The sequence below is a fragment of the Streptomyces sp. NPDC001401 genome, assembly GCF_042895385.1.
Taxonomy (GTDB): domain Bacteria; phylum Actinomycetota; class Actinomycetes; order Streptomycetales; family Streptomycetaceae; genus Streptomyces.
Genome location: NZ_JBIAWI010000006.1, coordinates 326,632 through 382,041 on the forward strand (window position 1 = coordinate 326,632; position 55,410 = coordinate 382,041).

At 69.6% G+C, this 55,410-nt stretch carries 52 protein-coding genes and 7 pseudogenes; 19 read left to right on the plus strand and 40 right to left on the minus strand.

Annotated elements, in window-relative coordinates; genetic code table 11:
- Positions 1 to 282: 282 nt before the first annotated feature.
- Together ACFY10_RS22695 and ACFY10_RS22700 are read left to right on the plus strand one after the other, a co-directional pair.
- A complete protein-coding gene (locus tag ACFY10_RS22695; protein WP_390666979.1) occupies positions 283 to 1,458 on the plus strand; it encodes an alanine--tRNA ligase-related protein in 1,176 nt (391 codons plus the stop codon).
- 351 nt (positions 1,459 to 1,809) lie between these two features.
- Positions 1,810 to 2,436, plus strand: a pseudogene (locus tag ACFY10_RS22700) (helix-turn-helix domain-containing protein); the annotation flags it as partial.
- A 378-nt stretch (positions 2,437 to 2,814) separates the two neighbouring features.
- On the opposite strand, the gene ACFY10_RS22705 reads toward ACFY10_RS22700, so the two are convergent.
- Positions 2,815 to 3,219: a type II toxin-antitoxin system PemK/MazF family toxin gene (locus tag ACFY10_RS22705; protein ID WP_390666980.1), complete on the minus strand. Its 405-nt coding sequence runs from the start codon at positions 3,217 to 3,219 to the stop codon at positions 2,815 to 2,817.
- A gap of 166 nt (positions 3,220 to 3,385) precedes the next feature.
- Between ACFY10_RS22705 and ACFY10_RS22710 the strand changes: the two are divergent.
- Positions 3,386 to 4,623: pseudogene (locus ACFY10_RS22710) on the plus strand (IS701 family transposase).
- An 80-nt stretch (positions 4,624 to 4,703) separates the two neighbouring features.
- On the opposite strand, the gene ACFY10_RS22715 reads toward ACFY10_RS22710, so the two are convergent.
- The gene (locus ACFY10_RS22715; RefSeq protein WP_390666981.1) at positions 4,704 to 5,432 is read right to left on the minus strand and encodes an SDR family oxidoreductase; all 729 of its coding nucleotides are present in this window, start codon (positions 5,430 to 5,432) and stop codon (positions 4,704 to 4,706) included.
- A 75-nt stretch (positions 5,433 to 5,507) separates the two neighbouring features.
- On the opposite strand from ACFY10_RS22715, the gene ACFY10_RS22720 reads away from it, so the two are divergent.
- The 3 genes and pseudogenes from ACFY10_RS22720 (at position 5,508) to ACFY10_RS22730 (ending at position 6,845) form a co-directional block, all read left to right on the plus strand.
- A complete protein-coding gene (locus ACFY10_RS22720) occupies positions 5,508 to 5,885 on the plus strand; it encodes a MerR family transcriptional regulator (RefSeq protein WP_390666982.1) in 378 nt (125 codons plus the stop codon).
- Between the two features lie 238 nt (positions 5,886 to 6,123).
- A pseudogene (locus ACFY10_RS22725) lies at positions 6,124 to 6,273 on the plus strand (IS5/IS1182 family transposase); the annotation flags it as partial.
- Between the two features lie 224 nt (positions 6,274 to 6,497).
- Entirely contained in the window at positions 6,498 to 6,845 is a 348-nt protein-coding gene (locus ACFY10_RS22730; RefSeq protein WP_390666983.1) for a hypothetical protein, read from the plus strand.
- A gap of 141 nt (positions 6,846 to 6,986) precedes the next feature.
- Here the strand turns inward: ACFY10_RS22730 and ACFY10_RS22735 are convergent.
- Positions 6,987 to 7,136, minus strand: a pseudogene (locus ACFY10_RS22735) (IS5/IS1182 family transposase); the annotation flags it as partial.
- 619 nt (positions 7,137 to 7,755) lie between these two features.
- Here ACFY10_RS22735 and ACFY10_RS22740 point away from each other — a divergent pair.
- Positions 7,756 to 8,229: a hypothetical protein gene (locus ACFY10_RS22740; protein WP_352379130.1), complete on the plus strand. Its 474-nt coding sequence runs from the start codon at positions 7,756 to 7,758 to the stop codon at positions 8,227 to 8,229.
- Positions 8,230 to 8,355: 126 nt separating this feature from the next.
- Here ACFY10_RS22740 and ACFY10_RS22745 read toward each other — a convergent pair.
- The 5 genes and pseudogenes from ACFY10_RS22745 to ACFY10_RS22765 all read right to left on the minus strand — a co-directional run bounded on the left by ACFY10_RS22745 (position 8,356) and on the right by ACFY10_RS22765 (position 12,233).
- Positions 8,356 to 9,197 (minus strand): annotated as a pseudogene (locus ACFY10_RS22745) (IS5 family transposase).
- 73 nt (positions 9,198 to 9,270) lie between these two features.
- Positions 9,271 to 9,750 carry a hypothetical protein gene (locus tag ACFY10_RS22750; protein ID WP_390666984.1) on the minus strand — a complete coding sequence of 160 codons (480 nt, stop codon included), beginning with the start codon at positions 9,748 to 9,750 and terminating at the stop codon, positions 9,271 to 9,273.
- 123 nt (positions 9,751 to 9,873) lie between these two features.
- Complete coding sequence (locus tag ACFY10_RS22755; RefSeq protein WP_390666985.1) at positions 9,874 to 10,173, minus strand: hypothetical protein; 300 nt, start codon at positions 10,171 to 10,173, stop codon at positions 9,874 to 9,876.
- Between the two features lie 127 nt (positions 10,174 to 10,300).
- Positions 10,301 to 11,541 (minus strand): annotated as a pseudogene (locus ACFY10_RS22760) (IS701 family transposase).
- A 161-nt stretch (positions 11,542 to 11,702) separates the two neighbouring features.
- A complete protein-coding gene (locus tag ACFY10_RS22765; protein WP_390666986.1) occupies positions 11,703 to 12,233 on the minus strand; it encodes a hypothetical protein in 531 nt (176 codons plus the stop codon).
- A 150-nt stretch (positions 12,234 to 12,383) separates the two neighbouring features.
- Here ACFY10_RS22765 and ACFY10_RS22770 point away from each other — a divergent pair, with 150 nt between their 5' ends.
- Both ACFY10_RS22770 and ACFY10_RS22775 read left to right on the plus strand, forming a co-directional pair.
- Positions 12,384 to 12,926, plus strand: coding sequence for an adenylate kinase (locus tag ACFY10_RS22770; RefSeq protein WP_390666987.1), 543 nt, complete (start codon positions 12,384 to 12,386; stop codon positions 12,924 to 12,926).
- Between the two features lie 414 nt (positions 12,927 to 13,340).
- Entirely contained in the window at positions 13,341 to 14,432 is a 1,092-nt protein-coding gene (locus ACFY10_RS22775; protein WP_390666988.1) for a DUF4241 domain-containing protein, read from the plus strand.
- A gap of 386 nt (positions 14,433 to 14,818) precedes the next feature.
- On the opposite strand, the gene ACFY10_RS22780 is transcribed toward ACFY10_RS22775, so the two are convergent.
- From ACFY10_RS22780 to ACFY10_RS22790, 3 genes are all read right to left on the minus strand, one after another.
- Positions 14,819 to 15,247: a hypothetical protein gene (locus ACFY10_RS22780; RefSeq protein WP_390666989.1), complete on the minus strand. Its 429-nt coding sequence runs from the start codon at positions 15,245 to 15,247 to the stop codon at positions 14,819 to 14,821.
- Positions 15,248 to 15,434: 187 nt separating this feature from the next.
- Positions 15,435 to 17,777, minus strand: a complete 2,343-nt coding sequence (locus ACFY10_RS22785) for an ATP-binding cassette domain-containing protein (RefSeq protein WP_390666990.1) — start codon at positions 17,775 to 17,777, stop codon at positions 15,435 to 15,437.
- Between the two features lie 182 nt (positions 17,778 to 17,959).
- Positions 17,960 to 18,556 carry an NADPH-dependent FMN reductase gene (locus ACFY10_RS22790; RefSeq protein WP_390666991.1) on the minus strand — a complete coding sequence of 199 codons (597 nt, stop codon included), beginning with the start codon at positions 18,554 to 18,556 and terminating at the stop codon, positions 17,960 to 17,962.
- A 112-nt stretch (positions 18,557 to 18,668) separates the two neighbouring features.
- Between ACFY10_RS22790 and ACFY10_RS22795 the strand changes: the two genes are divergently transcribed.
- Entirely contained in the window at positions 18,669 to 19,505 is an 837-nt protein-coding gene (locus ACFY10_RS22795) for a helix-turn-helix domain-containing protein (RefSeq protein ID WP_390666992.1), read from the plus strand.
- Positions 19,506 to 19,534: 29 nt separating this feature from the next.
- Here the strand turns inward: ACFY10_RS22795 and ACFY10_RS22800 are convergent, their stop codons facing one another.
- The 9 genes from ACFY10_RS22800 to fxsT all read right to left on the minus strand — a co-directional run bounded on the left by ACFY10_RS22800 (position 19,535) and on the right by fxsT (position 28,497).
- The gene (locus tag ACFY10_RS22800) at positions 19,535 to 20,536 is read right to left on the minus strand and encodes an MsnO8 family LLM class oxidoreductase (protein WP_390666993.1); all 1,002 of its coding nucleotides are present in this window, start codon (positions 20,534 to 20,536) and stop codon (positions 19,535 to 19,537) included.
- Positions 20,537 to 20,621: 85 nt separating this feature from the next.
- Positions 20,622 to 21,755: a hypothetical protein gene (locus tag ACFY10_RS22805; RefSeq protein ID WP_390666994.1), complete on the minus strand. Its 1,134-nt coding sequence runs from the start codon at positions 21,753 to 21,755 to the stop codon at positions 20,622 to 20,624.
- Between the two features lie 23 nt (positions 21,756 to 21,778).
- Positions 21,779 to 22,861: a patatin-like phospholipase family protein gene (locus ACFY10_RS22810; RefSeq protein WP_390666995.1), complete on the minus strand. Its 1,083-nt coding sequence runs from the start codon at positions 22,859 to 22,861 to the stop codon at positions 21,779 to 21,781.
- Entirely contained in the window at positions 22,858 to 24,087 is a 1,230-nt protein-coding gene (locus ACFY10_RS22815; protein ID WP_390667116.1) for a GTP-binding protein, read from the minus strand. Before ACFY10_RS22815 ends, ACFY10_RS22810 begins: the two co-directional genes overlap by 4 nt.
- A gap of 19 nt (positions 24,088 to 24,106) precedes the next feature.
- Positions 24,107 to 24,277: a 50S ribosomal protein L32 gene (gene rpmF, locus ACFY10_RS22820; RefSeq protein WP_390666996.1), complete on the minus strand. Its 171-nt coding sequence runs from the start codon at positions 24,275 to 24,277 to the stop codon at positions 24,107 to 24,109.
- A 73-nt stretch (positions 24,278 to 24,350) separates the two neighbouring features.
- Positions 24,351 to 24,773, minus strand: a complete 423-nt coding sequence (locus tag ACFY10_RS22825) for a (2Fe-2S) ferredoxin domain-containing protein (protein WP_390666997.1) — start codon at positions 24,771 to 24,773, stop codon at positions 24,351 to 24,353.
- Between the two features lie 43 nt (positions 24,774 to 24,816).
- Positions 24,817 to 26,025 carry a right-handed parallel beta-helix repeat-containing protein gene (locus tag ACFY10_RS22830; protein ID WP_390666998.1) on the minus strand — a complete coding sequence of 403 codons (1,209 nt, stop codon included), beginning with the start codon at positions 26,023 to 26,025 and terminating at the stop codon, positions 24,817 to 24,819.
- Between the two features lie 138 nt (positions 26,026 to 26,163).
- Complete coding sequence (locus ACFY10_RS22835; RefSeq protein WP_390666999.1) at positions 26,164 to 26,400, minus strand: hypothetical protein; 237 nt, start codon at positions 26,398 to 26,400, stop codon at positions 26,164 to 26,166.
- 78 nt (positions 26,401 to 26,478) lie between these two features.
- Positions 26,479 to 28,497, minus strand: a complete 2,019-nt coding sequence (gene fxsT, locus ACFY10_RS22840; protein ID WP_390667000.1) for an FxSxx-COOH system tetratricopeptide repeat protein — start codon at positions 28,495 to 28,497, stop codon at positions 26,479 to 26,481.
- 322 nt (positions 28,498 to 28,819) lie between these two features.
- Here fxsT and ACFY10_RS22845 point away from each other — a divergent pair, with 322 nt between their 5' ends.
- A complete protein-coding gene (locus ACFY10_RS22845; protein WP_390667001.1) occupies positions 28,820 to 29,311 on the plus strand; it encodes a hypothetical protein in 492 nt (163 codons plus the stop codon).
- Positions 29,312 to 29,706: 395 nt separating this feature from the next.
- Here the strand turns inward: ACFY10_RS22845 and ACFY10_RS22850 are convergent, their stop codons facing one another.
- The 3 genes from ACFY10_RS22850 to ACFY10_RS22860 all read right to left on the minus strand — a co-directional run bounded on the left by ACFY10_RS22850 (position 29,707) and on the right by ACFY10_RS22860 (position 33,200).
- Positions 29,707 to 29,922: a dodecin gene (locus ACFY10_RS22850; RefSeq protein ID WP_390667002.1), complete on the minus strand. Its 216-nt coding sequence runs from the start codon at positions 29,920 to 29,922 to the stop codon at positions 29,707 to 29,709.
- A gap of 38 nt (positions 29,923 to 29,960) precedes the next feature.
- Positions 29,961 to 32,252 carry a nitrate- and nitrite sensing domain-containing protein gene (locus ACFY10_RS22855; RefSeq protein WP_390667003.1) on the minus strand — a complete coding sequence of 764 codons (2,292 nt, stop codon included), beginning with the start codon at positions 32,250 to 32,252 and terminating at the stop codon, positions 29,961 to 29,963.
- Positions 32,253 to 32,426: 174 nt separating this feature from the next.
- On the minus strand, positions 32,427 to 33,200 hold the full coding sequence (locus ACFY10_RS22860) for an AraC family transcriptional regulator (RefSeq protein WP_390667004.1): 774 nt from the start codon (positions 33,198 to 33,200) through the stop codon (positions 32,427 to 32,429).
- Positions 33,201 to 33,301: 101 nt separating this feature from the next.
- Between ACFY10_RS22860 and ACFY10_RS22865 the strand changes: the two genes are divergently transcribed.
- Complete coding sequence (locus ACFY10_RS22865) at positions 33,302 to 34,135, plus strand: sulfite exporter TauE/SafE family protein (RefSeq protein WP_390667005.1); 834 nt, start codon at positions 33,302 to 33,304, stop codon at positions 34,133 to 34,135.
- A 47-nt stretch (positions 34,136 to 34,182) separates the two neighbouring features.
- Here ACFY10_RS22865 and ACFY10_RS22870 read toward each other — a convergent pair whose 3' ends face one another.
- From ACFY10_RS22870 to egtA, 6 genes are all read right to left on the minus strand, one after another.
- A complete protein-coding gene (locus ACFY10_RS22870; protein ID WP_390667006.1) occupies positions 34,183 to 34,878 on the minus strand; it encodes a polysaccharide deacetylase family protein in 696 nt (231 codons plus the stop codon).
- The gene (locus tag ACFY10_RS22875) at positions 34,875 to 35,549 is read right to left on the minus strand and encodes a glycoside hydrolase family 11 protein (RefSeq protein ID WP_390667007.1); all 675 of its coding nucleotides are present in this window, start codon (positions 35,547 to 35,549) and stop codon (positions 34,875 to 34,877) included. Before ACFY10_RS22875 ends, ACFY10_RS22870 begins: the two co-directional genes overlap by 4 nt.
- A gap of 231 nt (positions 35,550 to 35,780) precedes the next feature.
- Complete coding sequence (egtD, locus tag ACFY10_RS22880; RefSeq protein WP_390667008.1) at positions 35,781 to 36,743, minus strand: L-histidine N(alpha)-methyltransferase; 963 nt, start codon at positions 36,741 to 36,743, stop codon at positions 35,781 to 35,783.
- On the minus strand, positions 36,740 to 37,537 hold the full coding sequence (gene egtC, locus ACFY10_RS22885; protein WP_390667009.1) for an ergothioneine biosynthesis protein EgtC: 798 nt from the start codon (positions 37,535 to 37,537) through the stop codon (positions 36,740 to 36,742). Before egtC ends, egtD begins: the two co-directional genes overlap by 4 nt.
- On the minus strand, positions 37,537 to 38,871 hold the full coding sequence (egtB, locus tag ACFY10_RS22890) for an ergothioneine biosynthesis protein EgtB (RefSeq protein WP_390667010.1): 1,335 nt from the start codon (positions 38,869 to 38,871) through the stop codon (positions 37,537 to 37,539). Before egtB ends, egtC begins: the two co-directional genes overlap by 1 nt.
- Entirely contained in the window at positions 38,868 to 40,187 is a 1,320-nt protein-coding gene (egtA, locus tag ACFY10_RS22895) for an ergothioneine biosynthesis glutamate--cysteine ligase EgtA (RefSeq protein WP_390667011.1), read from the minus strand. Before egtA ends, egtB begins: the two co-directional genes overlap by 4 nt.
- Before the next feature lie 288 nt (positions 40,188 to 40,475).
- Between egtA and ACFY10_RS22900 the strand changes: the two genes are divergently transcribed.
- The 5 genes from ACFY10_RS22900 (at position 40,476) to ACFY10_RS22920 (ending at position 44,701) form a co-directional block, all read left to right on the plus strand.
- Positions 40,476 to 41,306, plus strand: a complete 831-nt coding sequence (locus ACFY10_RS22900) for a TIGR02452 family protein (RefSeq protein WP_390667012.1) — start codon at positions 40,476 to 40,478, stop codon at positions 41,304 to 41,306.
- A gap of 328 nt (positions 41,307 to 41,634) precedes the next feature.
- Positions 41,635 to 42,084 (plus strand): DUF3995 domain-containing protein, encoded by a 450-nt coding sequence (locus ACFY10_RS22905; protein WP_390667013.1) that lies wholly within the window; start codon positions 41,635 to 41,637, stop codon positions 42,082 to 42,084.
- Positions 42,068 to 42,589: an RNA polymerase sigma factor gene (locus ACFY10_RS22910; RefSeq protein ID WP_390667014.1), complete on the plus strand. Its 522-nt coding sequence runs from the start codon at positions 42,068 to 42,070 to the stop codon at positions 42,587 to 42,589. Before ACFY10_RS22905 ends, ACFY10_RS22910 begins: the two co-directional genes overlap by 17 nt.
- A complete protein-coding gene (locus tag ACFY10_RS22915; RefSeq protein ID WP_390667015.1) occupies positions 42,586 to 43,038 on the plus strand; it encodes an SRPBCC family protein in 453 nt (150 codons plus the stop codon). Before ACFY10_RS22910 ends, ACFY10_RS22915 begins: the two co-directional genes overlap by 4 nt.
- Before the next feature lie 331 nt (positions 43,039 to 43,369).
- Positions 43,370 to 44,701 carry a phosphatase PAP2 family protein gene (locus ACFY10_RS22920; protein WP_390667117.1) on the plus strand — a complete coding sequence of 444 codons (1,332 nt, stop codon included), beginning with the start codon at positions 43,370 to 43,372 and terminating at the stop codon, positions 44,699 to 44,701.
- 59 nt (positions 44,702 to 44,760) lie between these two features.
- On the opposite strand, the gene ACFY10_RS22925 is transcribed toward ACFY10_RS22920, so the two are convergent.
- The 5 genes from ACFY10_RS22925 to ACFY10_RS22945 all read right to left on the minus strand — a co-directional run bounded on the left by ACFY10_RS22925 (position 44,761) and on the right by ACFY10_RS22945 (position 48,924).
- On the minus strand, positions 44,761 to 45,207 hold the full coding sequence (locus ACFY10_RS22925; protein ID WP_390667016.1) for a type II toxin-antitoxin system PemK/MazF family toxin: 447 nt from the start codon (positions 45,205 to 45,207) through the stop codon (positions 44,761 to 44,763).
- A 21-nt stretch (positions 45,208 to 45,228) separates the two neighbouring features.
- Complete coding sequence (locus ACFY10_RS22930) at positions 45,229 to 45,438, minus strand: antitoxin (protein ID WP_390667017.1); 210 nt, start codon at positions 45,436 to 45,438, stop codon at positions 45,229 to 45,231.
- 160 nt (positions 45,439 to 45,598) lie between these two features.
- A complete protein-coding gene (locus ACFY10_RS22935; RefSeq protein WP_390667018.1) occupies positions 45,599 to 47,086 on the minus strand; it encodes a flotillin family protein in 1,488 nt (495 codons plus the stop codon).
- Between the two features lie 168 nt (positions 47,087 to 47,254).
- On the minus strand, positions 47,255 to 47,473 hold the full coding sequence (locus ACFY10_RS22940; RefSeq protein ID WP_275772530.1) for a hypothetical protein: 219 nt from the start codon (positions 47,471 to 47,473) through the stop codon (positions 47,255 to 47,257).
- A 26-nt stretch (positions 47,474 to 47,499) separates the two neighbouring features.
- Positions 47,500 to 48,924, minus strand: coding sequence for an amidase (locus ACFY10_RS22945; RefSeq protein ID WP_390667019.1), 1,425 nt, complete (start codon positions 48,922 to 48,924; stop codon positions 47,500 to 47,502).
- A 248-nt stretch (positions 48,925 to 49,172) separates the two neighbouring features.
- Here ACFY10_RS22945 and ACFY10_RS22950 point away from each other — a divergent pair, with 248 nt between their 5' ends.
- Positions 49,173 to 50,561 (plus strand): glycoside hydrolase family 43 protein, encoded by a 1,389-nt coding sequence (locus tag ACFY10_RS22950; RefSeq protein ID WP_390667020.1) that lies wholly within the window; start codon positions 49,173 to 49,175, stop codon positions 50,559 to 50,561.
- Between the two features lie 385 nt (positions 50,562 to 50,946).
- Here ACFY10_RS22950 and ACFY10_RS22955 read toward each other — a convergent pair whose 3' ends face one another.
- From ACFY10_RS22955 to ACFY10_RS22975, 5 genes and pseudogenes are all read right to left on the minus strand, one after another.
- A complete protein-coding gene (locus ACFY10_RS22955) occupies positions 50,947 to 51,357 on the minus strand; it encodes a nuclear transport factor 2 family protein (protein ID WP_390667021.1) in 411 nt (136 codons plus the stop codon).
- Positions 51,358 to 51,359: 2 nt separating this feature from the next.
- A complete protein-coding gene (locus ACFY10_RS22960) occupies positions 51,360 to 52,166 on the minus strand; it encodes an MBL fold metallo-hydrolase (protein ID WP_390667022.1) in 807 nt (268 codons plus the stop codon).
- A 51-nt stretch (positions 52,167 to 52,217) separates the two neighbouring features.
- Positions 52,218 to 52,835: a DsbA family protein gene (locus tag ACFY10_RS22965; protein ID WP_390667118.1), complete on the minus strand. Its 618-nt coding sequence runs from the start codon at positions 52,833 to 52,835 to the stop codon at positions 52,218 to 52,220.
- A 153-nt stretch (positions 52,836 to 52,988) separates the two neighbouring features.
- On the minus strand, positions 52,989 to 53,483 hold the full coding sequence (locus tag ACFY10_RS22970) for a MarR family winged helix-turn-helix transcriptional regulator (protein WP_390667023.1): 495 nt from the start codon (positions 53,481 to 53,483) through the stop codon (positions 52,989 to 52,991).
- Positions 53,484 to 53,565: 82 nt separating this feature from the next.
- Positions 53,566 to 54,255, minus strand: a pseudogene (locus ACFY10_RS22975) (ABC transporter substrate-binding protein); the annotation flags it as partial.
- A 2-nt stretch (positions 54,256 to 54,257) separates the two neighbouring features.
- Here ACFY10_RS22975 and ACFY10_RS22980 point away from each other — a divergent pair.
- Positions 54,258 to 54,620, plus strand: a complete 363-nt coding sequence (locus ACFY10_RS22980; protein ID WP_390667119.1) for an aldo/keto reductase — start codon at positions 54,258 to 54,260, stop codon at positions 54,618 to 54,620.
- 117 nt (positions 54,621 to 54,737) lie between these two features.
- Here ACFY10_RS22980 and ACFY10_RS22985 read toward each other — a convergent pair whose 3' ends face one another.
- Positions 54,738 to 54,929, minus strand: a complete 192-nt coding sequence (locus ACFY10_RS22985; protein WP_390667024.1) for a hypothetical protein — start codon at positions 54,927 to 54,929, stop codon at positions 54,738 to 54,740.
- Positions 54,930 to 55,410 lie beyond the last annotated feature (481 nt).

Consider the following 55,410-nt stretch of genomic DNA (forward strand, 5'->3'; position numbering starts at 1 on the left):
ACGCGATGCCCGGAAAGCCCAGGTCCCGAGGCCCGGAAAACCTAGAAGACGGGCCCCGCCGCCCCCTGTTAGCGTTCCTTCCATGAACGTCAGGACCTGTTGTACTCACACCGCAGCCGCGCGAGCGACCAGCTCCCCGGCTGCCGACGCCTGACCTCTCCACCTTTCCCCGGCGGCCGGAAACGGATCGCCGGGATGTGGTTCCACCCTCTGCGCAGGCTTGCAGGTTCGCAGGCTGCCCCGCGGTCCTTTCCGGTCCCCACGACCCGAAGGGACACCGCCATGAACACCGACCAGACCGTACGGACGTTCACCGACTTCTACCGCGAACGCGGGCACCACCTCATCACCGGAAGCTCCCTGCTGCCGCCGCCCTCGGACCCGGTGCTGTTCACCACCTCCGGCATGCACCCCCTCACGCCGCACCTTCTGGGCCGTCCCCATCCCCAGGGGCGGCGCCTGATCAATGTCCAGCGCTGCCTGCGCACCACCGACCTCGACGAGATCGGCGATCCCACCCATCTGACGGTCTTCGAGATGCTCGGCTCGTGGTCGCTGGGCGACTACGGCCATTCACAGAGCCTGCGCTGGGGATACGAGCTGCTGCGCGACGGATTCGGCATCCCGCAGGAGCGGCTGCACGTCACGGTCTTCGGCGGCGACGACCAGGTCGGCCCCGACACCGAATCACTGTGCATCTGGCGGGAGTTGGGGCTGCCCGTCGAGCTGACCGACGACGAGAACTGGTGGTCCAACGGTCCCGTCGGCCCCTGCGGCCCGGACTCGGAGATCTTCGTCTGGACCGGCGACCCCGGCACCCCACCCCAGGGCACCCCCACCACCGACCCGCGCTGGGTGGAGATCTGGAACCACGTCAACATGCGCTACCGCCGCAACGAGGACGGCAGCCTCGACCCCCTCCCACAGCCCGGCATCGACACGGGCATGGGACTGGAACGGCTGATGACCGTCCTGCAAGGACACCGTTCGGTCTACGACACGGACCTGTTCGAACCGTGGCTGCGGCTGCTCCCGCCGCTGTGGGACCTGGACGACCCCTCGACGCGTCTCGTCTGCGACCACCTGCGCTCGACCATCGTCGTCCTCGGCGACGGCGTACGCCCGTCCAACACCGGCCGCGGCTATGTACTGCGCCGCCTGATCCGCCGCCTCCTCACCACACTGCGCCGCGACGACCCCTCGCGCACCCTGACCGACCTGCCCCTGGAACTCGTGGACCACACGCTGGACCACTTCCACCAGTCCTGCGGAAGCGGCACCGTCCGCCAGGTCCTCCTGGACGAGGAACAGCGCTTCACCAAGCTCCTCGAACGCGGCCAACGCGTGCTTTCCCGGCCGGAGTTCGAAGGCCCGTTGAGCGAGGAGGACTACCGCTACCTGCACGACACCCACGGCCTGCCCCGCGACCTGGTCGCCGGCCTGCTCACCAACGACTGACAGGGGTTGTCAATTCCGCCTGAGCAACGGGGTTGTGCGACCCGCCAGCTCGGTCAGCCCCGGATCCCCTGGACACGGCAGCCGTCTGTCCCCCCTGCGAGACGGCCGTCGTGCGCTGTCCCCCCGTCGGCATCAGGGCATCCGGGGCTGATGACGTCCAGTTCAGCGCCCTGGGAATTGAATGGACAGCCGTTCCGGCTCTCTGATCAATGGGCGCGGCGCAGGTCACGGCGCATCGCCCGGTGCTGACCAAAGAAGGTGCCTCGGGTTTGCCCGCCTGCCGAGGGGCTGCGTAGCTTCGTGGGCTGTCGCCGCGTCAGCGGGGGGCGTCACGAGGTAGGGGAGTCGTGGATGGCGGGGCGTCCTGAGAGTCCGCTCGATCCGACCGCGGGACCGGTGGTGCGGTTCGCGTACGAGTTGCGCAAACTCCGTGCGGAGGCGGGAAGTCCGACCTACCGGACGATGGCGCAGCGCGCGGGGCAGGGCGCGAGCACCCTGTCGCAGGCGGCCGGCGGCGAGCGGCTGCCGACCCTGCCGGTCGTTCTTGCTTACGTCCGTGCGTGCGGCGGCGATGCCAAGGAGTGGGAGGAACGGTGGCGTGAGGCAGCCGCGGAAGCCACGGCCGAACCGCATACCGAAGATGAGGATGCCGAGGCTCCGTACCGGGGGCTGGCCCGCTTCGAACCCGCCGATGCCGATCTGTTCTTCGGCCGCGACCAGCTCACCACGGACCTGCTGGAACTGCTGCGTCGACGGCGGTTCGCGGCTGTGTTCGGCCCATCCGGCAGTGGCAAGTCCTCGCTCCTGCGGGCCGGCCTCATCCCTGCCCTCCGGCACAGCCAGGACGCCGGCCTGCGCCCGGCCGCCATCCGCATCCTCGCTCCCGGCGACAGCCCGGCCGACACCCACGCCCACGTGTTCAGGCCCACCCCCGGCAGGGGCGCCGTCGGGGCGGACACGCTCATCGTTGTCGACCAGTTGCTGGCCGCCCGCGGTCCGGGTCCCCGCCCGTGATGCGGATGGCGGTGCAGGGCAGTCCGGTTTTCCGGGCCGGAGGGTATCAACTTCTCGGCGCCGGGCGCCGCCAGATTGGTGGTGAGTATCAGCGCGAGCACAGCCAGAAGTTGACGCCTCGTCCATGACAGGTGAATCGACACGTGATCGGCACTACCGATCGCGACAGCCGTGTCCTGCGCGTGAACCCCCGCACGGGTTCGGGTGGGGCGAGCTCCTCCGATGCCGGGCCTAGTACTCCAGCCGTAGATCGTGATCTCGATGGTGAGGGGCGCCGAGGCGACATTCGGACAGCGTCGACCATCTGGCCGAGACCGCCCACGCCGTCGGCTCCTTCTCCCTCTACCCGAGTTCACCGAGACGGAGGGCGTCCCTTATCTCGCTGAGCTTCGCGGTCGTCGCCGGGGTCTGCTCCTGCGCTTGTTCAGCGAGTCGGAGGGCATCGTCAATCTCGCTGAGCTTCGCCGAGGACAGGACGGCCGCCCGCTCTATCAGGTCGTCCCGTGACACAGTGGTCAGCCACGTGCAAGGGGTGAAGTCTGGACGCGGGAACGCGAGCCGCAGCACGCCTTCGAACGGCACTCCTTCACCGGCGCCCACCATCACTTCGATGCCCAGACCGCTAATGTCGACGCCCGCCGGAGCGACGACCTGCATCACCCGGATCCCGGACGCGTCGTCTCCCGACAGCAGTACGACCAACCTCCGCTCGTCGAACTGGACCCACCAGACTTCGCCACGTTGCACAAGTCCTCCAGACACAGGACGGCAGACAGACGCTGCGCGAGCCTGACGCGCTGTGGAGACGGGTGCGGCCACCGTTGATCATCGGTGTGTGAAGACTGAAGATCACGCGGTGGCCGCAGGTCACAGGGTAAACCCTGCCCACTGGCAGGAGGCGTTCGAGGGCCTGATGAGCCGGATAGCGGGACGGTTCACGCGGGTCGAATCCCGGCGCCGAGCCCGGAAGTTGGTACTCGGCCTGCTGTCGGACCTGCCGCGCAAGAACTGCTGGACCATCGCCGAGTGGGCCGGGGACAGGACCCCGGACGGCATGCAGCACCTGCTCGGGCGGGCCAAGTGGGACGCCGACCAGGTCCGCGACGACGTGGGTGACTACGTGGTGGAGCATCTGCACGACGACGAGGCGGTGCTGGTGGTCGACGAGACCGGTGACGTGAAGAAAGGCACCGACACTGTCGGTGTCCAGCGCCAGTACACCGGCACCGCCGGACGCGTCGAGAACAGCCAGGTAGCCGTTTACCTCGCCTACTCGACCCCGCGAGGGCACGCGGCGATCGACCGGGAACTCTATGTTCCGCGTTCCTGGACCTCCGACCCCGACCGCTGCCGGGCCGCCGGACTCGGTGACAAGACGGAGTTCGCGACCAAGCCAGAGCTGGCCGCCCGCATGGTCACCCGATTCCTGGACGCCGGCCACCGGGCCGCATGGGTCGCGGGAGACGAGGTCTACGGCGGCAACCCGAGGCTGCGCGCCGCGCGCTGGAGGAACGCGGCACCGGCTACGTCCTAGCGGTGGCCTGCTCGCACGAAGTCACCACAGGCGCCGGGAAGTTCCGCGCGGACACGCTGGCCAGGAAGGTGCCCAAGAGGGCCTGGCAGAAGCTGTCCGCAGGGGTCGGAGCCAAGGGCCACCGCTTCTACGACTGGGCCGTCATCGACCTCACCGACCCCCGGCCCGGGAGCCAGCAGTTGCTGATCCGCCGCAACCGCAGCACCGGCGAACTCGCGTACTACCGCTGCTACTCGCCGGCCGCAGTGCCGCTGACCACCCTGGTGCGCGTCGCTGGATCAAGGTGGCGGGTCGAGGAGTTTTTCCAGTCCGGCAAGGGCTTGGCGGCCTTGGACGAGCACCAGGTCCGGCGCTACTCGTCCTGGTCCCGCTGGGTCACCCTGGCCATGCTTGCGCACGCCTTCCTCGCCGTCGTCCGCGCGAACGAACACGACCGTCATCCCTCACCCAACGAGCTGATACCGCTCACCTGCAACGAGATCCAACGACTGTTCATCACGCTCGTCATCCAACGCGTCTTTGACCCTGTCCACCGGCTTGGCTGGTCCGTCTGGCGTCGCCGACACCAGGCCCGCGCCCGCGACTGCCACTACCGCCGACGCGAGGCCACAACATGAAGATCGACAACTGCGGACGGAGCATTAATTGACCGACCGTAAGAAGCAACACACCGAAGTCAGCGCGGCCCGAGGGCCCCTCAGGCCGCCATCAGCGCCGCCAGGGCGCGGTCCATCGCGGCGTTGAACTCTTCCGGCGTCAGCGGCAGCCGGGACTTGACGTCCCGACTCCATTGGTCGGCGAGGACCTCGGCGGAGCCCGCCTCGACACCGTCGAGCGCCGCGTCGGCCAGGTCCGACGGAGCGATCTTGTCCACGGGCCAGCCCGCCGCCATGTCGGTGTCGGCCAGGCCGAGGTGTACCGCTGTGACGAGCGTGCTCTGCTCGGCGAGCTCCAGGCGGACGCCGTTGGTCATGGCCCAGGCGGCGGCTTTGGTCAGGTGGTAGGCATTGGCGCCCTTGCCCCCGAACCACGACATGGCGGAGAGGACGTTGACGATCGCGCCCCCGCCGTTCCTGGCGAGCGCCGGCGCGAATTCCCGGATCATTCCCAGGTGGCCGAACATGTTGGTCTCCAGCTCGTGCCGCACCGCGTCCAGCGAACCGGTCACCAGGTCGGTCCCCGTACTGATTCCCGCGTTGTTGATGAGTAGCGAGACGTCCGGGGCGGCCTCGGCGGCGGCCCTCACGGATGCGGGATCGGCGATGTCGAGGGGGAGCACCTTGGCCCCGGGCAGGTCCACGGTCTCCGGTCGGCGGGCCGTCGCGTAGACCTTGTGGGCGCCCCGTTCGAGCAGGCGCTGGGCGAAGGCGCGGCCCAGGCCGCGGTTGGCTCCGGTGACAAGGGCGACGGAGTTGTTGATATCCATGCCCGGTACGCTAAAACCTGACGCTGGCGTCAGAGGCAAGTGCTGGCCGTCAGGACCGGGGCGAGAGGAATCACCATGACCGTCACGGAGGCTGCGGCCGAGCGGCTGGTCCGCATCGGCGAGGTGGCACGGGGCGCCGGCGTCTCGGTACGCGCCGTGCGCTACTACGAGCAGCAGGGGCTGCTCATCGCGGAGCGCAGCCCGTCCGGCCAGCGCCTCTACCGGCAGGACACCGTCACCCTGGTGCGCTTCTTCCAGCAGATGTTCGCCGCCGGTCTGACCAGTCGAAGGATCGCGGAACTCCTTCCATGCTGGGACACCGGGCACACCGACGACGAGCAACGAGCCATGCTGCGCGCCGAGCGCGACCGCATCCAGGCCAAGGTCGACGACCTGCAGGCCGCCCTGGACCGCCTCGACGAGGTCATCGCGATCACGGACACGCACCCGTAGGCGCGGTCGGTCGGACGTCGCACCAGCGATCTACGGCTGGAGTACTAAGCTCCAGGCAATCGGCGATCGCTGACCTTGAGGCCCAGTTGTCCATTCTGAAAGACAGTGAGCCTTTTCCAACCTCTTGCACGGGCTGGGCAGTTGGCCTGACAGACGGATGAAGCCCCTGGTAGTTGGGTTTTCGACCAAGAGAACTGTCTCCACCAGAGGCTTCGCATGCTTGTCTACCCGTCCGGCGCGGTCCCACGTGAAGGTGCGGGCACTGGTCGAACAGGCCATCGCCACCCTCAAGTCCTGGCGGCTCCTGCGCAAGCTCCGCTGCTCGACCACCCGAATCACGAGCCTCGTCCAGGCCGTCCTCACACTCCATCTGGCCAGCTCAGACTGAGGATGGAGAAGGCTCACTACCTCCAATGCAATGCGATGCCACTCCGATAGCACGTTTCGATGGTGTTCGAAAGGATGGCCGGTATCCACGGGCGGCGCCTACGTTGTGACGCACGCAAAGAGGTCGACCACAGCGAGTTGCATCGGTCGACCGAGTGGCAGGTCCTCACGGGCGTCTGCTCGAACTGGCGTCACAGTGGGGCCCCCAGGCAGGGAGACTTCTGGATGCAGTTGCTCAAAAAGCACGTGACCCGTACAGCTGTGGCTCTCACTCTTGGGATTGGCGCGCTCATCGGCGGCTCCAGCACTGCTTCAGCTGCCGACGTCCATCCCCAGTACGTGACCTACAAGTGCGATGCCGGGCGGGCCTGCGTATACGATACTTCCGGAGGTGTCTGGAATATGGACGGCTGTGGAGACAACTGGATCTACGGCCGTTTCAACTATGCCAGGGCCCACGGTAACAGCTTCACGGTGTATTACGTGAACGGCACGTGGGATTTCGTCTGGGCAGGGGGTCAGCGGACCCTGGACGGCAGCAATTACGTCGAGCGAGTGCACGTGGATTGCTGAGCGCTGACGACAAAAGCAGCCCCCTTCCAGCTTTGAGGAAGGGGGCTGCCTTCTTGGCCGGCCTCTCTTTTCCTCACCCTGTGCACGTCGGCGATTGGGTCCCTCCGTCGGATCTTCCGAGAAAGTGAGCTTTCTCCATCCTCAGTCTGAGCTGGCCAGATGGAGTGTGAGGACGGCCTGGACGAGGCTCGTGATTCGAGTGGTCGAGCAGCGGAGCTTGCGCAGGAGCCGCCAGGACTTGAGGGTGGCGATGGCCTGTTCGACCAGTGCCCGCACCTTCACGTGGGACCGCGCCGGACGGGTAGACAAGCATGCGAAGCCTCTGGTGGAGACAGTTCTCTTGGTCGAAAACCCATCTACCAGGGGCTTCATCCGTCTGTCAGGCCAACTGCCCAGCCCTGCAAGAGGTTGGAAAAGGCTAAGTGAGCGACAGCTTGCCGACCGTGTCAAAACCCTCGAATCCGTCGAACCTGAAGCTGCGCGAGAATTTGTCGCCATGATGGAGCAAAACCTCTCGAAACAGGAAAGACAGGGGTTCCGAAGAGATCTCTTCATATTTGCCTGGAGAGTCGTCTGCACCATTATTGTATCCGCGATCTTCTTTGCCCTTTGCTAAGCCTCTCGTATGCACTAAGTGGGCCCTTAATGTCCGTTTAAGTCCTGCCTGACCCCGTGAACGCACACGTGCCCCCTGAGCAGGGCAGTATCACCAGGTAAGAGGCAGTGTCAGTGGCACTGCTACGCTCCCCATCGGCCTCCGCGCCACGGAAGGTCCTCCGTCCCGCCGGAAACCGCCTCCTCTCGGACCTTCAGGAGTCGTCAGCGGGTTTTCCCCATTTTTCAGGCATAGGCGGTGGTGTTCGGGGATCCTGTTGAGGTACCTCTGAAAACCACTGTCAGGAGACCCCCAGTGCGCCGCCCGACCCGGAAAGCCTTCGCCGCCCTCATCGCCGCAGCCGGCCTCGCCCTCCCCCTCCTCACCCCCACGCCCGCCTCGGCTGCCACCGCCACCAGCCGCTTCGCGAACTACCGCTACGGTGACTGCCTGCGCGAGACCTCCGAAACCGGCCTCAAGGGCGACCGCTGCACCACCGGACGCGGCAGCCTCCTGTGGCAGTGGAACGGCCGCCTCAACACCAGCACCACTCTTAAGAACAACTTCTGGGGCCGCTGCCTCGACAGCAATGACCGGGGCGACGTCTACCCCCTGCGCTGTAACGGCGGCTCATACCAGAAGTGGCGCACCGTCCAGCCCGCCGCCCGCAGCGCCATCATGCTCCAAAGCGTCGGCACGGGCCGCTGCCTCTACCAGCAGGACAACGGCTACTACCGCACTGCCCGCTGCGACCGAGGCGCCCAGAACCAGCGCTTCACCATCGGCTGAACGGATCTCCCGACCGTTTCAAGATGCCGCCGGGCGAGCAGCTCTTCTTTTACGCGAGGCCGGAAGGCGGTCCCTATATCATCAGCGCACTCGTCACTGGCGCCTAGGGCGAGTATTCGGTCGTGATCAAGGGGCGGTCTTGGTGAGGTCCTTGATCCAGAGCATCGCGCCGCGAAGGTGGAGGCCGGCGAGGTAGCTCGCGGGGGTCTTGTCGTAGCGAGTGGCGATGCCTCGCCAGGCCTTCAGTTTGTTGATCAGGAGCTCGATGGTGTTCCGCTCCCTGTAGAGGTCGGCGTCGTGGGTGACGGGCCGGCCGCCTGCGGAGCCTCTCTTCTTCCGGTTGGCGGCCTGGGGGCTGTCGGCGGCCTGTCCTGCGGTCAGAACGAGCACCAGCGGGCGGCACTTGCGCTCGCCGGCGATGTGGACCTTGCTGGTCTGACCGCCTCTGGAGCGCCCGAGCAGGGCGGCCTTCAGGCGGAGCTTGCGGCTACGTCGGACACGTCGCCACTTTTCCTGTTCGGGGTCGCGTGCGGTGTCCTGCCCGTCTTGTCTCTCCGGGGCGCCCCCCTTTGCCGGGCCTTCTCCGCCTCCTCGGCGGCCTTCTCCAGGTCGGCGAGCGTGTCTGGGTCGAGGTGCATCCCAGCGGCGTCGTGGTGGGCCCGGACGGTGGTGGAATCCACGCTGACCAGCGACAGGTCCACCTCACCCCGCTTCGCGGCCTCCGCGATCACACCCTCCAGCAGGGCCTCGAACACCCCGGCGTCCCTCCATTGCCGGAAGCGGTTGTGGACCGTCGACCAGGCACCGAACTCCCGCGGCATCTCCCGCCACTGGCTGCCCGTCCGAAACCGCCAGATCACGCTCTCGAACTGCTGCCGCAGACGCTCCGGGTACGGGCCGTAGTCGCCGATCGGGAGGTACGGCTCGATGAACTCCTGTTCGGTGTCTGTCAGTTGTACTCGCATCACGCACCACGATCTACCGAATCAAGCCATGACCGTGAGGGCGAAACCCACAAACTGATCGCACCCGATACGCGCCCTATCCGTATGGGTTGAGTGCCCAGAAGCGGACGGTGTCGGTGCGACGGTCGAACCACAGGTTGGTGGAGTGGCCGCTGCCGTCGCGGTCGAGTTTGTGCGACCGGATCCATTGCGGGTTCTCCGGCCCCTCACCCTTGAGCGGCTTCTCGAACCACGAGGAGAAGTCATCGGCCGGCCCCTCGGAGACGAAGGTGTGGGCCGCCGTCAGCTCGGCAAGCTTCCCCGGTGTCAGCCGGGCGAAGCCCGAGATCACCAGCTCCGGCGACGGTGTGCCCCGGTCGTTGTCCCGGCTGCTCACCCACTTGGCGTCGGTGAGCGGGCCCAGCAGCGGGAACGCCCGCTCCAGCGGTGCGGTGTCGGTGTGCCAGTCACGCTTTGTGCCGTTCGCCACCTGACGCAGGGCCCACCAGGCGGGTAGGACCGCCAGCCCCGCCCCGATCCCGAACAGCTTCCGTCGCTCCAACGTGATCCCCCTCATGCCTGACTTCGGGGCACCTTATCCGGCTCGCGCACCTCACCCGGACCACCTAATGATCACAACCAAATACACGCTCTAGTACTCCAGCTGTAGATCGTGACCGTCATGTCTGGGATGGCTCTCTCACGAGCCGTCCCACAGCCCCAGCCGTCGCAGACGACGCTGTCGATGCCTCTCGTACAGCGCCGTGAGCCCGAAGATCCCACCGAGCAGAAAGCCGCCGGTCGGCGCGATGAGGTAGTCCGACGGCTGCACGTCTGGGAGCAACAGGAAGTAGGTAGCCCACACTGCTCCCGTCAGTAGTGGCAGGACGACCGGATGCCGGGCCGCGAACTTCTGTGTGCGTGTTGGCGGGCGTTCACCGCCAAGGAGGCGGTCCACGGCCCAAAAGGCCCGCACCAGTCTTTGCCTGGTCTCTGACATGGCCGAGAGAGTAGCGCGCCGATCAGTTCTCGACCGGCGCGATGCCAGTTCGGCGCGACGCTCGTAGCTTGTCCCCTGTCCCGCCCAGCCCGCAGTACCCGTTCGGGGGTCCAATATTGTTGTGATCTCATGTCTGGGATGCGGCTTGTCGCCGGTAGTGGCTGGCCCGTGATCGCTGCTGGTGGCGGCGTCGCCAGTCGGACCAGCCGAGCCGGTGGGCGAGGTCGGTCACCGGACGCGCAGTGACGGCGAGGAACAGGTGCTGGATCTCGTTGCAGGTCAGCGGTATCAGGTCGTGCGGTCCTGGCCGGTCGGCGTGCTCCTCGGCGCGGACAACGGCGAGGAAGGCATGGGCGAGCATGGCGAGGGTGACCCAGCGGCTCCAGGACGGGTAGCGGCGGACCTGGTGTTCATCGAGCCCGGCCAGGCTCTTCTCGGTCTGGAAGGTCTCCTCCACCCGCCACCTGGAGCCGGCCGTCTGGACCAGGGTGCGCAGCGGGACCGGCACCGTGGAGTGGCAGCGGTAGTAGGCGAGTTCGCCAGTGGTGCGGTTGCGTCGGATTAGCAGCTGACAGTGTCCCGGCGCCGGGTCGGCGAGGTCGATGACGGCCCAGTCGTAGTAGCGGTGGCCCTTTGCGCCGGCTCCGGCCGACAGCTTCTGCCAGGCACGCCTGGGCAGCTTCGCGGCCAGCGCGTCGGCGCGGAACTTCCCTGCCCTTGTGGTGACTTCGGCCGAGCAGGCCACCGCAAGCACGTAGCCCAGGCCGCGTTTTTCCAGGGCCGCCCGCAGTTTCGGGTTGCCGCCGTAGACCTCGTCGCCGGTCACCCAGCCGATGCGGTGTCCGGCGTCCAGGAACCGTTCGATCATCATGCGGGCCAGCTCCGGCTTGGTGGCGAAGACGGTGTCCTCGCCGAGCCCGGCCGCCCGGCAGCGATCGGGGTCGCAGGTCCACGAGCGGGGGACGTACAACTCCCGGTCCACCGCCGCGTGCCCGCGCATCCCCGCATAGACGCGATAGACGGCGACCTGGGAGTTCTCGATCCGGCCGGCGGTTCCGGTGTACTGGCGCTGGACCCCGACGGTGTGGGTGCCACCTTCTTCACGTCACCGGTCTCGTCCACGACCAGCACCGCCGCCTCGTCGTGGAGATGTTCGACGACGTACTCGCGCACGTCGTCCCGGACGGCATCGGCATCCCAAGAGGCCCGGCACAGCAGGTGCTGCATGCCGTGCGGGGTCGTTTCCCCGGCCCACTCCGCGATCGTCCAGCAGTTGTTGCGCGGCAGGTCCGGCATCAAGCCCATCACCAACTGCCTGGCCCGCAGCCGGGGTTCGACCCGGGCGAACCGGCCCGCGATACGGCCCATGACCACCTCGAACGCCTCCCGCCAACGGCCGGGATCTATGCTGTGACCTGCGGCCACCGACTCCTCGTTCGTCTTCACAAACGACGATGATCATCGGTGGCCGTACCCGTGCCCGGACCCGCCCCCACCAGCAAGATCGCGATCTACAGCTGGAGTACTAGTCAGCGCCCGATCTGCTCTATGCCCGGCTGGGGAGGGCGTTCCATGTGAAGGCCTCCTTGGACGATGCTCACGGCGACCGAAGAGCCCTCGGAGTGAGTCTCGATGTTGCCGTGGACCTCGATTCCGGCGGCTTCGCTTGTCACCCCGCTGTCATCCCGCATTGCGAGCAAGACGCGCAGCAGGCCGATCACCACCTCACGGTCTGCGTCGCTGACGGAATCCAGCAGAACTTCGAACTGGCAGGTGAGGGAGGCGGCCAGCAGGGCCCCGGCCCGTGCGACGTCTGTCGGCCGGCCGTGGTCGGTCAGCGTCAGCGCCGATTCGTCCAAACGGCTCAGGGCGGCTTCGGTCCGTTCCCTGATCCCACGCCCGAAGACCTCCGCCACGCGTTCCCGCATCGATGTCCATGCATCCGTGCCGAGTGCCTGTGCCGCCGCCGTTCCGGCCGCCGAAGCCGGAGCAGCCAGGGTTTCCGCAACCATGTCACCACCTTTGGCGCGAGGGGCGGACGAGATGTCCACCTTCACCATGCGGCTCCGCTCGTCGGGTGGCCAAGACACAGGTCTGCGCGGCGATTTGGGATCGGATGGGGCGAATCCGCGCTCAGGAAAGTGCTCCGCGCGCTCCTACTGCGCGACCATCGAGTCTCCGGCCTCGGCAGGCTCAAGTAGGGTGCGCGCGTGGAGCGGATCTTGGTGGTGGGTGTCACGGGTGCGGGCAAGTCGACGCTCGCGCGGGCCGTGAGCGAGCGTCTGGGCGTGCCGTACCACGAGATGGACGCCCTGTACTTCAACGGCCCCGACTGGGCTGTCAATGACCGATTCACCGAGGCGGTGTCGAGCGTTGCGGCGGAACCCCGCTGGGTCATCGACTCCATCGGCTACCCGGAGGTCCGTGACCTGCTCTGGGAGCAGGCCGACACCTTGCTCTGGCTGGACTACGGCAAGCGCGTGGTGATGCCCCGCGTTCTGCGTCGCTCCCTGCGGCGCTCGGTCACCCGTGAGCCCGTTTTCGGCGGCAACAAGGAGACGTGGGCGGGCTGGCTCAGCAAGGAACACCCGGTGTGGTGGTCCTGGTCGCAACACGCGGGACGCCGCCACGAGATCGCACGGCGCACGAGCGATCCGCGCTTCGCGCCCCTCCACACCGTACGGTTCTCGCACCCCGACGAGACCGCGGCCTGGTTCTCAGGGCAACCGACGGGATTCGTTGACCAGCCGTAACGTGGCTTCCGCCGGGTTGGATTCCCGCGCAGAAGTGTCCACGTTTCCGCCCCTGAGCGTCGGCGCTGACGCGAACGCACGCATCACCGATGGGGCCTGCCGAACCGACTGTGTCTCGTCACCTGGGGCGGTCCATTTCGTCGGTAACCCCAGGTTGCTGGCCTCCCACAATCCTATGTGTCACACCTCAGTGGCAGACTGGCGGCACAACGAAGCTCCGGAAGGGCAGGGTGATGCGGCAGGGTCACCTGTCGAGCGCCACTGCTCGGGGGCGGCTGGTGCGGGGGGAGATACGCGGCTGTGATCTTCGACAGTCTTGATGTGTCGTACGGCGAAATGTGGGGTTCCCAGCGGGGAATGACCCATCCGGACCCGATGTCGCGCGCGGTCGCGGCACGCAGACATGCTGCCGGGATGGAGTACGCGGTTCTGCTGTCCGCGCGGGAGCGACCGCTGGCACTGGTCGAATACTGGCCGCGCCGGATGTGGCGTGTGTATCTGTTCGACGACAGGTCCTGGCGTATGCAGATGATCGACCTCAAGCCGCACAGCACGGGCATGTTGTTGGCTCACCGGAACACCCGATGGCAGTTTTCCAACGAGCAGGAGCACTCGTCCTGGAAGTGGGATGTTCAGGAGACCACGACCGTCTCGGCCGACGGGCAGGTCGAGGTGAGGTCCGAGTTCGCCGGGCCGAGGGGAGCGTCGACGGAGCCACTGCACGCTCGAACATCCGGCCCGTCGAGCGTCCCCGTGCGGCGATTCCCGGCGCCCGTCGAGAGCTTCCTCTGCCCCGTACCGGAATTCGGCGACTGGCAGGTGTTCGCGCCGTTCCTCGCCCAGCAGGGCCACGAGCCCGCCACGACCGTAGTCCTGAGCGACGTGTCGGTCGACGAAGGATCGGGACCGCTGCGCGCCACCGGAATCGAGCAACTGTTCAGTCCGGGCGCGTGCGACACTCCGGATGGGCCGGCCGTCGTCGAGCCCGTTGACGCCGGCCTGCTGCGGATCACGTCAGGGCAGCTGGCGGTCTCGGACCCCGGCTGGATCGGAGAGACCCCGCGGACCGTCGCTGTGCCACCGGGCGAGTTCCCGGTCACGCTGTCGCTTTTGCGCACGACACGCGGGGCCGGTGTCGCTGCGGCCAGGGTGACGTTCCTGGACATCCCGCCCCGCGAGTGGGAAATGGCCCTCCGGCCCGACGAGGGCCTGGGGCTGCTCGGCGAGGGCCAGTTCTACGGGGTTGGCGTGGATACCGGCACAGCGGCTTTCATGGATGCGACTCGGACGGTGATCGAAGACCAGCTGGACGAGGACCTGTTCATACCCCTCGACAGCCATTTCACCGTCGAACTGCCCAGCACGGAGCACGAGCCGAACCTCATCGCCTTCCGCGCCGGCCGGGGCGACGGGGCCTACCCCGTCTGGATCGGCCGCACCGATGACGGACAGGTTGGTTGCGTCGTCGTCGACTTCCAGCTCCATTCCGCCGACGGGGGAGAGTAAGGAGCCGCCGACCACCGGCGCGAGGCCGCACTGCCCGAGACTGGGACCGCGGCGAACCTCCAGAGTGAAGCTCGCCAGCGGTACTACGCGTCGATGCACATGGGCGATAGGGCCACCGACGCAATGCGCTGGCATGGTGGGCCAGCAAGTCCAACAGGGCATGTATCCCGCGCAGATACGCAGAAGTTCTCGCACACGGGAGCCGCCTTCGGTGGGATCGGCGTCAGCCCAATCGCCCGGCCGACGACGGACTGCGTTTCGTCACCCACACAGCCCCATTTCGTCGGTACGCCTCTCATCCCTGTGATGCCAAAGCACGCGAAGTCCATCGCCAAGCTCCGTCCGATTCCGAGGGAGGAACGGCGGCGGGTTCCCGTGCCGCACGCTCACCAGAGCCCGGTGGGCTCCCTTCCAGCGGCCCGGAGAAGGATGTTCCGCGTGGAACCCATCCCGTACTTGTCGATGTCACTGGAGAGTTCGGCCACGTCCAGCAGGAGTGGCCGGATGTCGATACCGGCGTCCCGTGCCTGCCCGCACAGACCGTTGAGGTCGACCATCATGTCCCGTGTGTCGTGGCCTTGATCCTCGACCGACATCTCCAGCAGTCGCTGCCGGAATCCTTGGGGCGTGGGCTCGAAGGGCAGTGAGGTCGCCCATGCGAACGAGTGACACCGCTCCAGGAGCGCGCGCAGGGCGGTCCGGACGTCCTCGTCGCCCTCTTCGTACAGGGAAAGCACGTCATGCAGTGCCGCCTCGGCCTCTGTCCGGATGCCCGCCTCGTCCAGTGGACGCGGGGCCTCCTGTATCTTTCGCATCCAGTCAGGGTCGTTGAGATCCAGCGGTCTCGTCGCGATGGGCTCGATGCACGCATCGATCACTGCGACCCATTCCTCGAGCTCCGCCAGTTCCCCCATGGCGCCCCTTCGCACCGTCCAATATCGGTGGCATTCCGTCCCCTCGCGGGCTGCATTTCGCCGGTTCCCGCCCCGCCCTTGTAGACACTCACGCCTTCCGCGGCGGCAGCACCCGGCCCAGATACGCCGCCGTAGCGCTCCCCTCCACCTGCGCCACCTCCGTCGGCGTCCCCGCTGCCACGATCCGTCCGCCCGCGTCCCCGCCGCCCGGGCCCAGGTCGATCACCCAGTCCGCGCCGGCGACGACCGACATGTCGTGCTCGACGACGATCACGGTGTGGCCGGCGTCGACGAGGCCGTGCAGCTGCCGCATCAGGACCTCGACGTCGGCCGGGTGGAGACCGGTGGTCGGCTCGTCGAGGAGATAGAGGGTGTGGCCGCGGCGGCCGCGCTGCAACTCGCTGGCCAGCTTGATGCGCTGGGCCTCGCCGCCGGACAGTTCGGTGGCGGGCTGGCCCAGGCGCAGATAGCCGAGCCCCACGTCCAGCAGTGTGGTGAGGCTGCGGGCCACCGCCGGGGTGTCCGCGAAGAACTCCGCCGCGCTCTCCACCGTCAGGTCCAGCACCTGCGCGATGTTCCGGCCCCGGTACGTCACCTGGAGCGTCTCGGGGTTGTAGCGGTCCCCGCCGCAGTCCGGGCACGGCGCGTACGTGCTGGGCAGGAACAGCAGCTCGACGCTGACGAACCCCTCGCCCTGGCAGGTCTCGCAGCGCCCGCCGGCCACGTTGAAGGAGAAGCGTCCGACGCCGAAGTCCCGGGCGCGCGCCTCGTCGGTGGCGGCGAACACCTTGCGTACGACGTCGAAGAGGCCCGTGTAGGTGGCGAGGTTGGAGCGCGGGGTGCGGCCGATGGGCTTCTGGTCGACCGAGACCAGGCGTTGCACGCCCGTCAGGTCCTCGGTGATCTCCCCGATGAGGGTGGACTTGCCGGAGCCGGACACGCCGGTGACCGCGGTGAACACGCCGAGCGGGAACTCGGCCGTCACCTCGCGCAGATTGTGACGGGTGACCGGCCCGACCTTCAACTGGCCGCGGGCGGTGCGCACTTGGCGTAGCTCGGCGGGGGAGCGGTCGAAGAGGAAGCGGGCCGTCGCGGACTGCGGGACCGAGGCCAGTTCCGCCACCGGGCCGCTGTGCAGCACCTCTCCGCCGTGCTCGCCGGCGTGCGGGCCCACGTCCACCAGCCAGTCTGCGCCGCGCACCACGTCGAGGTGGTGCTCCACCACGAACACCGAGTTGCCCGCCGACTTCAGCCGCTCCAGGACGGTGAGCAGGGCCTCCGTGTCCGCCGGGTGCAGTCCGGCGGACGGCTCGTCGAGGACGTAGACGACACCGAACAGTCCGGAGCGCAACTGCGTTGCCAGGCGCAGCCGTTGCAGTTCGCCCGCCGAGAGGGTGGGGGTCGAGCGGTCCAGGCTGAGGTAGCCGAGGCCGAGTTCGAGGATCGGCGCGATACGGGAGTCGAGGTCTTCGGTGAGGAGGCGGGCGGTCTCGTCGCCCGCCACCAGATGGCCCGCCAGGTCGGTCAGCGGCAGCGCGGCCAGCTCGGCGATCGTGCGGCCCGCGAAGGTCACCGCCAGCGCCTCCGGGCGCAGCCTGCTGCCGCCGCACGCCGGGCAGGGGGCGCTGGTCAGGAAGCGTTCGGCCTTGGCCCGGAGCGTGGGGCTCTTGGAGTCGGAGAACGTCTTCATGACGTAGCGGCGGGCGCTCATGTATGTGCCCTGGTAGGGGCGTTGGATGCGGTCGGCGTCGCGTACCGGGCGCACGGTGACGACCGGCTGCTCGTCGGTGAACAGGATCCATTCTCGCTGTGCGGCGGGCAGTTCGCGCCAGGGCCGGTCGACGTCGTGGCCGAGCGCGTCGAGGATGTCGCGGAGGTTCTTGCCCTGCCAGGCGCCCGGCCAGGCGGCGATCGCGCCCTCGCGGATCGACTGCGACGGGTCGGGGACGAGCAACTCCTCGGTCGTACGGTGGACTTGGCCCAGTCCGTGGCACTCCGGGCAGGCGCCGGCGGCCGTGTTGGGGGAGAAGGCGTCGGAGTCGAGGCGTTCGGCGCCGGGCGGGTAGTCGCCGGCGCGGGAGAACAGCATCCGCAGGGAGTTCGAGAGGGTGGTGACCGTGCCGACGGACGAGCGGGACGTGGGGGCAGAGCGGCGCTGCTGGAGGGAGACCGCGGGCGGCAGTCCGGTGATCTCGCCGACCTTCGGGGCGCCGACCTGATGGATGAGGCGGCGCGCGTACGGGGCGACCGACTCGAAGTAGCGGCGCTGGGCCTCGGCGTAGATGGTGCCGAAGGCGAGCGAGGACTTCCCGGACCCGGACACCCCTGTGAACACGGTCAACACGTCCCGCGGGATGTCGACGTCCACGCCCTTGAGGTTGTGCTCGCGGGCGCCGCGGACGCGGACATAGGGGTCGTGTGGGTCGTGCATGAACGGGAACTCCGTACGGGTCTACGGCTGCGGCGGGGGACAAACGCCGCGATTCTAAGCTGTCGGCGTCGCCGGCGTGGCCCTGACGCCGTCGGCGATCCTCGGCCGGCAGCCACACGCCCCGCCCGGCAGACCGTGCGCGACTGCGCCGACAGCCTGATCGAGCGGGGCGTCGTCCCGGTTCACGCAGGATAGGGAGCGGCCTCGCGCGCGGATCGGAGTGCACCGGCCCACCAGGCCAACTGCTCCAGCAGGGTCTTGGCGTACCCGGAGGCCTCGGGGTCGAGGGGATGACCGTCCTGCCACGAGGTGAAGTAGTTCGGGAAGGCGAGACCGTCGCGAATCGTCACCGCGTGCAGCTCGGTCAGGACGTTCTCCAGATGCAGCACGGCGTGCCGGCCGCCTGCCGCGCCGCCGTAGCTGACGAAGGCGACGGGCTTGGCCGTCCACTGGGTGAAGTGCCAGTCGATGGCCGCCTTCAACGACGCGGGATAACTGTGGTTGTACTCCGGCGTGACCACGACGAACGCGTCGGCGCCCTCCAGGGCCGACGTCAGTGCCGCCATCCCGGCCGGACGGGGGTAGGCGTCACCGGCGAACTTCGGCGACGCGGCAGGCAGCGTCAACGGGATGTCGATCTCGGCCAGATCGACGACTTCTACGTCGAAACCGCCGTGAGCGCCTGCCTGTTCGGCCACCCACGAGGCCACGGCCGGGCCGAACCGTCCGTCCCGGACACTTCCGACGATGATCACCAGCTTGTGCTCGTTCTTTTCCATGACCACCACGATCACGCCGCACCATGGCGCCAACCAGACCGTGCTCAGGCTGGCCCCCGCAGGGCCACGCTGAGCCCTCCGCGATCGGCGGGCAGCGTCTTATGCTCCCGCTATGGGCACGCCGTTGGGGGACTTCATCCGGGCCAAGCGCGACAGCATCCAGCCCGAATCGCTGGGGCTGCCGAAGCACGGCCGCCGCCGCTCACCGGGGCTGCGGCGGCTGGATCTCGCCGCGCGGGCCGGCATCAGCGTCGAATACCTCACCCGCATGGAACAGGGCCGTGACCGCAACCCGTCGGTGGCGGTGGTGAACGCCCTCGCCGACGCGCTCAGCCTCGACCCCGCGGAGCGCAACCACCTGCGCTACCTCGCGAAGATCACCGGCGGCGAGTGCTCCGTTCACACCCAGCCCGCACCACCGCGCCGCGAGGTCCGGCCGTCGGTCCTGCAGACACTCCGCCTCCTCGAGCCGGGCATCGCCATGGTCACCAACCGGCTGGGCGACGTCCTCGCCCACACCATCACCTACGAGTCGGTGGTGAGCGGCACCGGACTGCTCGACGCGGACGCCCCGAACCTCACCCGCTACGTCTTCACCGACCCCCGCGCCCGGACGTTCTTCGCCGACTGGGACGACATCGCCGACCAGCAGGCCTTCGACCTGTGGCTCGGACCCACCGCCGGGAGCTCCGAGTGGTTCACCGCCGAACTCGCCCCCGTCGCCGGCCCCGACTTCACACGCCGCCTGCACCGTCACGTGGTTCCGCAGCGTGGCGCCCTCCGACTCAACCACCCGTCCGGGTGCGAACTTCGGCTGGTCCGCGAGATGCTCGAACTCCCGTCGGACGCCCAGCAGTTGGTGGTCTTCCTGCCCGCGGACGAACAGACGGCCCAGGCCGTCGACCAACTCCGCAGCCGGCCGCGCGGCCGGCTCCGGGCCATCTCGTAACCCGGGCACCGCCCGCTTCCGGATGGTGATCACCACCGGGAGGTGATACGGGCGAGCCGCCGGTACGAGTCCAGGAGCGCCTCCCGGTCGTACGTACTGGTGGTGACCAGCACCTCCTGCGCGCCCGTCTCCTTCAGCACCGTCTCCAGCTCGTGCCCGACCTGCTCCTCGGTGCCCGCGAGGTGGCCGGCGAGCCCGGACTCGTAGAATCCGCGCTCCTTCGCGGTCATCGCCAGGGCCGAGACGCGCTCGGCGGGCGGCAGCGGCGGGAAGGTGCCGTGTGTGCGGGAGTACGCCATCGACCAGGCCTCCGGGACCAGCAGGCGCCGCGCCTGGTCGGGCGTGCCGGCCACCGCGATGGTGCCGGAGATGACGACGTACGGTTCGCTCGCCCACGGGGAGGGCCGGAAGTGAGCGCGGTAGTGGTCGATGCCGCGCTGCATCTTCTCGCGGCCGCGGAGGTCGCCGATGACCATCGGCAGGCCCGCGAGGGCAGCGACCGCGGCGCCCTCGCCCATGGCCAGCACGAACGGCGGCACGGTCAGGCCCTCCGCGGGGCGCGCATGCACACCCGTCGCGGACGTCCCGCGGAACCAGCCGAGCAGCTCCTCCAGCTGCGCCCCGAAGTCCTCGGCGTCGCCCTTGTCCCGCCCCAGCGCCTTGCGCACCCCGCCCGTGAAGCCGACCGACCGCCCCAGCCCCATGTCGATCCGCCCGGGGAAGAGGGACTCCAGCACCCCGAACTGCTCGGCCACGACCAGGGGTTGATGGTTGGGCAGCATCACACCGCCCGTGCCGACCCGGATCGTGCTCGTCGCAGCCGCGACGGCGGCGGCCAGCACCGTCGGCGCGGAACCGGCCACGCCCGGCACCCCGTGATGCTCGGACACCCAGAAGCGGTGATAGCCGAGCCCCTCCAGCTCCTGTGCCAGCCGCACGGTGTCGCGCAGCGCCTCCGCGTGGGGGTGGCCCTCGCGGGTGCGGGAGCGGTCGAGGACGGAGAAGCGGGTGGCGGCGATCAGGGAACTCACACGCAGTTCAACGCGTGACGGGCCACGGCATTCCCACCCCCCGGAGCCCTACCGGTCGCATACGGTCACTGTCGGTTGCCTTCGGTCACATGACGTCCTGGTGATCCTCCGGTGCCTTCTCCAGCTGCTTCACCTCGTCCGGGGCGGGCTCGGCCGCCAGGAGCTTCTCGGCGCGCTGGTCGATGCTGCGGGTCAGCGCCAGCTGGGCCACCCCGAACACGACGGCGTAGGCCATGACGCCACGCCACGAACCGGGTGCCTGGATGACGGGCAGGGCGGCGGTGTCCACCAGCACCAGCCCGGTCACCGCGGTCAGGGCGCCGGTGGGCAGCTTGATGAGCTCCTGGAACAGCGGCAGCCCGTAAGGGTTCCAGCTGCCGCCCATCTGCTGGAGGCGCGCCGCCACGTGCAGGGCGGCGCCGAGCACACCGAGCAGCATGACCACGGCGACCTCGCTCACGCCGGGCGCGAGGGAGTCCGGGCAGTTGCGGCCCGTTTCGCAGACGGGGACGGCGCCGTCGACCCACAGGGGCGCGCAGACGGCGGCGGCCAGGAGGAGGCAGAGGACCAGGCCCGCCCGGATGAGCCGGTTGCGGAAATTGCGACTGCGCACCGCGCGCTCCTCCTGGAGGGCGTAGGCGGCCTGCAGCAGCGCGGCCAGGGCCCACGGCAGACACACGTCGTCGGGATTCTGCTTGGACTTCAGCGCCTTGACCCGGGCGAGCCGCGGGTCGCCTCGGCGCAGGGGACGAGCGGTGACCAGGATCGTGTCGAGGCGCTGCCAGGCCCGGCGGGGCCGCGACATGGTGAGGATGGCGACGTCGGCGGCGTGCAGACAGGCCAACGTGCCCTCGTAGGCATACCCGGACCACCAGCTGCGCAGCCGCCACCGCCACGACCGGCGCTCGCCTGCCTTCTTGATCAGGCTCTGCGCCGTGTCGAGGAGGCATCCGGCCCCGTTCTGCAGCTCCGCGTACCGCACCCCGTCGCGGGTGGGCAGGTCCGGCGGGAGGTAGGTGGCGTCCAGTTCCACCCGCAGCACGCACAGGCGGGCCTGGGCGCGGTGCAGCCAGGTGTTGGGCCGATCGGCCGGCGGATAGGGGTACGACCGGGGCCGGACGGGGCGGACGCGAAGCGCGGACAGTTTTCCCGCAACCGGCTTGCCGGTACGGCGAGTCGGCGCGCGCAGCGGTCTGTGCGGGCGGGCGCGAGGGCTCATGGTTCCTCCGTCGCCGGGTGCCGTCAGCCGGCCGCGGCGGCCGTGTCGGGCCGCGGGTGCCAGCGGTCCAGCCACCGCGGGAAGTCCCACGTGGACAGGAACGTGCCGGCCGCCTTCTGTCCCTGGGCCAGGAGGTAGTCGGCCTGCTCGCGGGTGAGGAGGAAGTCGGTGGAGCGCACGCGTCCGGTGTCGATGAAGACGGTGCGTTCCTGCACGGACGGGTCATTGATGTGGAGCCGGTCGTGCGCGTCGGTCATCGTCGAGATCAGCCGCTGGACCAGCGTCACCGGATTGCCGGCGGGGCGCCAGTCCTGCGCGGGCGTGGTCCGCATGGACAGTTTGAGCCCCCAGGTGGGCCAGCGGGGCGGGCGTCCGTCGCGGCGGTCGAAGAGGGCCACGGGGAAGTTGGACAGCATCCCGCCGTCGACCAGCACGAGGCGTTCGGAGCCCTGCTCGGGTCCGCACTTGAGGGGCACGGGCCGGAAGAAGAACGGGATGGATGCGGACGCCCGTACCGCGTCCGCCACCTTCATCCTGTCCGGATCCAGACCGCACAACTGCTCACAGTCCCAGGGCAGATGCAGCTCCCGGCCCCGGCTGATGTCGCTGACCGTGACGACCAGGCGGTAGGGCGGCGTGCGCGGATCGTCACCCGGCTCCTCGTGCCGCAGGTCCTTGAAGGTCACGACGTTCTTGCGGGCCAGGCGCTTCTCGATCCAGGCGTGCAGCGCGTCGCCCTTGAAGACGCCGTTGTGCAGCAGGAAGGCCAGCGCCGCCCCGGGCTTGCCGAAGTGGCGTGCCCAGCCGTCCTCGAAGGACGCGAACGGCATGCCCCTGAGGGTCTCTTCGAGCTCGGGCACCGTATAGCCGGCCGCCAGCAGCGCCCCGGCCACGGCGCCCGCCGAGGTCCCCGCCACCCGCCGTACGGTGTGCTGCGCGCAGAGCTTCTGCAGCGCCCCGACGAAGGCGATCCCCTTGACCCCTCCGCCTTCCAGAACCAGGTCCACCCGGGACTTCGTCTCCGGGCCGGCAGCCGCGTGTGGGTCCACCGCCCTCACCCCCGTCGCGGTCGCGGCCGCGCCGACGGTGGCGTGCCGCGCTGTCACACCGCTCGGATTCGAGGATCCTCAGATGTGCGGACCATGTCCAGGATTTCAGCAGGAGTTGGGACATGGCGGATTTGGTGCTCGTGCTCGCAGATGTCGTCGATGCCGTACGTGTCCCAGGCGGGGAACGGGTCGACGTCAGGGAGGCGTTCGCCGGGCCTCATGAGGCAGTCCGCCAGGGCGGCTTGAATCCTGTCCGCGTTCAACTGGACGCCGATCAGCACCAGTTCCTGCGCATACGGCGCCTCGGGATCACGCGCGGCCGACGGCTCGAAGCGGGCCACGGAACCGGCCTGCGACCACAGGCCCGTCACCTGGGAGCGGCCGGCCAGGTTGAAGAAGCCCTTCGAGCGCAGGACCCGGCCGAATGCGCCGCTGTCCAGGTCCTCGGTCACGAAGGTCCACAACCGGCCGGGATGGAAGGGCAGTTCGGAGCGGAAGACCGTCGACGAGATGCCGTACTCCTCCGTCTCCGGCACATGGTCGCCGTTGAGCTCGCGTACCCAGCCCGGCGCCTGCTGTGCGCGTTCGAGGTCGAACAGGCGGGTGCCGAGGACCTGTTGGAGGTCCACGCGCGCATGGGTGGCCGGGACGATGCGGGCGAGGGGGTTGAGGCGGGCGAGCGCCGCCCGCAGCCGGTCGGCGGTGCGGGAGTCCACCAGGTCCAGCTTGTTGAGGACGATGACGTCCGCGAACTCGACCTGGTCGACGAGGAGATCGCTGACGGTGCGCTCGTCGTCCTCGTAGGGGGCGAGGCCGCGCTCGGCGAGTTCGTCGCCGCCCTCCAGCTCCGGCAGGAAGTTCGCCGCGTCCACGACCGTGACCATGGTGTCCAGCTCGGCGACATCGCCGAGAGTCGCGCCGTCGTCGCGGGCGAACGCGAAGGTGGCCGCGACCGGCATCGGCTCGGAGATACCGGACGACTCGATCAGGAGGTGGTCGAAGCGGCCCTCGCGGGCCAGCCGGTCGACCTCCTCCAACAAGTCGTCGCGCAGGGTGCAGCAGATGCAGCCGTTCGTCATCTCGACGAGGCGTTCCTCGGTCCGCGAGAGCGCGGCCTCACCGCCGCGCACCAGCGCGGCGTCGATGTTGACCTCGCTCATGTCGTTGACGATGACGGCCACCCGCAGGCCCTCGCGGTTCGCGAGGACGTGGTTGAGCAGCGTGGTCTTGCCCGCCCCGAGAAAGCCGGACAGGACGGTGACGGGCAGGCGGGCGAACGGCATGTCGTACGGCATCGCGGGCTCAGCCTTCGGGGCGCAGCAGCCCGCGCTCGTAGGCCTTGACCAGGTGCTGCGGCACGAGGTGGGTGACGCCGTCGATGGTGAGCGGTACGAGCTGCGGGGTGGTCGCCTTCCACTGGGCGCGGCGGTGGCGGGTGTTGCTGCGGGACATCTTCCGCTTGGGGACAGCCATGGGAAACCTCCTCGGTGGGCAAGCACCGAGGACGCTACATGAAAATGGATCCCATTAACAATTGAGGGTCGAGTCAGCGGCGGCTGCGCACGCGTGCGTCCCGCGGTGGCTGGATGAACTGCAGCTCCAGCGTCACGGGCGGTTCGGCGATGCCCGGACCGCCCGCCGCCGCCCAGTCGATGACCTCCTCGGTGCAGTCGTCGTCCATCGCGAAGCCGACCCAGGTGGCCCGGCCACCCGCCCGGCGCCCCGCGGCCGACGGCTGGACGACGATGACGTTCGCCTGGTCACAGGGGCCCAGGCAGTCGGTCGTACGGACCTGGAAGCCGGACTCGGCCGCCGCGGCGCGCAGCCGCTCCAGCTGCCACACGTGGTCGGTGCCGGGGTGCTTGCGCGGATCGCCGCAGCAGCATCCCCGGCACACGACGAGCGTGCAGGGGCGCTGCTGGGCCGCGCCGATCAGAGTCGTACGAGGGGCGGGGAACCGGGATGACATGGGAGAAGCATGATCCATGCCCTCTGTTCCTCACACCACCGGGTCAGAACCGCGCCCCGATGTTCGCCCCGTTGCGCGGCACCAGGAACGACGGTGCCGAGGGCAGCGAACCGTCGGCCGCGCGCGGGCCCGTGAGCGGCGTCGGGTCCGTGCTCAGCACCGAGGAGGCGTTCCAAGTGCCGCCCAGATCCCACGAGTTGCCCTTGGAGACCGTCTTCGAGCCGAGGGCGGCCGCCTTTCCGTCGGCGACCGACAGGTCGGCGGTGAGGGTGGCGGTCCCGCCGGAGACGTCGGCGTCGAAGCCGGTGCCGGCGTTGGCGTAGGCGGAGTCACGGGTCAGGGCGAGGGCGCCGGTGTTGCCGTTGTCGGTGAAGCCGTGCGCCGCGTTCTTGAAGGCCACGCTGTTCCGGACCGTGTGTCCCACTGCCGGTGCCGGGGTGCCGCCGCCGAGCTTGAAGCCGTTGCCGTCGCCCGCGAAGTCGGGGAAGTTCCAGCGGTTGAAACCGTTGCCGTACGCCACCGAGTTCGCGATGAGGATCGGCGAGGTGAACTTCCAGGCGTCGAAGCCGTCGTCGACGTTGTTCCACAGGCGGGCGCCGCGCACGACGTTGCCGGTGCCGCTGCCCTCCTTGATGGCGAGGCCGTCGGCGCTCTCGCCGTTCTTGCGCGGATCGCGGTTGAGGTAACTGTCCAGGTTCAGGATCTGGTTGTTGCTGGAGGCGCCCTGGAGCTGGAAGCCGGACTCGTAGTTGTCGTGCGTGGACAGGCGGGAGAAGACGTTGCCGTTGCAGCCGTCGCAGTAGATGCCGTACGGACCGTTGACGATCTCCAGGCCGGAGATGTGCCAGTACGAGGCCTCCTGATGGATCGTCCCGCGCTCGGCCCGCGGGATGCTGCCCCCGACGGGGGTGTGGCTGGCGGGCAGTTGCTCACCGTCGACCACGACGCGTTCGCCCTGGTAGGCGCTGAGCGTGATGGGCTGGGACGCCGTGCCCGAGGTGGCGATGGTGATGTTGTCGGTCAGGGCGTAGGTGCCGCCGCGGACGGCGATGACGTCGCCGGGTGCCGCCAGGTCCACCGCCTTCTGGATGGTCTTGAGGGGCCGGGCGAGCGTGCCGGGCGCGGAGTCGTCCCCGTTCGTGGCCACGACCAGGCTCTTCGGGGCGGCCGCCGCCACGTCCGCGGTCCCTAATGCCGTCATGAGTGCCGCGCTCACGACTGCTGCCGTCCAGATCGCCGCATTGCTGCGCATGGGGCCTCCCGCCTCCGCCTGACTGTCTTGTCGTACGGAAGTGGTCGCCGCCGGCGGGGAGGTTGCCCGCCGACGGCGAACGGCCTGCGTACGTTCACTGTCGGCGGGATGCGCAGCCGGAGTGCTTGGACTACTGGACTAGCTGCGTTGCTCGTCGGCGTGCTCGCGATTGTTGCAGGCGTCCTCCAGGGCCTGGTCGGACACGGGTGCGAACACGGGGACGAGTGCGAGCGCTTCCCTGCAGAGAGCGGAGGAAAACGGGCTGTGGTGGCTGCTGTAGACGCGGGGGCCGGGGTTGTCGTTGTCGGCGTGGGCGGGGGTCGCGAGCGCGAGTCCCGTCATGGTGAGGGCCGCGAGCGCGCTGATCTTCTTCATAGCCGGATCAACGACCTCGGATCGGCCCAGGTCACGCCGCTGTTCGAGACCAACGCGCCGGTCGCTCGGACGGCGTCGTCAACGCAGCCGGTCGACCAGAGCGAATGCGTCCTCGGTCTTGGGGTGGGTCCTGCCCAGTCGGGTCTGCAGGATCTGCGCGCCGCGGCGTGCGAAATCCGCTGCGGCCGGGTCGTTCAACGTGTGCAGGACCTGGGCCTTGAACACGAGGACGTAGCCGATGTACAGGTGGTCCGGCGCGTAGATGGCCTCACGGATCTCCAGCGCCCGGGAGATCAGCGGCAGGGCCGTGGCCTGGTCGCCGAGGTCGACGTGGACGTTCGCCAGTGCGATCAGGTCGAAGCTCACGTACGGGTCGTCCGGCCCGTGCGCCGCCTCGTCGATCTGCAGCGCCCGCTCGGCCAGTGGCAGCGCCGCGCGGTGTTCGCCGAGAAGGCACAGTGTCCGCGCAAGTGTGGCCAGGTCCGTCGCGATGGCGGGACTGTCCGCCGGCAGGCAGGACTCGTGCAGCCGCAGTGCGCGTTCCGCCAGGGTGCGTGACCTCTCCAGCGCGTCGAGGTCGCGGTGGATCTGCGCCAGTGTGATCAGGTCGAAGCCGGCCTCCGCGTCCCGGCCCTCGAGCGACTCGTCGATCGCGAGGGCACGTTCACACAGGGGCAGCGCCACCGCGTAGTCCCCGATCTGGACGAGGAACGTCGACGCCAGCCTCAGCAGCACCGCCGTCTCCGCGGCGCACTCGGCCGGGGGTTCGTCCTTGGTCACCGCAATGACGTGCGGGAGCAGCTCCTGCCACCGCGGCCGCGCGTCCGGGTCACCGTGGATGTCGTGGGGCACGGCCGCGACCAGCGCCCGACACAGCCGGACCCGGGCGTCGGTGTGCGCCTCGTGCGGCATCGCGGCCCGGACGGCTGCCTGCACCAGCCGGTGCACCACCAGGGACGCGTTCCCGCGCCTGGCGAGGCCCAGACCCGCCAGGGCGCCGACCGTCGTGTCCCACGCCAGCGGGTCGGCGGCGCCCACGTTCACGATTTCGGGGCTGCCGGTGAACAGGCCCAGCGGGATCGGCTCCGGCGCCAGGAGCGCACACAGCTCCAGCAGCCGCACCGCCTGGGGCTGGTCCGTTGCCAGCCTTCGCACACTGAGCTGCCACAGGGTCGCGACCACCACCGCGGGCCGGTCGGCCAGCTCACCCCGCGCGATCATGTCGTCCAGCCGCGACGTCAACAGAGTCAAATACGCCTCGGGCGCCGTGTGGTTGTAGCCCATGTACCCGGCCGCCTGCTCCAACGCCAGCGGCAGGTCCCCCAGTTGCTCGGCGATCTCATCCGCCACCGCCTCGGTCATGCCGGGCACCCGCCGGGTCAGCAGCTCCACCGACTCCCGCCTGGTGAACACGTCCAGGTCGATGACGCCGGCTCTGCTCGACCAGCCGCTCACCCTGGTGGTGACGATGACATGGCCGTTGCCCGCCAGATCACCCGACGGCAGCGCGGGCGTGAGCGCGCCCGGCTTCTCCCCGTTGTCGAAGATGATCAGCCAGGGCCTGCGGTCCACCAACTTGCCGTATACCCGTGGGATGACCTGGCCGGAACTCGCCTCCACCAGCCCCAGCTCCCCGGCCAGCGACACGAACTGCGACGCCACCAGATCGGGGTCCTCGGCGTCCACGAACGCCACGAACCGGTACTTCGACAGGTAGCGGTAGGCGTACTCGACCGCCAACTGGGTCTTGCCGACGCCACCCAGCCCGTGCACGACCAGCATCGCGTCGTTGCTCACCGAGGTGAGGTGCTGCCGCAGCTCCCGCAGGGTGGCGTCACGGCCGGTGAAGTTGGTGTTGCGCGGCGGCAGCCGGTACGCCGCGGGCGCGAGCGGTTCCCGCGCACGGTCGCGGCGCGGCGCCTGCCACAGCCCGATCAACGACACGGGTATCAGGAGGAGGAGCACCACCCACGGGTGGACCCGCACAAAGTCGAGCGGCCCCGGCCAACGGCTCTGCCCGGACGCCGCGTTGAAGGCCAGACTGCCGACGAACAGCACCAGCAGACCGGCCACCGCGCCGGTCAGCGTTCGCCACATGGCTCCCTCTTCGGTATGACGGCTACCGCAACGACCAACAGCCGCGTGATCTTATCCCAGGGGCCGTTCCGCCCGAGGGGAATCGACGATCGGCCGACGTCAGCGGATCGCACATGTTTGCCGGACAGGATGTCTCCTCGGCGGCCTTGGTGGCTCCAGGGCGATCCCCCCGGCGAAGGGACACGAACTCGCCGCCCGCATCCCGGGCGAGCCATCGCGTGCGCAGGCCATCTGGTCCAGGAAGACGCCCCCGCCGAACTCACCGCGGTCCTCGTCCACTTCCTGCAGAGCGCCCCCTGGCGCACCTGTCTAGGGTGGGCGCGTGACCGACAGCAGCAAACGCCCGATCGCCGTCTTCGACCTGGACAACACCCTCGCCGACACGGCCCACCGCCAGCGGTTCCTGGAACGCAAGCCGAGCGACTGGGACGCGTTCTTCGCCGCCGCACCGAACGACCCGCCGATCCCGGAGGGCATCGCGCTGGTGCTGGAGAGCGCGAAGGAGTGCGAGGTCGTCTATCTCACCGGCCGGCCCGAGCGCTGCCGACCCGACACGCTCGCCTGGCTCACCGCGCAGGGTCTGCCCGACGGCCGGGTCCACATGCGGCGCAACGACGACCGCAGGCCCGCCCGCCGCACCAAGCTGGAGATCCTGCGCCGCCTGGCCCGCACCCGGGACGTCCGCGTGCTCGTGGACGACGACGAGCTGGTGTGCGAGGACGCCGAACGGGCCGGCTTCACCGTCGTACGGGCACACTGGACGGCCCCGTCCGCCGCACTGGAGGCGGCACAGGAGGTGGAGGGCCGGACCTGAGGGGTGTCCGGCCGGGGACCGTAGGTTCCGGCCGGGGTGCGCCGCCGGTCAGCAGGACGCCGGCACACCGGGGCGTGGGCCCGCGCGTCGGTGGGCAGCCGCCGGGCGCTGGCCCGGAGGCCGACTCGCCGTCATGGCCGATTGGGGTCTGGTCCGAAGGCTGCCCGTCTGCCTGGCTCGTCTGCGCCGGTCTGGTGGCAGGCTCGTCTGCCCGGTCAGGCGCTGGTTCTGAGGTTGGCCTGTCTGTCCGGCTGATCGGGGTCTGGTCCGAAGGCCGCCCGTCTGCCCGGCTCCTCAGACCGGTCCCGAGGCAGGCGCGTCTGCCCGGCTGGTCGGGTGTCGGCCGGCCCGTCCCTCTGCCCGGCCCGGCGGGCGCCGAGGGGAAGCCTGCCCCGTCAGCCCGACTCGTCCAGCCGGAAGCCGACCTTCAGGCCGACCTGCCAGTGCGCGATCCGGCCCTCCTCGATCTGGCCCCTGACCTGGGTCACCTCGAACCAGTCCAGGTTGTGCAGGGTCTGCGAGGCGCGGGTGATGCCGTTGCGGACGGCCTGGTCGACTCCGTCGGGCGAGGTGCCGACGATCTCAGTGACCCGGTAGGTGTGGTTCGACATGCGGGTGCTCCTCTCCGCCGTGACACCTGCGTCACGCGTCACTCCACCGTGCCCCAAGGCGGGGCGGAGCGCGACACGTCCGGGCCGTCGTCCTTCCTGGGGGCGCGTCGCGCACGGCGTCGGGAGCGGGCGCCTTTCGCCCGCGGTCTGCGGGCGTCCTCGTCGTGGCTGGGCGGTGCGGTGTCTGTCCTACGGTCGTTCCAGGCCTCGTATCCCTGGAACCCGTTCAAGCCGTCCAAGCCGTCCAAGCCGTCCAAGCCGTCCGACCCGTTCTGGGCATGATGTGCGACGAAGGATGCCGCGGAGACGCTGCGCCGAGATGTGGAGGCCTGCTTGACGGCAGCCAGTGCCAGGGTTTCGGCGTCGGGTTCCCCGTCGGCCGTTCGATAGGTGATCGTGTCCGGCAGCATGACGAGCGACGTCGTGCCGGACTGCTCGCCCGAGGGGCGCAGCTGGACGCGGATGCCGTGCCGGCCGGCCAGTCTGCCGACCACGAACAGGCCCATGTGCTGGGAGATGTCGGCGTCCACGGTCGGCGGATTGGCCAGCTTGCGGTTGATCACGGCGAAGTCCTCCGCCGGCAGGCCGATGCCGCGGTCGTGGATCTCGAGCATGATGCGGCCGTCGGGCAGGTGGGTGGCGGTCACGCGGACCTCCGAGTGCGGGGAGGAGAACGAGGTGGCGTTCTCCAGCAGCTCGGCGAGCAGATGGACGAGGTCGGTCACGGCCCGGCCGTGGATCTCGGCCTCCGGTATGCCGGAGAAGGCGATGCGCTCGTACTGCTCCACCTCGGAGGAGGCGGCGCGGATGACGTCGATCAGCGGGAGCGGCCGGTCCCACTGGTGGGCGGGTTTCTCGCCGCCGAGTACGAGGAGGTTCTCGCCGTTGCGGCGGACACGGGTGGCGAGGTGGTCCAGTTTGAACAGGTTCTCCAGCTGGTCCGGATCGGTCTCGTGGTCCTCCAGGTCGGTGATCAGGGCCAGTTGACGCTCGATCAGGGACTGGCTGCGGCGCGACAGGTTGGTGAAGATCGTGTTGATGTTGCCGCGCAGCAGGGCCTGTTCGGCGGCAAGCCGCACGGCCTCGCGGTGGACGTGGTCGAAGGCGCGGGCGACCTCGCCGATCTCGTCCGTGCTGGTGATCGGGATGGGGGCGACCCGGGAGTCGACCTGGCCGGGTACGGCCCTCGAGAGCCGGGTGATCAGCGCCGGCAGCCGCTGTCCGGCGATCTCGATGGCGGAGGCACTCAGCCGGCGCATACGGCGGCTCATCGTGCGCGCCACCCAGGAGGCGAGGAGGAAGGCGACGAGCACGGACGCGAGGACGAGCACCGCGTTGATGACGGCGTCACGGCGGGCGTCGTCGGCTATGCCGCGGGCGCCCGCGAGGGCCGTATCGGTGAGGTGGACCTCGATGCTGCGGTAGGCGTCGAAGCCGAGCGTGGACGCGGCGAAGAACGACTCGGGTGTGATGCCCTCGGCGGTGAGCTGCGCGGTCGTCTTCCCGGCGGCGATCTCGCTGATCATCCGGTCCAGGTCGGGCGGGGCGACGTAGGTCTGCCCTGCCGCCTTGGCCTTGGCGGCCGCCTCGGTGCGCTGCTGTTCGCCCCGAGCGGTCGCGGCTGCCAGTGCCTTGCGCAGCCGTGCCATGTCGTCGGCGGTGCCGGCACCCGCGTACTCCTGCAGCGCGACCTTTTCGAGGTAGGCGTACGAGCGGAAAGAGGCGAGCTGGGTCTCCAGTTCGCCCGTGGCGAGGGTGCCGCGGTCCTCCGCCAGCAGATGGGTGCCTATGGAACGGATCAGGGACTCGGCCGCCTGGGTCAGGGACATGGCGTAGAGGGTGCGGCCGAAGCTCGCCTGGTTGTTGCTGCCGAAGCCCAGCTCGTTCGAGATCTCCATCAGGGGGTGCTGGATGAGGTGGTAGCTCTCCTCCGTCTGTACGCCGGACAGGCGTGAGGTGAACGCGTTCGCGCGCACCGTCGGCAGCTGCTTCTCGCCGGTGCGTACCAGCCCGACCCGCCGCAGGAGGCCGGAGTTCTGCGGTATGCGGTCGACGGCTCTGTCGAATGCCGCGGCATCCTCGTCGGTGGTCCTGCGGGCCTGCACGACCGCGGCGGCATTCCGTTCGCCCTTCAGCAGCGGGATGACCGACACATCGCGCTCGTTGATGGCGTCGCTGGCGTACTTGTTCGCCGCCTGGACCAACTCGGCCACGCGGACCGCATCGTCGGCGGCCCGCCAAGTGTCCACGGAGTGCTTCACCCGCAGGCCCCCGAGGACGAGGGCGACAAGCACAGGGATCAACAGAACGGCCCTCAGACGCCTGGCCACAGGCCAGTTGCCTGTCAGGGATCTCCGCGGTGTGCCTTCGGATGTCTGGGAAACCGTGTTCGGCAAAATCGTCCTATCGCTGCTGGATCGCCTCGCGTTCGACGCAGGCCCGGCACTCTCTTTACGTTCCGCCTACGGGCCACCGTTCACTCGGCGCAGCCATAACGGCGTCTTTCATGGGGTGTGTTGAGGCTTGTGCGCCGTCGGCGGCCGACCGAGGAGCTTCTTGAACGCGGCCGTGTAGGCGGCGGGGTTGTCATAGCCGAGCAGGGCCGCGATGCGTGTGACGGGCATGCCCGCGCTGAGGTGCTGCAGGGAGTGCAGGATGCAGGCGCGCCCGCGCCACTGCGAGAAGCTCAGGCCGGTGCCGCTGCGGAACAGACGGGCGAGGGTGCGTTCGCTGATGTTGAGGGCGGCACACCAACGCGCGGGCGGGTCGTGGATGTCCGGCTTCTGCAGGAACGCCTCGCACAGGCTGCGCAGCCGCGGATCGGACGGCAGCGGCAGGTCGAGCGGCAGCGGGGTGAGGGTCTTGAGCTCGTGGAGGACGAGGGCGGCGAGTGCCGCGTCGCGGCTGTGCTCGGGGTAGCACGGCTCCATGTCGACGGCGGCCAGGATCAGTTCCCGCAGCAGGGCGGAGACGTCGACGGCCTGGCAGCGGGTGGGAAACCACGGCACGGCGGCGGGCTCGATGTAGAGGCTGCGGGTGCTGACGCCCGTCATCGTGACCTGATGCCTGGTCATGGGCGGGATCAGTACTGCGCGGGCCGTGGGAATGGTCCAGTTGCCGTCGTCCGTCTCGACCTGCATGACGCCGGTGGCCGCGTACAGGACCTGAGCGCGGCGGTGCTCATGCCAGACCAGCAGGTGGCTCTCGGGATAGTCGGTGCCGATCGCCAGCACGGCACGGTCGAGGTCGTCGACCTCCGCGACCGGGATGTTGCGCATCCCGCGAGGTTACGCGGGATCACGCGCGCTGTCTGCTGCGCGTAGGAAGGTGGCAATTCATCGATTGCCCGCCATGCCGCCCGATCTCTAGCGTCTGACCAGTGCTGATCTCGTTCTCCACTCTCTTGACTCTCCTGTGCTTCGGCTGCCTGACCGGCCTCACGACGGTCCTCTTCGGCTTCGGCGGCGGCTTCATCACCGTCCCCGTCGTCTACGGCGTGCTGAGCGCCACGGCGTGTTCGGCAGCGGACGCCATGCATGTCGCGGTGGCGACCTCGGCGGCGGTCATGGTCGTGAACGCCGTGGTCGCGGCGCTGGCCCAGTGGCGTCAGGGCCGGCTGCGCCGCGCGTACGTCTGGCCGCTGGCGGCGTTCATCGCCGTCGGCGCCGCCGCCGGATCCTTCGCGGCCACCCTGATCGGCGGTACGGCGCTGCGCCTGCTGTTCGCCGTCTACCTGCTGGTGACGATCGCCGACAGTCTGCTGCGCAAGGGCTTCCTCTCCGTGGCGCACCGGACGCGTCCGAAGTCCCTGGGCCGGGGTACGGCCACCCTCGGCGGCATGGGCATCGGCCTGGTGGCCGCCGGCCTGGGTGTGGGCGGCAGCGTCATGACGGTCCCGCTGCTGCGCCGCAGGGGCCTGGCCATGGCCGAGGCCACCGCCATGGCCAACCCCCTCAGCGTCCCCGTCGCCGTGGCCGCGACACTCGTCTACGCCCTCGCCCCCACCGCACCGGCCTGCACGGGCCAGCTCGGCTACGTCGATCTCACCGCGGGCGCCGCCCTGCTCGCCGGCTCGCTGCCCACCATCGCCGTGGCGAGGCGAGTCACCGCCCGGGTGCCGGACCGCGTCCACTCCGCCGCCTACGTCGCGCTTCTCGTGGTCGTACTGGTCGTGATGGTGGCCATAGGAGGCCGCCACTCCATCACATCCTGATCGGGGCGGCGGCCGGTGTCCGGTATCCGTGCAGGTGGTGGTTCCCGTCACGCCATCGTCGGAGCCACGGCGCGGCCGGTCTGCGGGGAGATCATGCCCGCGCACAGATTGCGGGCGGTCAGGCCCTGCGCGATGCGGGGGATGGCGGCGACCGTGTTGGCGGGCCAGTCGTGCATGAGGATGACCTGGCCGTTGGTGAGGCGGCCGGCGGCGGCCACGATCGCATCCGTACTGGCGCCGTTCCAGTCCTGCGAGTCGACGTTCCAGAGGATCTCGGTCAGACCGTACTTGGCCTCCACGGCCTTCACCGTCGAGTTGGTCTCGCCGTAGGGCGGCCGGAACAGCTTCGGTGTGCCGCCGCCCGCGGCCGCGATGGCCCGCTGGGTCCGGGAGATCTCCGAGTCGATCTGGGCCTGGCCGAGCTGGGTCAGGTGCGGGTGGGTGTAGCTGTGGTTGCCGACCCACATGCCGGCGGCGACCTGGGCCTTCACCTGCGCCGGGTAGGCGGCGGCGTACCGGCCCTCGTTGAACATGGTGGCCCGCAGCCCGTTCTGCTTCAGTGCGCCCAGCAGGGCCGGTGTGTTGCCGGACGGGCCGTCGTCGAAGGTGAGTCCGACGTAGCCATTGCAGGTGGCGGCCTGTGCCGGGGCGGCGTGGAGGGCGAGGGTGCCCGTGGCGGCCAGCGCGACGGCGGCCAGGGCCGTCGTCAGGGGACGTAACGGGTGACCTCGTCCGGTGCTCATGCCGACACCGTGATGTTGGAGCTGCCGCTGCTCTGATAGCCCTCGGTCGCGAGGATCATGTAGTACTTGAAGCTGCCGAGGGGCATCCCGGCGCGGGCCCAGGCGTCGAAGTGGTTGCCGGTGGTGATGGTGCCGCCGGTCCGCTTCGACTGCCGCACGCTCCAGTACTGGTTGAAGGTCTTGGTGCCCTCGACGGACGGGGCGTTGTAGCGCGTCGTCTGGTAGATGTCGTAGGTGCCGCCGTCGCTGGTCACGGTGCCCTTGTACGTTCCCGTGGGCCGGTAGGTGCCCCAGTTGTCGACGATGTAGTACTCGACGAGCGGGTTCGACGTCCATCCGTACAGGGACAGGTAGCCGTTGCCGGACGGGTTGAAGCTGCCCGAGTAGGTCACGTTCCGGCGCGCGCCGGTGCTCCAGCCCTTGCCGGCGACGAAGTTGCCGGTGTTCCTCCAGCTGGTGCTGTAGTTGCCGCCTGAGCCCAGGGTCATGGAGACGGTCCCCTGCGCGTCGGTCCAGAACGAGTAGTAGAAGCCGTTGTTGGTCCCGGTCTGGTTCGTGGTGATGACCGTGGCGGCGCGGGCGGTGCCGGGCAGGGCGAGCGCCGAGACGGCGCCCAGCAGCATGGCGCAGGCGGTCCTGCGGCTCGTGGGGTGTGCGGGTGTGATGTCCATGGGGCGCAGTGTTGGCCTGTCCCCGTCAAGCGTCAATAGTTTCGGCGTTGATCGCGAAACATTCGTCTCGCTGTACAGCACCTATCTTCTGAGGGCTGGGCTGAAGGGATCATTGGAGGCAAGGATGTCTCGAATGTTTCGAAGGCTTTCCAGGCCACCCGGACCACTGCTCCCATGAGTCGGGGCAGGTACCGAAGCCGGCACCTGCCCCAACCGTGCTGTGCTCTGCGACTACCGCGCCACGCTCAACGACAGCGCGAACCGCCCTTCCCGGTCCGTCCACCAGTGGGCCAACTCCAGCCCCGCCGCGGACAGTTCACCGCGCACGCCCTCCTTGCGGAACTTCGCCGACACCTCGGTGCGCAGCTCCTCGCCCTCGTCGAAGTCGACGGCGAGGTCGAGTGCGGGGATCTTCACGGTCTGCGCGGTGCGCGAGCGCAGGCGCATCTCGATCCACTCGTTGTCGGTGTCCCACAGGGCTACGTGGTCGTAGGCGCCGGGGTCGAAGTCGGCGCCCAACTCGCGGTTGACGACGGCCAGGACGTTCTTGTTGAAGGCCGCCGTCACGCCGGCCGCGTCGTCGTAGGCCTCGACCAGCACCTTCTCTTCCTTGACCAGGTCCGTGCCGAGCAGCAGCGCGTCGCCGGGGGAGAGCAGGGTGCGGATCGCCTTGAAGAACGCTGCCCGTTCGGCCGGCAGCAGGTTGCCGATGGTGCCGCCGAGGAAGGCGATCAGGCGGGGGCCCGGCGTCTGAGGCAGGGTCAGCGAGGCGGTGAAGTCAGCGATCAGGGCGTGCACTTGGAGGCCGGGGCGCTCGGCGACGAGCGCGTGCCCGGCCTGGGTGAGCGCGCTCTCGCTGACGTCGACCGGGATGTAGGTGTGCAGGCCGGTCAGGGCGTCGAGCAGGTGGCGGGTCTTGTCCGAGGAGCCGGATCCCAGCTCGATCAGGGTGCGGGCACCCGTCGCCGCCGCGATCTCGCCGGCGCGGGAGATGAGGATCTCCCGCTCGGCGCGCGTCGGGTAGTACTCGGGCAGCTCGGTGATCTGCTCGAACAGCTCGCTGCCGTGGGCGTCGTAGAACCACTTCGGCGGCAGCGTCTTGGGTGTGCCGGTGAGGCCCTGCTGGACGTCGGCGCGCAGGGCGGCGTCCGTGGCGTCCTCGGGCAGGGTGCGGGTGAGAAGGAACGGACTCACGTACGGGGCTCCTTCGGCAGTGCGGGTGCGGGTGGCGTGGCGTTGCTCGGCTCTTTGAGGGGGGTCAGCAGGACGTCGGTGCGGCTCGCAGCGAGCAGTGTGCGGTCGGGGACCTCCTGCCAGTGCGGGTCGTCGTCGTAGGGCTCGGAGGCCACGACGGTGCTGCGGCCGGGCTGGGACAGGTACCAGAGGGTGTCGCCCCAGGTCGTCGCGGTGATCGTTTCGCCGTTGGTGAGCAGCAGGTTGAGCCGGGAGCCGGGGGCCGCCTCGGCGACCTCCACCACCGTCTCGGCCAGCGCCTGCCCCTCGTCGTCACCGCCGCGCAGCCGCGCCAGGACCAGCGCCCACACGAGCGCCGAGTCGTTGCGGGCCTCCAGCGACAGCACGTCGGTGGCGGGCAGGCCCGCCACGAGGGGAGCGAGCGAACCCGGCCACCCCTTCACGGCACCGTTGTGGCTGAACAGCCAGGGCCCGGCCGCGAACGGCGCCGCCGCGGCCTCCGCGTCGGCACCCGCGAGGGTCGCATCCCGTACGGCGGCGAGTACGGCCCCCGAGCGCACGACGCGCGCCAGGTCGGCGAAGGACAGGTCCGCCCAGATCGGCCCGGCCCGGCGGTAGCGCGCCGGCACCGGGTCCCCCTCGGCGTACCAACCCACCCCGAAACCATCGGCGTTGACCGTCCCGTACCGCTGGTGTCGCGGCGCCCACGACTGGCGGTACAGGCCGTGCGCGGGCTGAACCAGGACTCTGCCCAGCGGCTCCTCGGGGCCCAGATACGCCAGATGACGGCACATCAGATGGCTCCCGCGGAGCGGGCGGTGCGGAACCCGGAGAAGATCTGCCGCCGGATCGGGTAGTCCCAGTTGCGGAACGTCCCCCGGCAGGCCACCGGGTCCACGGCGAACGAACCGCCGCGCAGCACCTTGTACTCCGGCCCGAAGAACACCTCCGAGTACTCCTTGTACGGGAAGGCCTCGAAGCCCGGGTACGGCGTGAGGTCGCTGGACGTCCACTCCCACACGTCGCCCATCAACTGCCGTATGCCGAGCGGGGATTCGCCCTCCGGGTAGCTGCCGGCCGGGGCCGGGCGCAGGTGCCGCTGGCCGAGGTTGGCGTGCTCCGGCGCCGGGTCCGCGTCGCCCCACGGGTAGCGCATCGAGCGGTCGGTGGCCGGGTCGTGGCGGGCGGCCTTCTCCCACTCGGCCTCGGTGGGCAGCCGCCGCCCGGCCCAGCGGGCGTAGGCGTCGGCCTCGTACCAGCACACGTGCACAACCGGCTCGTCCGGCGGCACCACCTCGGTGATGCCGAAGCGGCGCCGCAGCCACTGCTTGCCGTCGCGCTTCCAGAACAGCGGGGCGTGGATGGAGTGCTCGCGGATGTGTGCCCAGCCGGCGGCCGTCCACCAGCGCTCGGTGTCGTAGCCGCCGTCGTCGATGAACGCCTGGTAGGCGGCGTTCGTCACGGGGGTGGTGTCGAGGTAGAAGGGCGCCACCTCGCGCCGGTGCGCGGGGCGCTCGTTGTCCAGCGCCCACGGCTCGGTGGAGGTGCCCATGGTGAACGGGCCGCCGGGGACCAGGACTTCGGCCGGGCCGGTGAACAGCGGCACCGGGTCCGGGTCCGGGGCGGTCAGGGCCTGCGGGCCCTTGCGGAGCTGATGGGTGATCAGCATCGTCTCGTCGTGCTGCTGTTCGTGCTGCGCGATCATCCCGAAGGCGAAGCCCGCCTCCGTGAGTCTCGTCCCGTGGAAGTCGGCGTTCTCCAGGACGTCCATCACCCGCCCGCGCACCTCCGACGCGTAGCTGCGCGCCTCGGCGGGCGGCAGCAGCGGCAGCGAGGGCCGCTCGGAGCGCGGGTGCTCGAAGGCGTCGTAGAGGCCGTCGATCTCGGGGCGCATCGCCTCCCGGCCGGCGACGGCCCGCAGCAGCCACAGCTCCTCCTGGTTGCCGATGTGCGCCAGGTCCCACACCAGCGGCGACATCAGCGGCGAGTGCTGCGCGGTCAGGTCGGGCTCTTCGACACAGCTGGTCAGGAGCGTGGTGCGGGCGCGGGCGGTGGTCAGGGTGGTCAGGGCCCGCTCGCGCAGGGTCTCTGCGTCGATTGACGATTCGTCGATGGCGGGGTCGGTCATGATGTGCGGATGTCCTTCCCGTGCGGGCGTCGGTCGGTGCCGCGCACCCGGTCCAGCAGGTCGTCGGCCGGGGTTCGGCCCTGCATGACATAGCGGTCCAGGTACGCCGCCACCGCGTCCGTGACCTGGATGGTGGCCCCGAGCCGGGGCAGGGCCTCGAGCGCCGCCGCGAAGCAGGCGATGGCCGCCTCGTGCAGCTCGGGATCGGCCAGGCCGTTGCGGGCCGCGTCGATCCACAGCGGATTGTGCGGCGCCGCAAGCCCGAGGGCCCGCTCGGCCAGGGGCTTCACGGTGCGGTACGCGGTCTCGGCGGCCTGAGGGTCGTCGAACAGCGCCGTCGCCACGGCCAGCGGGACGATCCACCCGTCGTCGCCGGGCTGTGCGTCGATCATGCGCAGTTCGAGGAAGCCACGCGGTCTGACCGGCGGGAACAGCGTCGTGATGTGGTAGTCGAGGTCCTCGCGGGTGGGCGGCCGCGGTGTCCCCGAGCTGGTCCATTCCCGGAAGGTCAGCCCCTCCGGAACGTCCCAGGGCCCGCTGTCCTCTCGTATGCACATCACCGGCGCGTCCAGGACGTGCCGCGCCCAGGACCGGCGCGGATCCCCGTCCAGCGGGGGCGCGCCCGCCCGGCCGGGGCCTATCTCCAGCCACAGCAGCTGCCGGGTGGAGCGCCAGCCGGTGGGCTCCCGTCCGGCCAGCGGGGAGTTGGCGAAGGCGGCCACCAGGACCGCGCCCAGCTGGTGCGCCAGCCACCAGCGCCGCCCGTGGCCGAGCGGGCCGGGTTCCTCGTATCCCGCGTCCAGGCAGACCTGGACCGAGGCCGAGGTGCACATCATGCGGCGGCCGGACGGGCCGGTGCGGTCCAGGCAGGTCTCCATGGCGTCGTAGCGCCGCTCGTGCAGGAACCGGCGCGGCGGATGCCAGGGGTCGTGGCCGATGCCGACGAGGCCGAGATCGTGCCCGGCGAGGGCCGAGCGGACGGCGTCGAGGTCGGCGGAGACGGTACCGATGCACTCCATCAGGGAGGTGGCGGGCGGCGAGCTCAGCTCCAGCTGGCCGCCGGGCTCAATGGTGAGCGCCGACCTCAGGGGCACGGTCCGCAGTGCGGCGTAGGCCGCTTCGAGTCGTTCGGGTGTGACGGGGAGCTGCGGTGTGCGCAGCTCGTGGACGAGCCATTCCACTTCGACCCCGACATTGCGGGGTGGGCCGGTCTTGAAACAGATGCCCCGGACCAGTGCCTCCACCTCGGGTGGGGTGAGGGCGGTGCGGGGCTCCGTACAGTCGCTCGCCGGAGCGGCGCTCGACGTATCTGACATGTCGGGAACCTCCTGAGATTCGACTGTGCCACCGCCCCGGCCCGTCGGGTGCCCGGACGGCAGCACTCGTCCCACCCAAGCCCCTCCCGTCGCCTCGCACAAGGGTGCGTATCGGCATGTTCCGACTCGGTAATCTCCTCGTTCCGAGCGTTTCCTGGGGCTTTCCTGGGTGTTCGAGGACGCGGAAACTCTGTTGCACCGCATGTCCAGCATCGCCCAGGATCGGTCCATGAGCACGACGGGGGAGCGCGCACGGCGCGCGAGCGTGGCGCACACGGGGGTTGCGCCATGAGCGCGCGCCTGCGTGGCATAGCGCAGCAGACGGAGCAGATCGTGGCGGCGGGCGCGTATCAGGCGTCCGACGGGCGCGAGGTGTCCATTGCTACGGCGGTGGAGGCGGCGCGGGCCGGTACGCGGATGCACGGGCCGGACCCCGTGCAGGTGTCACCGACCGCCGCTGCCGACACGTTCTTCGAGGTCACGGGCGAGAGCAGCCTGGAGGCGGCGCGCCGGCTCGGCGGGACGGTGGCGGTTTTGAACTTCGCCTCGGCCCGCAACCCGGGCGGCGGCTTCCTCAACGGCGCCCAGGCCCAGGAAGAGGCCCTGTGCCGCGCCTCCGCCCTGCACACGTGCCTGCTTGAGGCCCCGGAGTTCTACGACCACCACCGCACTCACCGCGACCCGTTCTACACCGACCGGGTCATCCACTCCCCGGCGGTGCCCGTCTTCCGCGACGACCGCGGCCGCCTGCTGGACGAGCCGTACACCGCGGGTTTCCTGACCGCCGCCGCCCCGAACGCCGGAGTGATCAGGCGTACGGCGCCGCAGCGCGTCCCCGAGCTGCCGCAGGCCCTGGCCGTCCGCGCCGAGCGGGTGCTGGAGACGGCCGCGGCCCACGGCTACCGGCGGCTGGTGCTCGGCGCCTGGGGCTGCGGGGTCTTCCAGAACGACCCGGCACAGGTGGCGGGCGCCTTCCGGGCGCTGCTCGGCCCCGACGGCCGATTCGCCCGGGCCTTCGAGCACGTGGCCTTCGGCATCCTGGACCGCACGACGGGCAACACGGTCCGCGGCGCGTTCGTACGGGCGTTTCCGGAGCGTCAGCTCCTGCCGGAAAGGTGAGTCCCCCGCAGACGGGGGATGCTGCGGGGGACTCGTCCTGGAAGACGAGCGAGAGACGGTCCGCGTTCCGGACCCGAGGAAAATACTTCTCGTCGGCTCCCGCAGCGATGCCATCTCACCTGTGCCCGGTGCCTCGTTCCGGGACGGCTTCCCGCAACGGCCTCAGCGGACGCGGCCGATCTGCCTGCCGGGGCGGCGGCGGTGGACCGCCGGGCAGGCGAGGCCGTCGTCGCACGCCTCCGGAAAATTCACGTACTCCGAGGGAACGTTTCGCGTGGACGGCTCCTCAACAGGGCGACGGAATCCGCTCGCTGACGTAGGAGAACCCATGCCGTACCGGCCCGCGACCCCCGCCCCGACCCGTGCCGCCGCGCTCGTCGCCTCGGTGCTCGCTGCGGACGCTGTGCTCCACCTGTACTGGACGACGGGAGCCACCTGGCCCGCGGCCGACGACACGAGCCTGTCGTACGCGGTTCTCGGGACGGACGTGCCGTTCACGCCACCGGTCCTGCTTCCTCTTGTCGCCCTGCTTCTCACCGCCGCCGGCTTAGTCCTCGCCGGTTCTCGCCGGCCCCGCTGCGTGCTCTACCGCGTCGGGACCCTGGCCGTGGCCGCGGGCCTCTCGCTGCGCGCTCTGGCGGGGATCTACTGGCTGTTCGCCAAGGAGGCCGGCACCGCCTTCTACCTGCTCAACTTCCTCCTCTACACCCCGCTGTGCGCCGTCCTGGCCGTCGCCGCTCTGCGCGTGGCGCGGTGGAAGGATGCGGCCCGTGCCTGATGAACGCCCCGATGACCGGACGGCCCGGCTCGTGCGAGCCGCCCAGCGGGGCGACACCCTCGCCATGGCCGAACTCCTGGATGTCCTCGCCCCGTACGTGGGCCGCGTCTGCGCTCCCATAGCCCTGGGCCAGGGCGCGGACGCTGCGCAGGAGGCTCTGGTGGCGGTCTTCAAGTCGCTGCGCACGCTGAAGGACCCGGCCGCACTGCGCGGCTGGGTCCGTGCCATCGCGGTACGGGAGGCGATCCGCACCGCGCACCGTGCCGCCCGCACCGTTCCGGCCGATCTCAGCGCGCTCCCCGCCCGCGGCGACCCCCAACTCTCCGCCGACATCAGGGACGTACTGGACCGGCTCTCCCCCGAGCACCGCGCGGTGCTGATGCTGCGTGACGTCGAGGGCCTGGACGAGCGCACCGCCGCCGCCCTGCTCGGCGTGCGCACGGGCACCGTCAAGTCGCGGCTGCACCGGGCCCGCGACACCTTCCGGAAGGCGTGGACGTCATGAACGAGCCCTGGCCCACAACTGACCTCGACCCCGTGCGCCGCCTGCACGCCCTGGCCGGCGGCATCCGCGGCGCCCACGTGACCGAGGCGCACATCGACGCCCCCTTCGAACGGGTCTGGGCCCTGCTGGGCGACCTGGAGGGCGCTATGGGGCAGGTCGTGCCCGACATGGAGCGGCTGCGCGTCGTCCGTCGGCAGGGCGAGCGCGTAGAGGCGCTGGCGCGCAGCAAGTACGGGATGCGGGCACGACTGCGCGGGGTGCAGCGGCCCGGCTGGTGCTGGCTGCAGAGCCGGTTCCTGCTGCTCGGCGTGGCGGCGACGCCAGAAGGCCCGGGCACTCGGGTGGCGTTCACCGGTGGCGTGCGCCTGCCGGCCCATGCCGCGCTGATCCCCCTGGGCGTACGGCGTGAGGGCAGCCGCAGCGTTCAACGCCTGACGGCACTGCTGTGACCGGGAGGGCACACCGTGCGCCCTGGGGGTCGGTCTGCTCGGCATCGGCCTCCGACACGAGACAACCTCGATCGCGCTGAACCGGTCTTCTCAGGCGGTGCGGGCGTCGCGAGACTGCCCGTGACCAGCGAAACCCACTTGCACGGCCCGATAGCATGTTCGAGCTCGCCTGACCGCCCTCAACCGAAAAACCATGCCATCCAGCACAACAAGTGACCTGACCAACCATTAGTCTAAAAAATCGGCCAACCAATTGATACCTAGTGAATCGCGGTTGTCTCCGCGAATAAGACGCAGAATTTCATTCGCCACGTGGTCTCAGCCGCGGACGATACTGTGGACCGCAGCGGGTGTGGTGGTCCTCGGATTCCTCATCACGTTGGAGATTGCCGCACGCCAATACGGACTGCCGGGGCCGCTCACGACCCAGGTGCAAGAGGTAATACTTCCCCCCAAGTCGGGTTTCCTCCTGTACGGCAGCATGGCGCTGATGATGGTGGTGCTCACCCGGCGGCAACGATTCATCGCGGCCGGTATCGCGATCGGCATCGACAGCGTCTTCCTGCTGGAGCGGTGGGCGTTCGACGTCAAGGTGACCGACGGCCACCACCCGTTCGGAAACGGCGCGTTGTGGGTGATTCTGGGCTTTGCGGTCATCGCTGTCACGCGCCGCACCGGCCAGGAACGTGTCCTGCTGCTGAAGGGCGTCGGCCTGGCCCTGCTGCTGGTGGCCGGCCGCAAGACCGGCGACACCTGGCTGCTCATCACCTCGAAGGCACGCCCGACGGTGCTCGACCAGTACGTGGCGACCGCCGATCGCGCGCTGGGCGACCCGTCGTGGCTGGTGGGCCGGATCGTCAAGGCCACCGGCCCGATCGGCTTCCACGTCCTCGACCTCGTCTACGGCCAGCTCGCGGTTGCCGCTGTCGTCGTCGCGCTCTATCAACTGCGCAACGTGGCGGCCGAACGCCGCTTCCCGACCCACCATCTGGTGCGCACGTTCCTGGTGATCGGCCTGCTCGGGCCGGCCATCTACATGATCTTCCCGGTGGTGGGACCGGTCTTCGCGTACGGCGCCGGCGTCGACCACTGGCCGAGCCCCGACATGGGGCCGGACGCGCTGCCCTCCGTGCACTTCGCGGTGGCCGACATATGGCCGCACACGCTGCCGTCGCTCAATGCCCCGCACCCCATGCAATTCGACAAGTTCACCCCACGCAACTGCATGCCCAGCCTGCACACCGCATGGGCCACCGCCATCTTCATTCACTCCCGGAAGGGCCCGCGCATTCTGCGCTTCGCAGGCACGTTCTGGCTGATTGCCACGCTCTGCGCAACGCTGGGATTCGGCTACCACTACGGCGCCGATCTCATAGCCGGCATGGTGTTCACGCTCACCATCGAGGCAGCTCTGCGCGCGTACGACCGCGGCTGGGATCGATCAGGGATCCAGCTGGTCGCCTACGGCGCCGCGGTCTTTGTCGCGCTGTTGGTGGCGTATCGCTGGCTGCCGTTGGAGATGGCCAAGCACCCGTGGGCGTTCGGGCCGCTTCTCATCCTGGCGCTGATCTCAGTGGTCTACGGCTACGTACGGACCACCAGGGCCTGGGAACCGGTCGTCGCACCGGTGCGGCAACCGCAACCGCAACCCGAACCAGCTTGATGCATGCGATGCCCCGGCCGGTCAGAACGCTGTTGTGCGGTCAGGCCGGGGCCGCGCGTTCAGCTCCAGCCGTAGCGCTCCGCCAGCCGCTGCCGCACCAGATTGAAACGCCCACGATCCAGCGCGCAGGCCTCCCGGCGCATGCCGTCCTCGTGCAGCCGCAGCACCCGGTCGACGTCGACCCAGGAGTCGCGCCCGGACCGGTCCCAGGGCCCGCTGCCGATCGCCACCCACTCCCGGTCGGCGTCGTGCCGCTTGCTGGACAACTGCACGGCGAGCAGGGTACCGGCGCTCTCGCGGGCGACGACGAGCACCGGGCGGTCCTTGCCGCGGCCGTCGTTCTCCTCGAAGGGCACCCAGGTCCACACGATCTCGCCGGGGTCGGGGTCGCCGTCGTGCGCGGGGGAGTACTCGGTGCGTACCCTGCCGACCTGGCGGGGGTCGGCCTCGGTGGTGGCGGTGGGGCCGAAGCGGCCCGGGACGTTCTCATCGGTAAAGGCAGTCACGCAGGCACCCTAGAGGACCCGTCAGTCGGAGTCGTCCGAGGCCTGTTCGCCCAGGCGCTGGACCAGGTCCTTGGCCTTCACCACGCCGGTGTCGATCTGGTCGCTGTACTTGCCGTCCGTCTTGTCGTCGACGAGATCGCCCGCCTTCTCCAACCCTTCGCCGATGGCCTCGCCATGGGCCTCGGCAACGTCTTCCGCCTTGTCCTTGAGGTTCTTCAGGGACTCGAACATCGGGGTGTCCTCCTCCAGTTGCACATGTGACCGGGCACAGGGCCGATGCTCTCCGCGTGACGGCGGAGCGGGCAAGAGGGCGCTCGAAGCGCACGGGGGTACAAACGGGCCTGGGGCCCTCGAAACAGACCGAGGACCCCAGGTGCCGTAAGCCGTCCGGCTATCCCTCCTTCTCCACCGGCACCTTCTGCGAGGGCGGTGCCGAGATCCCGTTCAGGGACGGCGAAGTCCCGTTCGGGGCCTGGCCGTTCTGGTTCATCGAGGCCAGCAGCTGGCGGGCCAGGCCGAGGCCGGTGCCGCCCATGGTGAGTGCCTTGGCGAGCATGTCGGCCATGCCGTCCGCGCCGTTGAGCACCACCATGTTGTCGACGCTGCCGAAGGCGGACGCGCCGGCCTTGACGATCTCCGGCCAGTTCTCGGCGAGTTGCTGGGCGACGACCGCCTCCTGGTTCTCGGCGAGGGCCGCGGCCCGCGCCTTGATGGCCTCCGCCTCGGCGAGACCCTTGGCCTTGGTCGCCTCGGCCTCCGCCAGACCCCTGGCCTGCGCGGCGGCCGCCTCGGCCTCACCGGTGGCCTTGGTCGCCGTAGCGGCCGCGGCACCCCGTGCCTTGGTCGCCTCGGCCTCGGCGCCCGCGGCCGTCTTGACCCGGGTCGCCTCGGCGGCGGCCGCCAGCTCGGTCTCCTTCGCCTTGGCCTGCGCCGCCGAGATCCGCGCGTCGCGCTCGGCCTCGGCCAGCGTGCGCTTCTCGTAGGCCTTGGCGTCCGCGGGCTTGCGGACGTCCGCCTGGAGCTGCTGCTCCCGGCGGTGCGCCTCGAGTTCGGCGACCCGGGTCTCCTGGACGACGACCTCCTGCCGGGCCGCGGCGTCGGCGAGCGGACCCGCCTGCCGCGCCTCTGCGGCCGCCTTGTCCCGCTGGGCCTGGTAGCCGGCCTGTAGGATCTCGCTGTCCCGGGTCGCCTCCGCCATCCGCGCGAACGACTGCTGCTCGGCCTCGGTGGCGAGCCGGTTCGACTCCGCCTGCGCGATCCGCGCGTCCCGCTGCACGGCAGAGGCGTGCGGCGCGGCCAGGTTCTGGATGTACCCCGTCGGGTCCTCGATCTCATGGATCTGCAGGGAGTCCACGATCAGTCCCAGCTTCTCCATCTCCGTGCCGCAGGCGGCCCGGGTCTGCCCCGTGAGCTTCTCCCGGTCGCGGATCATGTCCTCGACCGTCAACCCGCCGACGATGGACCGCAGATGACCGGCGAACACGTTGTGCACCCGCTCCGCCATCAGCTTCTGCTGGTCGAGGAAACGGCGCCCCGCGTTGGCGATCGACACGAAGTCGTCGCCCACCTTGAAGATGACCACGCCCCGCACCTTGAGCGGAATGCCCTGGTGGGTCACGCAGTCCACATGCAGTTCGGTCTCGTTCAGGTCGAGCGAGAGCTTGCGCACCGCCTGCACACCGGGCAGCACCAGCGTGCCGCGTCCGGTGACGATGCGGAATCCCATGCCCTCCCCGAGCCCCTCCGTCTTGTGCTTGGAGCCGGAGATGATCAGTGCCTCGTTGGGTTCCGCGACACGCCACATCAGCTTGAACAGACCGATCAGAACGAGAATGGCGGCGACCACCACTCCCGCAACGACGCCGACAACCATCGGCATACGCCCCCTTTGCATGGTGCCCTTTCGGCACCGAACGAAGGGAGTGTGCTCCTGCGCGAAGCCCGGGTGAAGACGCTGACGAATCCTTGTTGCAATCTTGACGCACAGGCCCTGGAAGGCGCTCTCACCTGCGCGGAAGCGGGCTCACGTGTTACTTCAAGTGGTGACTCAACTGTCGTAGGCCTCAGTGACATAGACGGTTCTCGGCGGCAGGTACTCCACCACCATCACCACCGTGCCGCGCTCGATCCGCGCCGTCCCCGTGGCCGGATAGGCGAGGAAGTGCTCGGCCCCGCCCCGCACCCGGACGATCACCTCGCCGACGAGCCCTGGCCCGACCGTGCCGGTGACCCGCCCCATGAGCCCCACCATCGACGCATCGTCCATGGTCACAGGGTACGGTCCGAACCCGCCTACGCCGCCGGGGAATCCGTGACGGCCCGCTGCGGCGGCCACGCCTCGTGCCAGCGCAGCTCCGCCTCCAACTGAGCGGCCAGCGAGATCAGCAACGGCTCGCTCCCCGCGGGCCCGAGCAGCTGCGCCCCGACGGGCAGCCCGCCGCTGACGAACCCGGCGGGCACGTTGACCCCGGGCCAGCCCAGCACGTTCCACGGCCAGGCATACGGGCAGGCGGCGATCATCGCGCGGTCGGTGGCGAAACCGCTCAGCGGCAGCATCGCGCCGATGCGCGGCGGGGGAGCGGCGGTCGTCGGTGCGAGGACGACGTCGTACGACTCGAAGAAGGCGCCGATACGACGGTGCAGCACCGCCTCCGCACGCCGCGCCGCCCTGAGCGGCGCCCCGCCGAGCAGTCGGCCCAGCCGGGCGGCGTCGCGGGTGCGCCGGTCCAGGAGCGCGGGGAACGGCGCCTCGGCCACGCGCTCGGCCAGGCCGACGGTGGCGCGGGGGACGAAGGTGAGCCCGATCTGCCCGTAGGGCGGGTCGGCCTCCTCCACGACGTGCCCCAACGCGCTGATTTTCTCGGCGAGTTGGAGCACCCGGGCGCGCACCTCCGGCTGCAGGCGCGCGGGCACCGCGGTGAACGGCGGCTTGAGGGAGAGCGCGATACGCAGCCGCCCGGGCTCGCGGCCCACGGCCTCGGACGCGCGGATGGCCGACGGTTGGTGCGGATCGCGCTCGTGGTTGCCGCTCGCCGCATCGAGCAGCAGGGCCGCGTCCGCGACCGTACGGGCGAGAGTGCCGTTGACGGTGATGCCCTGGAAGGACTCGCCGCGCGGCCAGGTGGAGATGCGGCCGCGCTGCGGCTTGATGCCGACGAGGTGGGTCCAGGAGGCGGGGATGCGCACGGATCCGGCGCCGTCTGAGCCGAGGGCGGCGGGCACCAGCCCGGCGGCGACGGCGGCGGCCGACCCGCCGGACGAGCCACCGGGAGTGTGCTCCGGATTCCACGGATTGCGGGTCGCGCCGAAGGCGGGCCCTTCGGTGAAGGGCCACTGCCCGAACTCGCAGGTGTTGGTCTTGCCGACGATGACGGCCCCGGCCGCCCGCAACCGCCGTACGGCCTCGCCGTCCTCGGCGACCGGCGGGAAGTCTCCGTCGCAGCCGAAGGCGGTCGGCTCGCCGGCCACGTCCATGTCGTCCTTGACGGCGACGGGGACGCCGAGCAGCGGTTTTTGCACCCCGGCGGCCAGCTGCCCGTCCGCCGCGTCGGCCTCGGCGAGGGCGGCTTCGGCCCGCACGATCCGGAAGGCGTTGAGGGAGGGCTGGGTCGCCTCGATCCGCGCGAGCGCCTCCTCGACGAGCGCCCGGGAGGAGGTTTCCCCGGCGGCGAGTGCTCGGGCGGACTCCGCCAGGCCTGCGGCACGGTCGAGCGTCATACGGGACACCTCTCCGGGACGGCATTGTCTACTGAACGGTAACGTCCGGCGGGCCACCACGGTACGGAATCTCGAACATCCCTTCCTTCGGCGGCAATTCGACAGGAACACAACCGTCACACAGGTGTCATCCAGCCCTGCTCAAACCATTGACGCACACAGGGCTCACCTTTACCTTCTGACCGGCTTGCCGAACTGTGTTCGATATTCCGGACATCATGGTTTTCGGTTGGACCAAGGAGCCGCACGTGAGCACTCGACCCCCCACCCCGTCCCGCCGCGCCCTCCTGCGCGCGATGGCCGCCCTGCCCGCCTCGGCGCTCGTACTGGGCGAACTGCCCGGCCTGCTCGGCACGGCATCGGCCGCGGCACCGGCCGCCGGCTCCGCCACCCGCTACACCATCGTCCCGTTCCTCAACAGCAACGACGGCACGGTCAACGTCTACCAGTCCGACGACGCAACCGACTTCCGCCTCGTCCAGTCCTCGGCCTACACCCCGCCCAGCAACAGAATCCGCGACGCGAGCGTCTTCAAGCACACGGACGGCTACTACTACCTCACCTACACCACGCACACCTGGCAGGACGTCAGCACGACCATCGGCTTCGCCCGCAGCTCCGACCGCGTCAACTGGACGTTCCTGTACGACTACACGGTCCCGATCACCAGCCTGTCCCGGGCGTGGGCGCCGGAGTGGTTCGTGGACAGCGACGGCAGCGTCAACGTCATCGTGTCCTGCTCGGTGACCAGCGACGAGTGGATCTTCACGCCGTATCTGCTGAAGGCCACCAACTCCGCGCTCACTGCCTGGAGTTCACCGGTCGCCCTCTCGGGCATCGGCTCCAACCACATTGACACGTACATAGTGAAGATCGGCTCGACCTACCACGCGTTCACGAAGAACGAGACGGCGAAGTACATCGAGTACGGCACGGCGTCGAGCCTCACCGGCCCCTACACGATCACCAGGACCGGCGACTGGGCGGGCTGGGGCAGCTACCGCGAGGGCCCGTCCGTGATCCAGCTCGACAACGGCGGCTGGCGCATCTTCTTCGACGGCTACGGCGACGGCAACTACTACTACAGCGACAGCTACGACACCTTCGCGACGTGGACCACTCCGAAGGCGCTCCCGTCGATCTCCGGCACGGCACGCCACTTCACGGTCATCAAGGAGACGGTGTCGGGCGGCCCGACCCTCGCGAAGAACGTCACGCGCTCGTTCCAGTCGGCGAATTACACGACGCGTTACTGGCAGGAGCAGTCCTCGCTGCTCAACCTCCCGGTGGTGACCAGCTCCAGCACGAGCGCGGAGAAGGCGGCGTCCACCTTCACGGTCGTGGCGGGCCTGGCCGACTCGAACGGCTTCTCCTTCAGGGATGCGTCCGGTAATTACCTGCGGCACTACGACTTCCGGGGGCGGTTCGACGCGAACGACGGGACGTCGACGTTCGCGAAGGATGCGACGTTCATCGCGAGGTCGGGTACGGCGTCGGGCTCGATCCGCTGGGAGTCGTACAACTATCCCGGGTACTACCTGCGGCACTACAACTACCAGCTGCGGGTGGACGCGACGGCTGGGACGGATCTGTTCCGGCAGGACAGTTCGTTCGTGCCGGTGACGGCCTGGGGCTGAGCATCGCGGCAGCGCCGGCATTGAAATGGAAGCCGGTGTCGGTGGCCGGGTGGCCGCCTGTTGCATTGCTGCTCTCGGTCGAACTGCTGGTGCACCGTCCGGATGAGCAGGCAAGGGTCACGCCCGGTGGGCCGACGATGGACGGGCGGAGGCAGACGGGAAGGCTGTTCATGATGTTGACGATGCGCTGTTGGCGAGGGTGCGCTTCCTTGGCGCCCGGCACTGGGAACGGCACCGTCGCCCTGCGTCGGCTGAAACCCAGCCGAGACCACCGTGGCCGATCTGGTCACCGACCAGCAGCACGATGGCTCCCGTACCTGGATTGACCGCCCCATGATGGGGTTCCGGCGGCGGGGAGTTGCACCGCCGCCGGAACCGGAACCGCTCAGTCGGCCATGGCCTCCCGCACGAGCGCCGTGTCGACGAACTGCTCGAAGCGCACGATGAGTCCGCCGCGTACGACGAAGTGGTGGGCGACGCGGACGTCGATCGGCTTACCGGTGGCCTTGTTGACGGCGGTGTAGCGGGCGAGGACGACGACGTTCTCGCCGTCGACGACGTAGGTGTCGTCGTGGGCGGCCCAGCGGTCCCAGTCCTGGCCGAGCTTCTCCATGACGTTGGAGGTCACCCCGTCGGGGGTGCGGTAGGTGCCGGCGAGCGGGAAGCCGGCCATCTCCGTCCACTCCACGTCCGGGGCGAGAGTGGCCCGCAGGGCTTCCAGATCACCGGCCGCGGAGGCCAGGTACTGACGCCGTACGACGTCAGCGGGGGCGGTGGAGATCGCGAACTCGGCCATGGTCAGCCCCACTTCATCTCGCCCTTGGCGACCTTCGCACCGATCTGGGCGGCGATCAGCATGCCGTTGTCGGGGTAGCGCTTGACGAGCGCCTCGGTCAGCGCGGCACCGTCGGCGGCCTTGCCGAGCTCCTCCTCGAACGCGAGGAGGTAGTCGCGGGTGGCGGCGATGGCGGAGGCGTCCGCCGGGGTGTCGGGCAGACGGTGGCCGGGCACGACCAACTCCGGCTGGAGCGCGGCCATTTCGTCCAGCAGGTCGATCCAGGAGGCGCGGTCGCCGGGGGTGGGGGTGTCGGCGACCCAGACGTGCTCCCGCTGGAAGAGCAGGACGCCACCGAGGAGGGCGCGGTGCTCGGCCTGCCACAGGTAGTGGCGGTCGGGCAGGCCGGCCGGGCCGCCCTTGAGCTCGAAGCGGTGGCCCTCCAGGGTGAGGTCACCGGTGAGCGGGGTGAGGTCGACCAGACGGGTCGGCAGGTTCGGGCCGAGCGCGGCCCATGCCTTGAGCTTGCCCTCGTAGGAGTGCTGGATGTGCTCGATGACGATCGGGGTGGCGACGAACGTCGCGTCCGGGAAGGCGTCGGCGAGGACCTCGGCGCCGAAGTAGAAGTCGGGGTCGGCGTGGCTGACGAAGACGGTGGTCAGCAGCTTGCCCGAGTCGAGGATCTCGGCGGCCAGGCGGTGGCCGTCGGCGCGGGTGAAGCCGGCATCGACCAGCAGTGCCTCGTTCTCGCCGGTGACGAGGGTGGCGGTCTTGTTCTTGCTGCCGGCCGGGAAGTCCAGGTCGAGGACCTTGAAGGTCAGGGTGCTCATGGATGACTCCTTGCGGGAAGAGGGGAGAAGGGTGGTGGGGACGGGGGAGGTTCAGCGGGTACGAAGAGTCGCCAGCCGTCGGTCGACCTCGTCGGCGGTGGCATGGCCATGAGCCACGGGGGTGACCGAGTCGCCGTCGACGGCCAGCAGCGTGGGGAAGCCGGTGACACCCAGCGAGGCGGACCGGTGGAAGTCGGCGCCCGCCGCCACCCGCACCTGGGACCCTTCGAAGGCGGCGACCACGGCGTCGGCGTCCAGGCCGGCCTCCTCGGCGACCTTCCGGTAGGTCACGGAGTCGGAGAGGCTCAGGCCGTCGACGTAGAAGGCCTGCTGCAGGGCAACGGCCAGTTCCGCCGCACGGGTCGGGGCTGCCTGGCGCAGGGCGGCGACACCACGCGCGGCGGCCTCCGAGTCCATCACGAACGAGCCATCGGCGATCAGCCGCTCGTACGCCTCGCCGAACTCGGCACCGGTCAGCTCGGCGATCTTGGCGTTCGCGCCCTGGACATATCCGAACTCGCGGATCGGTACCCGGCGTGACCCGGTGAACAGGCCGCCGGAGACGACCTCGACCGGCAGCTCGGGATGGAGGGAGACGACCTCGTTCAGGGTTCCGGAGAACCCGTGCGACCAGCCGCAGTAGGCATCGAAGACGTAGACGAGCTTCATCGAGAACCTCGGGAGAGGGGCGGCGCCCGCCGGTTGCGAGCGGTTCATCTGACAAAACAGTAACTGACGCGTCAGATATTTCCTGATGCTTGTGGCCTGGGTCACATGGGCGCGGCTGAGGTCATTGCATCAGCGTCCCCGCTGGTCCGCAGGTCAGGGCAGGCGTGGCAGCAGATCCCGGGCTGTGTGGCTGAGGATGCGGAGATCCTCCGCGAACCGCTTCCGGTCGCCCGCGGGCAGGGGGTCCACGAGGTACCGCTTGATGTTCTCCAGGTGGACCAGCGACGCGCGTACGACCGTCTCCTCGCCCTGTGCGGTCAGCCGCACCAGCCGACCGCGTCGGTCGTCGGGGTCCTCCGCCCGTTCGACCAGCCCTGCCGCCTCCATGCGGTCCACCAGTCGGGTGGCGCCGCCCGTCGTCAGGACCTGTTCCTGGGCGACGGCCCGCATGGAGAGTCCCGGCTCGCCCGCCCGGCCGAGGATCAGCAGCACCTCGAACATCAAGTGGCTGATGCCGCACTCCACCTCGAGCGCCCGGCCGAGGATGTACTCCAGCCGGTTGGCCGCGCCCTGCAGGCGGCCGAACGCCAGGATGAGTTCGTGATCCGCAGCCTGTTTCGCCGTCGTGATCTCCGCCTGCTCGCCCACGGTCGCGCCGCCCCTCTGGTCGTCCCGGTAGCAGCGTACCGATCATGCCTTGGAGGGCCGGGGCGACCATGGACATCAGCCTCTACGCCCCCGGATGCAGTCCGAGCCAGCCGGGTGTCGGGTCGCCCTTGACCTCGCCGAAGTACAGGGCGAAGGTCTGCTTCCAGCGTTCGACCCCGGCGCGGTCGGCCATGAAGCGGGGGAAGCCGTCCACGTGGGCGTTCGGGTACTCCCAGAGCCGCTTCAGACCCGACGGCGGGGTGACGTCGGTGCGGACGGACCAGCCGTTGAAGGAGCCGCTCTGCATCTCCTTCGACAACTGCCAGTTGAGGAAGAGTTTGGCGGCCGTGGAGTTCCTGGCCTGCTTGAGGATCGCCGTGCGCTGGCCCCAGCCCATGAAGGGGTGGCCGGCGCCGATGGCGAACGTGACCGGGGAGGAGCTGACGGCGGACCCGGCGGTGCCGACGCCGATCGTCTTCTGGCCGCCGAGGACAGCGTCGCCCGGCGAGTTGCTGCCCCGCGCGAACTGCACGTCCTGCACCGCGAACCTGGCCACCCAGTCCCAGCCGTACGTGCGGGCGTACAGCGTGAAGAGGTAGAGGACCGCGTCGTCGTCGTGGGGGTAGGCCGAGGCGATCCTGCCCTTCCACTTCGGGTCGACCAGGTCGCGCGGGGTGAGCGGCGTCTTCGCCCCGACCGTCGCCGTGTCGTACAGGAAGCTGAAGGCGATCGCCCCGGTGGCCACCCACGCTTCCTGCGGATCCTTGAATGCGGCTGCAGCGGGTGCATGCCCAGAACGGCATCGTGACGCAGGCCTGGTCGCCCATCGGAGGCATCACCTCCTACCGCGGCGGCGAGAAGAGCACCTTCGACGACCCGACGCTGCTCGACATCGCGCGCAGCCACGGCAAGTCGGCCGCGCAGGTGATGCTGCGCTGGCACCTGCAGCAGGGCCGCTCGGTGATCCCGAAGTCGACCAAGCCCGCGCGCATTGCCGAGAACTTCGACGTCTTCGACTTCGAGCTCACCACGGAGCAGCTTGCCGCGATCGACGCGCTGAATACCGGCGTGCGGGGTGGCCCCGAGCCGGACAGCATCACCCTTGAGGCGTTCGGCATGGCGATCCCCGAAGCGTAAGGGCACTCGGGGCGGCCGAACGCAGGCCGCCCCGGGCCTTCGCCGTGGCGGCAGGGGCTCCAGGTGTCGCCGACCCCACCGCAGGGTGGACCCCAAGCGGTGCCGGGTTTCGGGGTCTCACCCGGAGGCTTCGGCCTTGATCTTTTCGAGCGCGTCGTTGAATCCGGCGGGCGTGTGGCTGTTCCCCGCCACGCGGTCGAGATTCACGTCGTCGATGTTCTTGCCGACCACGAGCGCCGGGACCGCTTCGGCAAAGCGCCTCTGCAAAGCGAGCGAGGTCTCGTTCGTCGCGTGGGGGGTGACGTCCACAGCAGTGATCGTCGAGCCGGTGGGCCAGGAGACTCACGTGTCCCAATCCGCTTACGGCTTGCGCCTGTTGGCGTACGTCGTCGGCTGTGGCCGGCTCCAGCGCGTGCTGGTACCAGTCGGCCGCCTCCGGATACCGGCCGGCGTTGCGCAAGCCGATCGCGCCGGAGGTGAGCACGCGGCCCTCACCCTGCCTCGATCCGCTCCCGCGCGCCGCTTCGAGACCGAGCCGGTGCGCCTCGATCCACATCTCGGACGGACGTGATCGGAGGCAAAGGGGCCACATGAGATCCGTCAGACGCCGGCACGAGGAGTGCTAAGCGCTCCGCTGGATGTGCCGCGATGTGCCGTCGGTCGTCTGCGGCGCCATCGTGGCTGGTCGCGCCCCGCGGCGAAGCCGCAGATGGATGCTGCCCCGCGCCCCTTCGGGGCGCTGCCGAACCGCAGGGTACTTCGCCCGACCCGCTTGGCCGACCCGGGCCGA

Coding starts and splice junctions, on each gene's coding strand:
- ACFY10_RS22960 (WP_390667022.1), bottom strand. CDS start 52,166: ATGAGCACCCTGACCTTCAAGGTCCTCGACCTGGACTTCCCGGCCGGC.
- ACFY10_RS22785 (WP_390666990.1), bottom strand. CDS start 17,777: ATGCACGACCCACACGACCCCTATGTCCGCGTCCGCGGCGCCCGCGAG.
- ACFY10_RS22730 (WP_390666983.1), top strand. CDS start 6,498: ATGCAGTTGCTCAAAAAGCACGTGACCCGTACAGCTGTGGCTCTCACT.
- ACFY10_RS22900 (WP_390667012.1), top strand. CDS start 40,476: ATGAGCGCGCGCCTGCGTGGCATAGCGCAGCAGACGGAGCAGATCGTG.
- ACFY10_RS22805 (WP_390666994.1), bottom strand. CDS start 21,755: ATGAGCCCTCGCGCCCGCCCGCACAGACCGCTGCGCGCGCCGACTCGC.
- ACFY10_RS22930 (WP_390667017.1), bottom strand. CDS start 45,438: ATGTTCGAGTCCCTGAAGAACCTCAAGGACAAGGCGGAAGACGTTGCC.
- ACFY10_RS22765 (WP_390666986.1), bottom strand. CDS start 12,233: ATGGTGAAGGTGGACATCTCGTCCGCCCCTCGCGCCAAAGGTGGTGAC.
- ACFY10_RS22835 (WP_390666999.1), bottom strand. CDS start 26,400: ATGAAGAAGATCAGCGCGCTCGCGGCCCTCACCATGACGGGACTCGCG.
- ACFY10_RS22910 (WP_390667014.1), top strand. CDS start 42,068: ATGCGGCCCGTGCCTGATGAACGCCCCGATGACCGGACGGCCCGGCTC.
- ACFY10_RS22860 (WP_390667004.1), bottom strand. CDS start 33,200: ATGCGCAACATCCCGGTCGCGGAGGTCGACGACCTCGACCGTGCCGTG.
- ACFY10_RS22825 (WP_390666997.1), bottom strand. CDS start 24,773: ATGTCATCCCGGTTCCCCGCCCCTCGTACGACTCTGATCGGCGCGGCC.
- ACFY10_RS22905 (WP_390667013.1), top strand. CDS start 41,635: ATGCCGTACCGGCCCGCGACCCCCGCCCCGACCCGTGCCGCCGCGCTC.
- ACFY10_RS22915 (WP_390667015.1), top strand. CDS start 42,586: ATGAACGAGCCCTGGCCCACAACTGACCTCGACCCCGTGCGCCGCCTG.
- ACFY10_RS22720 (WP_390666982.1), top strand. CDS start 5,508: ATGACCGTCACGGAGGCTGCGGCCGAGCGGCTGGTCCGCATCGGCGAG.
- ACFY10_RS22695 (WP_390666979.1), top strand. CDS start 283: ATGAACACCGACCAGACCGTACGGACGTTCACCGACTTCTACCGCGAA.
- ACFY10_RS22750 (WP_390666984.1), bottom strand. CDS start 9,750: ATGAGGGGGATCACGTTGGAGCGACGGAAGCTGTTCGGGATCGGGGCG.
- ACFY10_RS22935 (WP_390667018.1), bottom strand. CDS start 47,086: ATGCCGATGGTTGTCGGCGTCGTTGCGGGAGTGGTGGTCGCCGCCATT.
- ACFY10_RS22790 (WP_390666991.1), bottom strand. CDS start 18,556: ATGGAAAAGAACGAGCACAAGCTGGTGATCATCGTCGGAAGTGTCCGG.
- egtA (WP_390667011.1), bottom strand. CDS start 40,187: ATGTCAGATACGTCGAGCGCCGCTCCGGCGAGCGACTGTACGGAGCCC.
- ACFY10_RS22965 (WP_390667118.1), bottom strand. CDS start 52,835: ATGAAGCTCGTCTACGTCTTCGATGCCTACTGCGGCTGGTCGCACGGG.
- ACFY10_RS22775 (WP_390666988.1), top strand. CDS start 13,341: ATGGAGTACGCGGTTCTGCTGTCCGCGCGGGAGCGACCGCTGGCACTG.
- ACFY10_RS22755 (WP_390666985.1), bottom strand. CDS start 10,173: ATGTCAGAGACCAGGCAAAGACTGGTGCGGGCCTTTTGGGCCGTGGAC.
- fxsT (WP_390667000.1), bottom strand. CDS start 28,497: ATGTGGCGAACGCTGACCGGCGCGGTGGCCGGTCTGCTGGTGCTGTTC.
- egtC (WP_390667009.1), bottom strand. CDS start 37,537: ATGTGCCGTCATCTGGCGTATCTGGGCCCCGAGGAGCCGCTGGGCAGA.
- ACFY10_RS22795 (WP_390666992.1), top strand. CDS start 18,669: ATGGGCACGCCGTTGGGGGACTTCATCCGGGCCAAGCGCGACAGCATC.
- ACFY10_RS22870 (WP_390667006.1), bottom strand. CDS start 34,878: ATGAGCACCGGACGAGGTCACCCGTTACGTCCCCTGACGACGGCCCTG.
- ACFY10_RS22815 (WP_390667116.1), bottom strand. CDS start 24,087: ATGCCGTTCGCCCGCCTGCCCGTCACCGTCCTGTCCGGCTTTCTCGGG.
- ACFY10_RS22875 (WP_390667007.1), bottom strand. CDS start 35,549: ATGGACATCACACCCGCACACCCCACGAGCCGCAGGACCGCCTGCGCC.
- ACFY10_RS22955 (WP_390667021.1), bottom strand. CDS start 51,357: ATGGCCGAGTTCGCGATCTCCACCGCCCCCGCTGACGTCGTACGGCGT.
- ACFY10_RS22940 (WP_275772530.1), bottom strand. CDS start 47,473: ATGGACGATGCGTCGATGGTGGGGCTCATGGGGCGGGTCACCGGCACG.
- rpmF (WP_390666996.1), bottom strand. CDS start 24,277: ATGGCTGTCCCCAAGCGGAAGATGTCCCGCAGCAACACCCGCCACCGC.
- egtB (WP_390667010.1), bottom strand. CDS start 38,871: ATGACCGACCCCGCCATCGACGAATCGTCAATCGACGCAGAGACCCTG.
- ACFY10_RS22830 (WP_390666998.1), bottom strand. CDS start 26,025: ATGCGCAGCAATGCGGCGATCTGGACGGCAGCAGTCGTGAGCGCGGCA.
- ACFY10_RS22780 (WP_390666989.1), bottom strand. CDS start 15,247: ATGCGAAAGATACAGGAGGCCCCGCGTCCACTGGACGAGGCGGGCATC.
- ACFY10_RS22945 (WP_390667019.1), bottom strand. CDS start 48,924: ATGACGCTCGACCGTGCCGCAGGCCTGGCGGAGTCCGCCCGAGCACTC.
- ACFY10_RS22850 (WP_390667002.1), bottom strand. CDS start 29,922: ATGTCGAACCACACCTACCGGGTCACTGAGATCGTCGGCACCTCGCCC.
- ACFY10_RS22715 (WP_390666981.1), bottom strand. CDS start 5,432: ATGGATATCAACAACTCCGTCGCCCTTGTCACCGGAGCCAACCGCGGC.